Source organism: Paracoccus sp. L-17 (assembly GCF_056857655.1).
The window spans coordinates 1-56811 of the sequence record NZ_JBSXNM010000044.1; the positions used below are offsets into that span (position 1 = coordinate 1).

Consider the following 56811-nt stretch of genomic DNA (forward strand, 5'->3'; position numbering starts at 1 on the left):
GCATTGTATTCTGACATGGCTCGTTTCCTTGTGCATGAGGCTCGGCACTCATGGTGCAACCCTCGTTCATCGTCTGCACACGATGGAGGCGAGCCAGGGACAGGGGCAAGCGTGAGGCTGCCAAGCGGTCATACCGTCTGGAACGGCGACAGGCGAGATGCCAGGCTTTCGGTGCTTCTGCGGGCCATGTCAGTTCCGTCCCATCCGTTTTTCGAACCGTCGATACGCCGCGAGATAGCCGAACAGGATCACCCCGGCGATCAGCCCGATCGACACCACCGTCGCCATCCCCTGCAGCTGCAGCGTATAGTCGGCGTCGTTGAAATAGCGCCAGGCCACCACCGGAAGCGTATCGGGAAAGCCGCCGCCCAGGATGAACGGCGCCTCGAACGCGCCCACGTTGAAGGCAAAGCAGATCAGCGTGGACGACACGATGCCGGGCAGGATCTGCGGCAGGGTCACCCGGAAGAAGATGGTGCGTCGCTTCGCACCCAGGATCGCCGCGGCCTCTTCGGTTTCGCGGCCGATGCCAAGCAGCACCGCATAGATCGCAAGGGTGATGAAGGGCAGCTGTTTCCAGACATAGACGGCGATGATGCCCCAGCCATAATGGGTCTTGAGGATCTGCGGAAACTGGCCCGGATCGTCGATCAGCCCGAACAGCGCCGCAAAGCGCGACAGCACGCCGCCATTGCCGAGCATCAGCACCGCCAGCGCGATCCCGACCGTGTAGGGGATCATCAGCGGCAGCTTGTAGAGATACTTGTAGAGGGTCTTTCCGGGAAAGGTCTTGATAAGCGCCAGCGCAAGAAGGATGCCGCCCACGAGCGCAAGAAAGGTCGACACCGTGGCGTAATACATGGTCAGCCCCAGAGACTGCCAGAAGGACGGCGACGACCACAGCGCCCGGAAATAAGACAGGTCGGGAAAGGTGTTGACGCCGAACCAGGGCGCATAGCCAAGCGACTGCACGATTGCCAGAACCAGCGCACCGCCGAACAGCAGGAAAAGGACCACCATGATCGGCGTCATCTGCAGGGCAAGAAACAGCCGTTCACGCCGCATGCTGCGCCTTCTTCTGATGTGCCTGTTCATCGGCGCCCTCGTATCGGGATGTCGTGCCGCCGCCGGGAATGGCCCGGCGGCGGCATGCGGTCACTTCGACAGATTGCCGGCGGCGCGGGTGACGATATCGGCGATCGGTGCCTGGCTGTCGCGTTCGATATATTCCAGCCAGGTCGCCTCGATCACATCGACCAGGGTGGCATTGGTATCGGGCGTCACGTTCGCGTCCAGTTCCTTTTGCGTCACGCCCACGGTGCCGGGCGACGCCTCGGCCAGGGCTGCGGCCTGTTCATCGGACAGTTTCCAGCCGTCGATGCCCGCCGGCATTCCCGCGAATTGCAGCTTCGAGGTCTGCGCCTCGGGCGAGGTCATGTAATTGACGAAGACCATCGCCGCCGCCGGGTTGGGCGTGTTGCTGGGCACCGCGAGATAGTTCTTGTTCTTGATCATCCCGCCTTCGGGAAAGATCATCTGTTCGGCCGCTTCGGGATAGGTGCCGGTGGACAGGCCGACGGCGACGGCATAGAGGCCGAACTTGCAGTTGAAGTTGACTTCGCCGTTCAGGAACAATCCGTTCAGCGACGCCGCATCCTCGGGATACCGGGGCCGGCCGCTTTCGCCGCCCAGCAGCAGCGGTTGAAGATTCTTGAGGAATTTCATGCCAGGCTCGATCAGGCGCGCCAGTTCCTCGGCCCCCAGTTCGTCAAGCGATTGCTGGAATGGCTCGGCGCCGTTACCATCGGGGTTGAACGCATAGACCACCGATTGAACGAAAGTGTTGCCCTCATAATCTGGCGGCTTGGTATAGATGAACTTGCCCGGGTTGCCCTCAAGATAGGTGCGCAGCGCCTCGAACGTCCAGGGGCGATCTGCCTCGGAAACTTGGTCGGCGTTGACGGCACAGACATATTGTTCGCCGGACCAGGGCATCTCCTTGCCCTCGGTCGGAACGCCGAAATCGCGCAGGTTCAACAGCGACCGGGGATCGCTTTCGTCCCATTCGATGAACTCGGCATTCGGCAGTTTCCGGGCAAAGGCGCCGAACAGCGCGTCCCGACGCTTCAGCGTGCTGAAATTCTCGCCGTTCAGCCAGATCGCATCGACGCTGCCCGCGCCGGCCATCTTGCCGGCGTTCTTCTCGGCCAGAACCAGATCGACCGCATCCTTGGTGCCGGTGATCCGAACGGCGTTCAGCGTGATGCCTTCGCCGGCCATTGCCGGGGCCACGACGCTGTCCATCCAGACATTCAGATTGTCGTTGCCGCCCCAGTAATACAGGTTGACCTGGCCTTCCTCGCGGGCGCGGGCCTGGACTTCCTCCCAGCTCAGATCGCCGGCAAGAAAGCTTTTCTGGAATGCTTCGCCTTCGGGGTCGATGGCCATGGCCGCCCCCCCCGTCAGCACCAACCCGGCCGTCAGGCCGGTCAACAGTAAGTGACGCATCTTCCTCTCCTCCCAAAAAGAATTCCGCTGGATGCCGTTTCTAGCCGGCCATCAGCCAGACCCGCTCGGCCGGAATATCCAGCCGGACTTCCATGCCGACATCCAGCAGCCTTCGCGATTGTTCGTTCACGATGATCCGCTCGGCGCCGCATTCGACCACGTAATTCACCGTGGCCCCGAAGAAATCCCGTGCCGCGATCCGGCCGGCCACCATGTCGTCGCCGCCTTCGACATTGGCGGGATGAATGTCGATGCCCTCGTTGCGCAGCATGGCGTGAACGCGGCTGCCATCGGCCATCCCCGGTTGCGCGACCACGCTGAGCGTGCCAAAGCCCGTCTTTACCGCGTCCGTGCCGGTCATGGTGCCGGGAAAGATGTTCGACGCGCCCATGAAATCGGCGACGTCCACCGATACCGGTTGCCGGTAAAGATCCTCGGGCGGGCCGAACTGCGCCAGATGGCCGTTGAAAATCACCGCAATCCGGTCGGCCAGTTCCATCGCCTCGACCTGATCATGGGTCACGAAGATCGTGGTGATTCCCAGTCGCTGCTGCAGGGTTCGGATGAACCGGCGCATTTCGCCGCGCAGCTTGGTGTCCAGGTTTGCCAGGGGTTCGTCCATCATCAGCACGGAAGGTTTGGTGATCAGCGTCCGCGCGATCGCGACCCGCTGCATCTGCCCGCCGGACAATTGCGCCGGAAAGCGTTGCCGGAACGGGCCCAGTTGAACCACGTCGATGATCTCGTCCAGGCGATCGCTGATCTCGGATCTGGGTGTTCCGCGCACCGACAGGCCGAAGGCGATATTCTTTTCCACAGTCATATGCGGAAACAGCGCATAGCGTTGAAACACCATGCCGACATTGCGGTCCTGCACCCGCAAATCCGAAACATCGCGATCGTCGAAATGGATTTCGCCGGTGGTCGGATTTTCCAGTCCGGCGATCATCCGCAACGTCGTCGTCTTGCCGCAACCGGATGGACCCAGCAGCGCGACCAGCTCTCCGGACCGGATATCCAGATCGATATTCTCGATCGCGGTGAACCCGCCGAACCGCTTGCTGATGGACCTGAGCTGCACTTGTGTCACGTCGTCTGACCCCCGTCCGGACCAAAATTGCTGCGGTCAAATTTGTAGATACAAATTTATGCGGTAAGCGCCCGATCTGTCAACGGATATCTGTGCGATCGCGCCTATCGATCGGCCAGTCCCGCATGGGGCGCAATCAGCGCCAGCCGCTTCATGCCGGACCAGCCGCCGAATTCTTCGAACGCATCGCGCCAGCGGCCGGGCACCATGACGAAATGATGTTCCAGCCCGTGTTCCATCACGCTGGTCACGACGGATGCGGCGCTTGCCCCGCCCGAGCGGTCCGAAAAGTTGCTGACCCAGCCCCGACATCCGGTGAAGCCGCTTTCCTCGGCGCGGACGACATCGCCCTCGATGGCGAAGAACGCATCGCCATCGCGCGCGAGGCGCAGAACCGTCTGCGGCCCTTCGCCGAACTCGAAGTCGGCTATCGCGCCAAATCTCGGCCCCTCGGCGGTGCCGCGTCCGATCATCGGGTGGTTGATCCATGCTGCGCGATCCCGCGCCATGTATAGCGGTCCGCCCCCGCCATGCCACATCAGGATCCGGTCGCGGTCCATCTGCGGCGAGGTCATGTCCAACAGGCAGCCGACCCGCCCGGTCATCTCCCGGACCGCCATCTGCGTCACCGCGCCCATCACGTCCCCTTCCGAGGCGACGGGCAGGTTGTCCTGTTCCTCGATCCAGCTGAACGCCGCACCCGGATGCATTCCCGGGGCTTGTTGCAATGCGGGCCAGTCCGAAACCGCCAGCGCGTCAAATCCGTGATCGCCCGCGATCGCGCGCAGCGCCAGCGCCGCCCGTGCCGTCAGCGCCATCTGGTCGTCGGACACGCCGCGAATCTCGGCCGCGGCTGCCATGTCAGCCACCTCCGCGCCGACTTCTGCGGCATCGGCGGCATCCATCCGCCCGGTCATCTCGTGCATGTCGACATGCGCGAACGCCACACCAAGCGCCGACATCAGCCCGGCCTGCGACACATCCATGTTGTAGAATGTCGGCGCCAGCCCGCCGACAAGCCCGACATGCGAGCCCTTCAGTCCGTGAGCCGTCCTGACCGCCATCAGGGTCTGCCGCAGCCGGGCCCGAAGTGCCGCGTCCGAGGGGGCGCCGAAATACCACTGCACCGGGGCATGGCGCAGATCACGCACCCCACGGGCAATCGACATCGTCATGTTCAGCGACACGAAACTGTTCAGCTGGATATCGCCTTCGTGGCTCGGTTCGGGCGTGGCCCAGACGCCCATGGGAAGATCCGATGCCGCGATCTGGCGCGCGACATCGCCCATGGTGAACCCGCCATGCAGCAACAGGATGAATCCCGCGCCTTCGGCACGGCAATGATCGACCGCCTGCTGCGCCGCGCGGGCGTCCATCGGCAGGTCCGGGGCACTGACCAGGCCGATGCCCAGATCGGCGGTCAGATCGGCCAGCATCTTCTCGGCTGCTTCAAAGACACCGTGTCGCCGGGGGAAATAGCTGGGCAGGGAAGCGTTGATCAGGCCGATGCGAAACCGGACGTTCATCATTCGGACCTTTCCCGCCGCGACGCGCCGACCAGTTCGTAGGTGATCGGGGAATCGCGATATACTTCGTCATAGAAAACCGGCGCGCCGCTGTCGTCCAGGGCCGAACATGCCTGCGCCAGGATCGGCGTGTTCGGGGCCAGGCCCAACAGCCTGGCCACTTCGTCCGAGGCCAGCTGGGGGCGGATCGTCTCGCATGCGCTGCCCCATTCCAGGCCGAAGCGCCGGACCAGGATCCGCAGGATCGACTGGTTCGGCCCATCCTCGGGGAAATCCGCATCGGACAAATCCGGCACCAGGCGGGTCGGCACCCAGGTGTTCACAAGCATCCGCGGTTGCCCGTCCACCATGCGCAGCCGCTGGATCCGGACGACCGGCTCGTCGAACAGGGCCTGCACCGTCGCGGGCGCGTCGCCGTCGAAGCGGTCGATCCCGATCAGTCGCGCACCCGGCACGCGGCCGCTTTTCAGGATCGCATCGGTAAACGAGATCAGGCAGGTCGTCGATGGCGGCGACAGGGTGCTGACCGTGTAGCCGCTGCCTTGCCGTGAAATCAGGTAACCCGCGCTGACCAACATCTCGAGCGAGCGGCGCACCGTCACCCGACTGACACCGAATGATTTCGCAAGCGCTTCTTCCGAGGGCAACCGTGTGCCGACCGAATACAGCCCCTGCTTCAACCGTGCCAGTATCTCTTCGTGGATGGTCTGATATCGCGGCACATTCTGCTCGGCCATGTGTCATCCTCTCCTTGCGATGGCAGCACTTTCCGTTGCACCGTCGCGGCTACACGCCTTGCCAAACCGATTTCGTCTGGCTGTAAAGCGCCAGTGCGTCGCGCCCCATCTCGCGGCCATATCCGCTTTGGCCCATGCCGCCAAAGGGTGAGGCCGCGTCGGTATCGCCCCAGCAATTGATCCAGACCGTTCCGGCATGCAGGCCCGCGCCCATTCTTGCCACACGTCCAGCGTCCCGCGTCCAGCAACCCGCCGCAAGGCCATATTCGGTATCGTTCGCACGGGCCAGCACCTCGTCCTCGTCATCGAAGGTCAGGACAGACAGGACCGGGCCAAAGATTTCCTCGCGCGCAATGCGCATATCGTCGCGAACCCCGGTCAGGATCGTGGGCTGCACGAACCATCCGGCGTCGCCCCGCCGCGCGCCACCGGCCACGCATTCGGCGCCGGCATCGCGCCCATCGGCGATATAGCCCAGAACCTTGTCCATCTGCGGACGCGAAATCACCGGTCCAAGATCGTGGCCCCTGGCATCCATCCCCGGCCCGATCGACAGCCCGTCAGCCAGCTTGCGCAGCCCCTCCAGCACCCGATCATGCAGGCTGCGATGCACGAACAGCCGGGCGCCGGCGGTGCAGGATTGACCGTTATTGCCGAAAAGGGCCCAGAACGCGCCCGGGATCGCAAGTTCCAGATCCGCGTCGGCGAAGATGATGTTGGCGGCCTTGCCACCCAGTTCAAGCGAGACCTTCTTGAGGTTCCCTGCCGAAGCCCTGACGATCTCGCGCCCGGTTGCCGTCGATCCCGTAAACCCGATCTTGTCGACGCCGGGATGTGACGCAAGCGCGGCGCCGGCATCGCGGCCCGATCCCGGAACGACGTTCAGCACACCGGGCGGAAACCCGACCTCCAGTGCCAGATCGGCCAGATACAGGGCGCTGAGCGGGGTTTGTTCGGCGGGCTTCAACACGATGGTGTTGCCCGCCGCCAGGGCCGGGGCCAGCTTCCACGCGACCATCAGCGTCGGGTAGTTCCAAGGTGTGATCAGCCCGCAGACGCCCATCGGCTCGATCCGCGTGTGGTTCCGGCGACTGGGGGTGGATACGGGGATCGTGGCGCCTTCGATCTTGTCGGGCCAGCCCGCGAAATAGCGGAAATGCCGCGCCGACCAGACCGCGTCGACATCGCGCGCGATCGCGAAGGGCTTGCCATTGTCCAGCGCGTCAAGCTGACCGAAGACATCCTTGCGCTCCTCGATCGCGTCGGCCAGTTTCCAGATCAGCCGCCCGCGATCATGCGGCGTCAGTCGCGTCCACGGCCCTCCAAGCGCGGCGCGCGCGGCAGCCACCGCCATGTCGATCTGCGCGGGCTCCGCCGACGCGATCCGGCACAAGACCGCCCCGCTTGACGGGTCGAACACATCAAGTTCGGACGAGCCCGCGACCTCGGCCCCGTCGATACGCAGGGGTTGAACGCGCGACAGGAAGGTCCGGACCGCGGGAAGGCGGGGGATCAGGTTCATGCGACTGCCTCGGAGAGGCGTGCCAGACGACGGCGACCTTCATCGGCAAGCCAGGCTTCGGCGGCGGTGGGTCCGTCATTGCCGAAGATGGCGATGGCGTCGTTCCAGATCGCGCGACCGCACATGAAACCGGCGAATCCCGCGCCCGTTTCGACAGCCAGCTTCAGCGAGGATTCGAACCGTTCGAACGTGACCCCTGCGGACAGATACAAAAGCGGAATGTCCCCGGCGGCCTCGGCGGCGTGGCGCAGGGCGGCGGCGGCCTCGGGGCGGGTCATCGTCGGGGTGCCGAAACCCTCGACATGGGACAGGTTCAGCGGAATCTGGACCTTGAGGATATCGATCCCGAATTCCGGCGCGGCGAAAAGCCGGGTCGCCTCGGTCACGAGTCGGGGCTTCAGCCGGGCGAATTCCGCGCCGTCCTCGTCGGGCACGGCGCGGTCATAGACGATCGGCTCGAACAGGAAGGTGATGCCGTGTTCGCGGCATTCCGCGCCGATCCGGCGCACCCGTTCGAATTTCTGCGCATTGATCGGGGTCGGGTCGTTGGGGGCAAAATACAGAAAGAACTTCAGCACCCGGACCCCCAGCCCCGGATAATCCGCGATCCTGAGGTCTTCGGGCAGAACCGTCATCCGGTCCTCGTCCGCGATGCGATAGACATCGGCCTCGTAGGCCAGCATGCTTTCACAGCCCGGCGCGATCGAGGGCAGCAATTCGCGACCGTAATTCGCATCGACCAGCAAGGTGCTGGCCTCGGGGCTGAGCTGCTCGGCCACCAGTCGCTTGAACAGCAACAGGTCGCCTTTCCCGGCCTTGGCACCGCGTGCCTGGCGCAGCATCCGGGCCAGCCCGCTGCCCTGATCGACGGCAACTCCGCGGATCGGACGCATGCTCAGTGGTTCGGAACGGGTCACTGGCTTTTCTCCTTTTCAGCATGCCGGATGGACGGAAAGAACGGCGTATCCGAGGGCGCGGTCCACAGCCGCAGCATGTCGCCCGCAGGCTCGAGCAGCGAAATCGAAAAGCCGCCCATTTCCTGCGTCGTCACGAAGGATCCGATCATGGGCGCGACCGCCGCGATGCCGCGCGCGGCCAGCGCGTGTCGGGTCTCGTTCCAGACGGTCAGAAGCTCCATCAGCGTGGTGCCGCCCATGCCATTGACGATCACGGCGGCCTGTCCGCCTGACGCGATCGGGTAATCCCCCAGCAGCTTGTCGACGATCAGCGTGACAAGATCGCGCACCGGGCCGACCCCCGTCCGCCCGATCCCCGGTTCGCCATGCACCCCCATGCCCAGATAGATTTCGTCGTCGGGCAGGTCGAACATCGGCTGGCCGGTCAGCGGCGAGATGCCCGGCGACAGCGCCGCGGCCAGGGTCACGGTGCGCGCGCGGACGGCCCGGCCCAAGGTCATCAAATCGTCCAGCGGCATTCCTGCCTCGGCCGCGGCGCCGAGGATCTTGTAGATGAACATGGTGCCGGGGGCGCCGCGACGATCCTGGATGCGGTCGCGCGGTGCGGACGAGATGTCGTCATACATGGGCAGGGCGCGGACCCTCAGCCGCTCTTCCTCGGCCAGCATCACTGCCGCGCGGCCGTTGATCATGTCGCCGGAATGCTGCGAGATCAGAAGGATGCAGCCCGCCTTGCCCGATACCTCGCGGATGCCGTCAAGGATCAGATCGGCCGAGGGCGCGGCGAACACGTCGCCGACCACATTGGCATCCAGAAGGCCCGCCCCGACGAAGCCCATGGCAATCGGTTCGTGCCCCGAGCCATTGCCGATCAGCAGCGTCACCTTTCGATCGGGATCCTTGCGGCCCTTCGCCCGCACCACGATGCGGGGATCCTGATGGCCCCGGACGACCTGTTCGAAAGCCGACACATAGCCGTCGATCATGTCGTCGACGATGCTTTCCGCCGCGTTCATCAGCTTTTTCACAGCGCGCTTTCCTTGCCTGCCAGGGTTTCAAGGATGATCACGACCGACACCGCGCCGGGATCGACATGGCCGCGTCCGCCATTCTCGACATATTGCGCGCGGCCCCTGCGTGCGCTCAGGTCGCGGGTGCGGTCGCGACCGGCGACGGCGGCATCGACGGCATCCTGCACCGTGCCCTCCGCCAGCGCGTGCGCCGCCGGCGCCAGCGCGTCGATCATGCTCTTGTCGCCCGTGGTCACCTGACCCAGATCCTTGATCCGCTCGCAGGCGCGTTGCAGGCCCTCGCCCAACGCGGCGTTTTCGTTCAGATGCCGTTCGATCTCGATCAGGATCAGCCCGAACAACGTCCCCGATGCACCACCCGACGCCCGCATGAACGCCTTGGCCTGCGCGCCCCTGTCGGCCTGCGCCGCGCGGGTCAGGCCGCGCAGCATGGTCGCGCCATGATCGCCGTCTCCCAAGGCTGCATCCAGCCGGTTCAGCGCATCGGCATGGACCGCGATCCGGGCCTGAAGCGCCAAGAAGAATTCGGGCCCGGTCATCGCGCAAAGACCCGCTGCATGAAGTCCAGCGTCTGCCGCGCGGCCTCGGTCGGGTCGGGCTCGATCGCGCGCCAGACCTTCACATCCGCGCTGTTCGGGTTGGACGGCATCACGAACATTTCCGCGGTGATCCAGCCGTCATAGCCGATATCCGACAGCGCCGTGGCACAATGTTCAAAATCGAAATGACCCGAGCCCGGCACACCCCTGTCGTTGTCCGAGACATGAAAATGCACCAGGGCGTCGCCGGTGGCGCGGATCGCGGCGGCCGGATCCTTCTCCTCGATGTTCATGTGAAACGTATCCAGCAGAACGCCCACATGCGCGGCCCCGGTGGCGCGGGCAATCGCCGTGGCATCGGCGGCGGTGCTGGTCAGATCGGTTTCGAACCGGTTCACGGCCTCGATCCCCAGGGTCACGCCATTCTGCGCAAGCACCGGTTCGATCCGGGCCAGGGTCCGTGCCGATCGGTCGGCCCGATCCGAATCGCCCGGCGCAAAGACGCCCCATGGCGCGGCAACGACACCGGCCAGCGATCTTGCCCCCAGGGCAGCGGTGATTTCGACGGCCTCGGTCAGGACGGCAACGGCCCGTTCGCGCACGGCGACCTGCGGCGATGTCGGGTCAGCCTCGGCGCCCAGGCCGGTCGAACAGGTCAGGTCCAGCCCGCGTGCGGCGGCAGCCTTGCCGATGCCGCTGGCGCGGTCCATTCCGATCCCCAGCAACGAAAGCTCGACCCCGTCAAAGCCCAGATCGGCCGCGATGTCGAGAATCGGCAAGGGGTCGTCCTGCCACGCTTTCATCCACAATCCCGCATGAACGCCGAATTTCATCTGCCATCCCTCGCTTGCCTCTACATATTAGTAGATACAAATTAGTCAGGTCAATTACCTTCTGCCTGCCGCAGGGCCTTTCGGTTGATCTTGCCCGACGAGGTCATCGGGAATTCGTCCACATAGTCGATCTCTCGTGGCGCCTTGTAGGATGCGAGCTTGTTGCGGACATGGGCGCGCAATTCCTCGGTCAGCGACGCATCGCCGATGAATCCCGAGGCCAGACGCACGAAGGCCTTGACGATCGTGCCACGCTGGGCATCCGGCTTGCCGATCACGCCGGCTTCGGCCACGGCGGGGTGTGACAGCAGGCATTCCTCGATCTCGGTCGGGCCGATGCGGAATCCCGACGATTTGATCAGGTCGTCCGACCGGCCCTTGTACCAGAAATACCCGTCCGCATCGCGCACCGCCAGATCATGGGTGCGCAGCCAGTCGCCCAGCCGCAATTCGGCCTCTTTGCCGGCATTGTTCAGATAGCCAAGAAATCGCGTCGGCGATGTCGCAGGCGTCACGATTTCGCCCGGCTCTCCGTCCGCCACCTCGATTCCTTCGGCATCGACCAGCCGCACGTCGTGGCCGGGATAGGCCACGCCCATGGATCCGGGTCTTCGCGGATAAAGCCGCGAACAATTGCCGATCAGATGGTTCACCTCGGTCATGCCGTAGAACTCGTTGCAGACCACGCCCAGCCTGTCCTCGGCCCAGACGAGGGTATCCGCCGCCAGGGCCTCGCCCCCGGTGCAGATCACCCGCAGCGACAGATCATGGCTGTCGCGCGGCTGGGCCGTCTGCGCCAGACGCTTGACCGCCGTGGGCGCCAGGAAGACATGCGTCACCTTGTGGCGGGCCATGAATTCATAGGCCCATTCTGCCGTGAAGCGCGCTTCCGAGGTGACGATCGGCCGCCCGGCCAGCCATGCGGGCATCATCATGTCCAGCAAGCCGCCGACCCATGCCCAATCCGAGGGCGACCAGAACACCGCGTCCGCGTCCTGCAACGACAGGTTGTAGAACAGGTTGATCGAGGGGCGATAGGCGGCCAGGATCCGGTGCCCGTGCAGGATGCCCTTGGGCATCCCGGTCGACCCCGACGTATACATCAGCAAGGCGGGATCATCGGGCCCGGTATAGTCCGGTTCGAATCCGGGCGGGGCGGCGCTGTCCAGAATGGCCCGCAGATCGGGCTCCGTCCCCGCGCTTTCGGAGACGAGGATATCGGTCAGATACCCGAACCGCCCTGCTTCGTCCCGCAGGTTGGCCCAGGCGGCTTCGGTGGTCAGAAGACAGCGCGCCTCGCAATCATTCAGCGCATGGGCCAGGGCATCCGACCCGTAAAGCTGCGACAGCGTCACCGCCGTTCCGCCCAGCTTGCACACGGCCATATGCCCGATGGCCGTTTCGGGGCGCATCCCGGTATGAAGACCGACCAGATCGCCGCGGCCATAACCCAGTCCTCGCAGATGCGCGGCAAGGGTCGTTGCGGCCGCGTCGATCTGGGCGAAGCTCCAGGTTTCAAGGCGGCCGTCCGGCCGTTCGAACAGCATGGCCGGCCTGTCCGCGCCCTCCGGTCCCAGCTGCCGGCCCAGCGTCATGGAAAAGATGTTTGCATCCGCCGGAATGTCGATCGTCACGGCCTCGCCGTCACGGCGCAGCCCGATCTCGGCAAGTTGCGCCTCTGTCCAGGTCTCAAGCATGGTCCGTCTCCCGTTCATTCAGCCGCAGCCAAAGGCCGGGCCGAGGCCCGTTCGGCGCCATCAGCTGTCCCGTTTCGCCCCTTGCCTCGGGATTGCCCAGGGCGACCGTCGTCGTGCCATCCGCACCCTCGAACCGCGCCAGCGCAAAGGCCGCCGCCAGGGCGTCGGTGCGCAGAACCACGCGGGCGCGACCAGACAGACGCGCCCAGTCATGCGCCTCTGCACCGCACTCCGCGCAAACCAGCCGCGGCGGAAAGCTGATCCGTCCGCATCCCTTGCAACGCGACGCCAGGGCGACGCCGGCACGCAATGCGTCGAAATACGGGGCCATCCCGCCCTCGGGCAGCGTGTAGTCCAGGGCTATCGAAAATCTCATTCCACGCCTCCCAGAATGGTCACGGCGCACAAGGTCGCGATGCCGCCATGGGTATCGGCCAGCGCGAAACGCGGGGTAATCCGCGGCCCGAGACCCGCATAGCGCCCCTCCAGCTGGTGCGCGCAGGACACGATTTGCGCCACGCCGGTCGCGCCCACCGGCGCCCCCTGCCCAAGCAGGCCGCCCGACAGATTGGTCGGCACCGTGCCCGTCGCGTCGAACACGCCGCGTCGTTCTGCGGCAACGACGTCATCCGCCAGGCCCAACGCCTCCAGCGCTTGCAGCTGCGCGCCGGAATAGCTGTCATAGACCTCGGCCAGCCCGATCTGCGCCGGTGTGATCCCGGCGTGCGAATAGGCCTGCTGAGCGGCCAGGCGCTTGGCGGCGAATGTGCCCGGATCGGCGCGTTCGGCCAGGCGAACCCGGTCATTGGCCGAACCCATGCCGACGAGCCGGGCGCGGCCCTTGCCGGTTCCCGGCAGGTTGCCGGGCTGAGACAGGATCACGCAGGCTGCCCCATCGCTGAGGGGAGAGCAGTCCAGCCGCCGATAGGGCGCGGCGATCATCGTCGATGCCGCGACATCCTCCGGCGCGATGTCCAGCGGCAGATGCGCATTGGGATTGTGCCGCGCATTCTGCCTGTTTCGCACCGCGACGCGGGCAAAATCGCTGACGGTTGCATCCGTGCGGCGCATGAAGGCCAGGGCCGACATGGCATAGATCGAGGTTGAATCGATCCCCGTCATGCCGTCTGTCCAGGCGTCGAAGGACAGAGAATAAAGCGCGGCGACATCCGCGCCCGAAAGATGGGCGGCCGCAGGCTCCAATCCCAGCACGGCCACGCGCCGCGCCTGACCCGAGGAGACCAGCGCCGCCCCGGCCTGGACAGCAACCTGGCCCGACGCGCCGCCGCCCTCTGCCCGCATCACGCGGATACCGAAAAGACCCAGCTCATCCGCCAAGAGGCTGGCGGGGTTCAGTTGCAGGGTAAGGAAATCGCTTTCCGAGGCGACGATCAGCGCGTCGATATCGCGGCGCTGCAGGCCCGCATCGCGCAGGGCCGCCGCGAAAGCCTGCCGCGCCCAGTCGCGAAAGCTGCTGCCATCCTTGCGGCGACCGAACCGGGTCAGCGCCCCGCCTGCGACCACCATGCCGATTTCGTTTGCCATCGTCACCGCTCTGCCCGTCGCGGAAGCGGGAACAACAGCAGGACACCGACCAGATTCATCGCCAGCAACAGCCACGCCAGAACCTGAAAGCCCGCCCCTTGCCATACGACCCCGCCGGCCGCCGGTCCAAGCGCCATCATCACCAGCCCGATCATGGCGATCAGGCCCAGATCGCGGCCCAGTCTGAACGGCGGCACATGGTTCCGCGTCAGAACCGGCCGCAGAATCGTATGCATCCCGTAGCCCGCCCCCTGAAGAAGCAGGATCGGCAGGATGGTTGTCGCCTGATAGGGTACGACGAGCAGCGCGAGCGGCGGCAACAGCATCACGCCAAAAACGCTGCGCGCCAGCAGAACAGGATCGAAAAGCCGGATCAGTGGCGCGCAGACCAGCCGTCCGAAAATCTGCGCAGGGCCCAGCAGCGCCGGAAGGATCAGCGCGAAATCGGCGGTTTCGGGCAGTTTTCGCAGATGCAGGGGCAGGATGAACAGCAGGGCCGCGTGGCTGAACATCAGCGTGGCGAAGGACAGCCCGATCAGCAGCACCGTCGGCGAGGCGCGACCGCGGGGCATGTCATGGCGCGACCGGTCCGCCGGGCGGGCCGCGCCTTCGGACGGTATCAGCACCGCCGCAGCCAGGACCAGGGCCGCAGCGGCAAGCATTACCGCGCGCCAGTCCGTGACTTGCAGCAGCCACCCCACCATCGGGAAGGTCAGAAGCGTGGCGAACCCGGCCACCAGGGTCACGGTCGCGACCGGACTGGCTGCGGAGGCGCCGAACCGACGCAGCAGGATGGCGAAGCACGGATCATAGAGGGTGGCTGCCATCGACGCCCCCAGCAGCACCATCAGCGGGGCAAAAACGGCAAGCGTCTGTGCTTGCGACATGGCCACGAGCAGGCTGGCACCGACCAGCGCTCCGCAGCGCATCGCCACTATTCCATGACCGATGTCGATCGTCCGACCCACCAGCGGCGAGGAAAACGCCCAGAGCAGGAAACCGGCCGTATAGGACGCGGTGAGGATGCTTGCCGACCACCCCGTCTCGGCCAGGATACGCCCCGTCAGTGCTGGAAAAAGGTAGTACAGCCCCGACCACAGCATCAGCTGCGCGACCGCATGACGCCCGACCAGACTGGCCCGTCCCCGCGTCAATGCGGGCTCGATCCGGGCCATGGCCTTGGATGGTGGAAGGGACACGCCAGCTCCGGAAAATTTGTTAATACAAATTATCTAAGACATTTGACGTGAGAAGGCAAGAATGGATCGCGTCGGTGCCGCCTTCAAGCAGGCGCGCGCAAGCGGGCTCCGGCGATGCTGAGGTCCCTGTCGAGGCCCTGTCGCCCAAGCGCATTCCCGGCAGTTCGCGGTGCTGCGGCGGCATCGGATCGCTGGCGCTACCGGCCGTCCCTGCTGCGAAGTTCCGCGTCCTTGCCGTGGCCTGACAGGCCACGGTATCGGCGCGTTCTTCATCGCCGTGACGGATGAGCCGCAGGGAAACGGTTGGTTCGGCCTGGTCAGCGCAGGCTTCCGCCGTCAGCGTACGGGGTCGGTCGCCCAATTGTCGGCGAGGTGGCCTGTGCCGGAACGGCCGGGATTCAACCTGGCCAGCGCCAGGCCGAGCCGCGCCGCTGCCAGCGTCGCCCCAAGATCGGCCTTGCCGCGTCCGGCGATGTCGTAGGCGGTGCCATGCGCGGGGGTCACGATCGGAAAGCCGTAGCCCGCGATCAGGGTCACGCCACGATCAAAGCCCATCAGCTTCATCGCGATCTGGCCCTGGTCATGATACATCGTCAGCACCGCATCGAATTCGCCCCGCGTCGCCCGCACGAACACTGTGTCCGACGGTATCGGACCGGCGACATCCAGCCCCTCGGCCCGCGCCGCCTCGATGGCGGGGGCGATGATATCCTCGTCCTCTTCGCCGAAATTGCCTCCGTCGCCCGCATGGGGGTTCAGCGCGGCGACGCCGATGCGCGGGGCCGGCTTTCCGGCGCCCTCCATCACCGTGACGGTCAGGCGGATGCTGGACAGGATGCGCTCGGCGCTGAGGCTGGCCGCAACCTCGCGCAGCGGAATATGAGAGGTGACGCGGGCGTTCCACACCTCTTCCAGCACGTTGAATTCGCGCCCGCTGCGATCCGCCCCCAGCGTCGCGTCGATAAAACCGATCTCATCGACATAGGCGGGCCGCGCCAGTCGCATCGAATGCTTGTTGAAGGGCGTGAACATCGCCGCATCCGCCACGCCCGCCTGCGCCAGACGCAGGGCCGCGGCGAAATTCTGCAGCGAGGCCGCCCCGGCCCCTTGGCTCGAGCGCCCCAGCGTCAGATCGCCCGGCGGACAATTCCCCAGATCGACCATGACCTTTCCCGCGGGCAGTCGATCGGGCAGGTCCGCCGCCGCGACAGTCGGCAGATCAAGGTCGAGGCCCCCGTGCCGCGCGCCCAAGCCCAGCAGCCGCGCGTCGCCCAGCACGATCACGTCCCGATCCCGCATGTCCTGGTGGGTCAACAGTTTCGCGGCCAGTTCCGGCCCCACGCCCCCCGCATCTCCGATCGCCAATGCCAGCCGCATCTTCGGCCCCTTCTCATGTTGACGCGCGTTTCACCGCGCGCGGATGTCGTCTTCGCAGGGGCCGCCACGGGCGCCGGCCCGATCCCTGTCTTTCCGTCGCTGTCAGACTTGCCGACGGCGGGTCGAAAGCCGGTCCGCGACGACCCTTGCACACAGCGCCAGCGAGGTTGCGCCCGCGTCGGGATGACCCAGGCTGCGTTCGGCCAGCGGACGCGCGCGGCCCAGCCTTGGGCGCAGCTTCGCAGTGCCCTCGGCGGCAAGGGTTGCGCGGTCCGCCGCCTTCGACCATGCTTGGGCAAGGTCCAGCCCTGCCGTGATGCCGGCGCCCAAAGCCTCGACGAAGGGCACCATGGCGTCGACCAGCGTCTTGTCGCCCGGCCGGGCCCCGCCCAGATCGGTGATCGCCGTCAGCGCGGCCTCGGCGCCCCGGCCCACATCGGCCGCGCGGGCCGCATCCGCATCGCCAAGGGCAGAGCCCCAGGCCCGCAAGGCCACGCCCCACAGCGCCCCCGACGTGCCGCCGGCGCGATCCGCCCAGGCGTCGCCGGCAAGGCCCAGTGTCGTGGCGGCGCCGGCACCGGAAGCCGCGGCGTGGCGCGCGGCGCTGGCCGCGGCCCGCGACCCGCGCGCCATGCCCTGCCCGTGATCGCCGTCGCCGGCCTGCGCGTCGATGCGGCCCAGCATTTCTTCCGCTTCGGCCAGAGACGCAGCCAGCGCCTCGATCAGGTCGGCTATGCAGACGGCCGTGCCCCGCGATGCGGTCCCGCCCTGCGGAATCTCGCGCATAATGTCGGCGACAACCGGCGCCTCGGCACGACGCGGTTCGACCGCGCCCTTGCGAAAGGCCGGGGCGTCGGCCGGGGCGCGCCACAGCCGTTCCAGATCATCGTCCAGCCAGGTGATCGACAGCGAACAACCGGCCATGTCGAGGCTGGTCACGAATTCGCCGACCTCGGGTTCGACGATGGCCAGCCCTTCTTGCTGCATCAGGCCCGAGAGATGATGCCAGATCACGAACAGTTCTTCGTATTTGGTCGAACCCAGCCCGTTCAGGACGACGGCGACGCGCCCGTCATGCCCGTCCGGGCGTTCGGCCAGCAGCGGCGTCAGCAGCATCCGGGCCAGATCGGCCGCCGCAACCATGGCTTCGGTGCGGGTGCCGGGTTCTCCGTGGATGCCGAGGCCAAGGGCCACGAAACCGTCATCGACGGTGAACAGCGGCCCTGGTTGACCCGGCAGCGTGCAGCCGGCGAAGGCCATGCCGAACGAGACCGTGGCGGCATTCGCGGCCTGTGCCACGGAAACCACGGCGTCGATATCCATGCCTTCCTCCGCGGCCGCCCCCGCGATCTTGAAGACCGGAAGATCGCCCGCCACGCCGCGCCGCTTGTCGCGCTGATCCGCGGGGGCGCTGGCCACGTCGTCGGTGACGGCAAAGATGCGCGCGTCGATGCCCTCGTCCTGCAACCGCCGGGCGGCGGCGCCGAAATTCAGCACATCGCCCGCATAATTCCCAAAGCCCAGGATCACGCCGCCGCCACGATCGGCAGCGCGCGCCACGCCCGCCACGGCGCTGGTCGAGGGCGAGGCGAAGACGTCGCCGGCGACCGCGGCATCGGCAAGGCCGGCGCCCACATATCCCAGAAAGGCCGGGTAATGGCCGGAGCCGCCGCCGATCACCAGCGCCACCTTGCCCTCGGCGCCCGGCGCGGCCCGCACCGCGCCATGCGGCACCGCCGCCACGCGGTCGCGATTGGCCGAACAGAAACCTGCCAGCGCGGTTGCCGCGAAGTCTTCGGGGTCGTCAAAGATCCTTGTCATCGCGGCGCCTCCTCTCGGTCAGAATGTCGCGGATATAATCCCGGTTGCGTGCGCAGATCCAAAGCCCGTCGCCGCCGTAATGTTCGACCAGAAACGGGCTGTCGAAACCCAGATCCAGCGCCATGTTGATTGCCGCCCGCCAGTTGATCGTGCCGCCCAGCAACGGCGCCGGATGGCTCATGGCCCGACCGGTGGCGCTGTCTTCCATGCGGTAGTAGTTCTTGACATGCCAATAGCCCGCGAAGGGGGCGCATCGCGCGATCATCCGGGTCCAGGGCTCGACCGGGCGATGCAGGCGGACCAGATTTCCGATGTCGATGTTCAGCCTCGCGGCCGGATGATCGAGATCGGTCATGAAGCGCGCGGCGCCTTCGCCGGTGCCCAGATAGGTATCCTCATACATCTCCAGCGACAGCTGGATGCCGCTGCGCCCGGCGTGACCCGCCAGCTCGCGCACACGATCCAGCGCCAGCCGGTAGGTTTCGGGATCGGCCGGGTTGCGGGGGCCGGGCTGGGTCCAGAACCATGTCGCGTCCTGCTGCGCCCGTGTCAGCGGGCCGAACAGGCCGATACTGACCCAGCCCGCGCCCAGTTCCGCCGCCGTGTCGATGACGCGGTGGCAATAGGCCAGATTCGCGTCACCGTGATCGGGGTCGATCACGCTGCGGCGCGCGGTCGAGATGGCGGGCACAGCCAGACCAAGACCGCGGCAGATCGCCATGAACTCGGCGCGCATGGGCGCCTCCAGATCGGCAACGCGCAGCCACGAATCCGTCGGATCGACGGCGACGAAGCCTGCGGCCGCGACCTCGGACAGGCTGGCCGCCCAGGCAACGGGGCCCGCCTCCTGCACCGATCGCCCGTCCGGCAGCGTCGCGGGAAACGGGATCATCGCGGCGGCGATGGGCCAGTCCGAAGGTGACCAGCGCGGCCGGCCGGTCTGCAGGATTGCGGAGGTCATTTGATATACTCTGTCAGGGCCAGCGATACCGACGGGACATAGGTGACCAGCAGCAGGACGAAGGCCAGCACGCCGATGAAGGGCAGGTTCGTGCGCGAGGTTTCCCAGATGCCAGACCTGGCGATCGAGCAGGAGGTGATCAGGACCGATGCGACCGGCGGCGTCTGCTGGCCGATGGCAAGGTTCAGCGTCACCATGATGCCGAAATGGACCGGATCGATCCCCACGGCGTTGACCAGCGGCATGACCACGGGCACGACGAGGATGATCGCGGCCGCGCCATGCAAAAACATCCCCAGCACCAGCAGCAGCAGGTTCAGCAGCGCCAGAACGATCAGCGGATTTGTCGTCATCTGCGTGATCTGCGCCGCCAGTTGCTGTGGCACCTGCGCCTGGGTCAGAAACAGCCCCAATGCCGCCGAGGTGGCGACCAGCAGCATGACCACGCCGGTCTGGCTGACCCCTTCCAGCATCGTGCTGCGCAACCTTTTCAGGTCCAGATCGCGATAGATGAAGATGCCGATGATCAGCGCGGCAAGAACGGCCAGTCCGGCCCCCTCGGTCGCCGTCACCACGCCCGAGAAGATGCCGCCCAGAATGATGACCGGCATGGTCAGCGCCCAGAAGGCCTCTTTCAAGCTTTTCCAGACGTGACACGGATCAAAGCCCTCGGCGCGCGGCAGGTCGTAGCGGATCGCCAGGATATAGGTGACCAGCATCAAAAGCCCGCCGCCCAGGATGCCGGGAACGATACCTGCGACGAACAGCTTCAGCACCGAGGTCTCGGCGATGGCGCCGTAAAGGATCATCGGGATCGAGGGCGGAATGATGATTGCCAGCGAGGCCGAGGACGAGGTGATCGCCGCCGCCAGCGTGCGGGAATAGCCGCGTTTCTTCATCTCGGGGATGAGCACGGTGCCGGTCGCCGCCACATCGGCGACAGCCGATCCCGAAATCTCGGCGAAGACCATCGAGACGCCGATATTGACCATGCCCAGCCCGCCGCGCACGAAGCCGATCAGCGCGGTGACGAAGTTGATCAGCCGGACCGAGATGCCCGATGTGTTCATCAGGTTGCCCGCCAGGATGAACAGCGGGATCGCGATCAGCGGAAACGAGGTTGCGCCAGAATACAGCGCGATCGCCATGTCGTAGAAACGGGCGCTGCCCGAGGTCAGGTAGAAGCCGCCGACGGACACGATGCCGATGGCGATCGCGATGGGCACGTTGATCAGGATCAGCAAGATCAGGGCGGCGGTGGTCAGAAGCAGGGTCACGGCCTGTCCTCCTTGCGGGACAGGGCCTCGGCTTCCTTCTCGGCCTCGGCGATGGCATGTTCGATCTCGGCGTGTTCGCGGTCGATGCCGCGTGCCGCATCGCGGATCGCGCGCGGCATCGTCATCAGGGTGCCAAGGATCATCAGCACGGCGGAAATCGGGATGACGGATTGCACGATATCCAGCGTCAGCCATGGCAGGCTGAGCAGCGAATCGAAGGCCGCGACCCTCAGCACCGCATAGCCGTACCATGCGACAAGCGCGAAGAAGGCGACCACCAGCATTTCCGACAGGATGGCCAGCGCCACGGCAGGCCCGCGCGGCAATGCAGCGACCAGCCCTGCAAAGCCCATATGCGACCGCGTGAACACGGCATAGGTGGCGCCGAAATAGGTCAGCCATGCCAGCAGCACGCTTGCGACCTCGTCATACCACGAGGGTGACGAGCCCAGATAGCGCATGGTGGTCGAATAGACGACGGCGACGGCCAGCACGACCAACAGGACAAGGCAGATCGACTCGATCAGCCGGAGCAGGATCTTCTCTGTCTGGACAATCATGGGGTGCTCCTGCGCGAGACGGTCGGCACGACAGCCGCGCGCCGACCGCGAGGCGGTCCTACTTGGCCAGCGCCTGTGCCTTCGAGACCAGATCGGCCCCACCCGGAACCTGCTGAGCGAAAGCATCGTAGATCGGTTGCGAGGCCGCGACGAAAGCGGCCTTGTCGGCGTCGTTCACCTCGACCCCCGCCGCCTTGACCTTCTCGACCAGCGTGCCATCCGCCTTCTCGCCCTCGGCGAGCGACCAATCCTGGACCTCGTCCGCGATTTCGGACACGGCCGTTTTCACGTCGTCGGGCAGGCCCGCCCATGTCTCGGCCCCGCTGGTCAGATAAGTGGGCGAATAGACGTGGTCCGTGAGGCTGAGATATTTCTGCACCTCCTGAAAATTCGCGCCGACGATGTTGGTCAAAGGGTTTTCCTGACCGTCCATCGTTCCGGTCTGCAGGGCGACGAACACCTCGGAGAAGGCCATCGGCGTCGGGTTCGCGCCCCATTCCTTGAACATCGCGACCCGCCATTCCGACGACGGCGTGCGGATCTTCAGTCCCGCAAGATCCTCGGGGGTGTTGATCGGCCGCGTGTTGTTGGTGATCTGGCGAAAACCGTTCTCCCATGTCGAAATCAGGTGCAGGCCTTTCTCGTCAAGCTTCGGCGCCAAATCGGGTTGGATGATCTGGGCGTCGATGGCCCTCAGATGGGCCCGGTCCCGAACCAGGAACGGCATGTCGAACAATGCGAATTCCGGCAAGAAATTGGTCATGATCGACGATACCAGCGTGAACTGCACCGTGCCCAGCCGCAGCTTCTGGACCAGTTCCTTCTCGTCGCCCAGCTGGCCGTCGGCATAGAATTCGACCTTGTCGGCATCACCCAGCCGGGCCTGCAGATCCTCGGCGAACTTCGCCGCGCTGCGACCCTGCAAGCTGTTCGAGGCGGCCCCCACCGCCACGATGTAGGTCTCGGCCGCGACCGGTGCCGCGGCCATCGTCACGGCGCAAACCATCAGGCCGGCGGCGCTTTTCCGAAAGGTTTTCATGTGCTGTCTCCTCCTCCCAGAACATGCAGAACTGCATATTCGATCGATGTATTTTGTATACATGCGCAAGGTATCGACCAGCAATCCTTTTCTTGCTACACTGCGCCATGATCTCATAAGCCTTTGAAATTCAGGAAAAGGTGAAGGTTCCAGGATGACGGCCAACATCGCGATCACAAATCGTTCTCTTCACGATCAGGTCGTCAGTCGGGTGCGGGACCTGATCATCGAGGGCGTTCTGGAGCCCGGCAGCCGAATCGACGAGGCCCGTCTGATCGAGGAACTGGAGGTCTCTCGCACGCCGTTCCGCGAAGCCCTGCGCACACTCGCCGCCGAGGGGCTGGTGATCGTTCGCCCGTCGAAAGGCAGCATCGTGCGCAAGCTGACGCGCGAGGATGTCTTTTCGATGCTGGAGGTGCTGGCGCATCTTGAACGGCTGGCCGGCGAACTGGCCTGTGCGCGGGCCGGCGACGAACAGATCCAGGCGCTTGTGGATCTGCACCAGCGGATGATGGAATGTTACCGCCAGCGCGACCGTCTGCCTTATTACAAGCTGAACCAGGAATTTCACTCGCGGCTGGCCGAACTGTCGAAAAACACGACGCTGCAGGACATGCAGGCCAATATCCAGGCACGGCTGAAGCGCATCCGCTATATCGGCAACCAGAAACCGGAATCATGGGCCGGCGCGGTTGCCGATCACGAAGAGATGGTCGCGGCGTTGAAGGATCGGGACGGCAAGCGGCTTGGCGACGCCATGTCCGACCATCTCGGCCGGACGTGGGAGCGCGTCAAGGACAGCATATAGACCATGACATTGGACCCGTTATCGCTGCCCCGCCGAAACCTGCGATCCGTTCACGCCGCGTGGACGGACCGAGAGCCGGTCATGGTCCCGGGTTTGAAGATTCGGGTGCCCTAACCCTCGTCGGGCGAAGACAGCAGCCATTCGCGCAGGGTCACGCTGGTCTTTTCCATATGCTTGCGCAGGATCACCGCCAGCCGCCCGCCGTCGCGGGCCTGAAGTGCGTCCAGAATGTCCTCGTGTTCCTTCATGGCCTGATCCCAGCGTTCGCGGGTCATGTTGGCCATGTAGCGTCCGCGTCGCACCCGCGCTGCCAGGGTGCCATACTGCACCGTCAGCGTGGCGTTGCGGGCGGCCGCCAGGATCGTCTCATGGATCTGCTGGTTCAGCTTGAAATAGGCCTCAAGCTCGCGCGCCGTGTAATGGGCGAACATCCGGTCGTGCAGGGCGCGGACCTGCGCGATCTCGTCGTCGGTAATGTGCTTGCAGGCCAGTTCGCCCGCCAGCGCCTCCAGCGCGCCCATGACCGGGAACAATTCGTCCAGTTCCTCGACCGTGATGCGGCTGACCCAGGCGCCGCGATTGGGTTCCAGATTGACCAGCCCGTCGGTCGCCAGCACCTTCAGCGCCTCGCGCAGGGGCGTCCGCGAGACGCCGTAAAGCTCGCATAATTCCTTTTCGGGCACCTTGCGGCCGGGCTGCAACTCGCCCGACACGATCAGCTTTCGCAGCGATTCGGTCAGTTCCTCGTGCAGCGGGCGACGCTTCAACTGGGTCGCGGAAAGGTTCATCGTCAACGCGCCTCCTGGAGCGCAAGTTCGAAAAGCCGGGCGACGTGAATCGCCCTGCGCCCGGTCCCGTCCGCGATCTGGTGGCGGCACGAGGTGCCGTCCGCCACGATGATCGCATCCCCGGGCGCGGCGCGGATGGCGGGAAACAGGCTCAGTTCCCCCATCTGGCGCGAGATCGCCTCGGTTTCCAGTCCATAGCCGAAGGATCCGGCCATGCCGCAGCAGCTGGTCTCGATCAATTGAATATCGGTTTCGGGCAGCAAAGCCAGCGCTTTGTGGATCGCGGGCATGACATCCAACGCCTTCTGATGGCAATGGCCGTGCAGCAGGACCGGAACACCGGGCGGGCGCAGCGGCAGACTCCACCGCCCGGCCTCGTGTTCGGCGGCAACATATTCCTCGAACATCAGCGCGGCGCCGGCGATCTGTGCCGTGTCGTCGCCCGGCAGCATCGCGGGAATTTCGTCGCGCAGCGTCAGCAGGCTGGACGGCTCCAGCCCGACGATGCTGCGCCCGGCACGGATATGGGGCAACAGCGCGTCGATCAGTCGGCGGGCCTCGGTCCGGGCCTCGTCGACCAGTCCGGCCGACAGCAGCGTGCGGCCACATTGCAGCGGCGGTCCGCCATCCAGCGGCCGGGCCACCGTCACGCGCCTGCCGGCCGCGTTCAGAACCCGGACCGCGGCACGCAGGTTCTCGGGCTCGAACCAGCGATTGAACGGATCGGCGAACAGCACGATATCGGCATCCGCCCCTTGCGCCTCGGCATCGCGGAAGGGGCGAGCGGACCAGTGGGGCAGGGCGCGCGCGGCGGAAAAGCCGGTCGGCCGCTGCATCAGCCGCGCCAGCAGCGGCAGGCGGTTGCGCAGGTTCATCAGCCAGTGCAGCCGCGCGGCCACCGGCGCATAGCGCGGCAGATAGGCCACCAGCCGGTCATGCAGCGTCAGACCGTTGCTGCGGGCGCGGGCGGCGAGAACCTCGATCTTCATGCGGGCCATGTCAACGCCGGTCGGGCATTCGCGCTTGCAGCCCTTGCAGGACACGCACAGGGCCAGCGTATCGGCCATCGCGTCCGATGTCAGCGCATCGGGGCCAAGCTGGCCCGAGATCGCCAGCCGCAGCGTGTTGGCCCGACCGCGAGTCACGTCGCGTTCGTGACGGGTGACGCGATAGGACGGACACATCGTCCCGCCCGCCAGCTTGCGGCAGGCGCCGTTGTTGTTGCACATCTCGACCGCGCCCTGAAACCCGCCGCCGGCGCCGGGCCATGCCGACCAGTCGAATTCGGTCTTCAGCGGCGCCACCGTATAGCCGGGCGTAAAGCGGAACAGGCGGCGGTCATCCATCTTCGGCGCATCGACGATCTTGCCGGGATTGAAGCGGCGATCCGGGTCGAACCGGTCCTTGACCTCGCGGAACAGCGTGGTGATTTCGGTCCCGAACATGCGCTCGTGAAATTCCGACCGCACGATCCCGTCGCCATGTTCGCCCGAATGCGACCCCTTGTATTTCGATACCAGCGCAAAGGCTTCCTCGGCGATCGCGCGCATCCGTTTGACATCGGCGTCCAGTTTCAGGTTCAGCACCGGCCGCACATGCAGGCAGCCGACCGAGGCATGGGCATACCACGTTCCCCTGGTGCCGTGGCGTTCGAAGACCGCGCTCAGCTCGCGCGTGTATTCCGCCAGATCGGGCAGTTCGACGGCGCAATCCTCGACGAAGGAGACGGGCTTGCCCTCTTGCTTCATCGACATCATGATGTTCAGCCCGGATTTGCGGACCTCGGCGATCTGGCCCTGAAGGCGCTGGTCGGCGATCGGGACCACGCCGCCCCAGCCCTTGCCCTCGGCGCGCCAGTCAAAGCCCAGATCGGCCATGCGTTCGTCCAGCAGCCGCAGCTTTTCGGCATTGGCGGCGGCGTCGCCTTCGTCGAATTCGACCAGCAGCAGGGCGGCGGGATCGCCCTTGACGAATTGCTCGATGGTGGGACGGAACATCGGGATCTGCCGTGACAGGCCGATCATCGTGTTGTCCACCAGCTCGACCGATAGCGGGTTCAGCGCAACCAGATGCTGGGTGGCGTCCATCGCCTGATAGAAGCTGGGGAAATGGCACACGCCCAGCACGCGCTGGCCAACCAGCGGCCACAACTTCAGTTCGATCCGGGTGAAATAGGCCAGCGTGCCCTCGCTGCCGACCAGCAGGTGGGACAGGTTGACGGGTCGGTTCTTGGGCACCAGTGCATCGATGTTGTAGCCGCCGACCCGCCGGGTCAGTTTCGGAATCCGCGCCTCGATCAGCGCCGCATGGTCGCGACCCATCGCCAGAAGCGGATCCACCAGCGCGTCGGACGGCCCGCCCCTCGGCCCGACCGGCCCGAACTGCGCCAGGGTGCCGTCGGCCATGATCGCCTCGATCGAGATCACGTTGTCGCGCATCGTGCCGTATCGCAGCGACCGCCCGCCGCAGGAATTGTTGGCCGCCATCCCGCCGATCGTGGCGCGCGATGCGGTCGAGACATCGACCGGAAACCACAGCCCGTGCGGTTTCAGCGCCCGGTTCAGATCGTCCAGAACGATGCCCGGTTCCACCACGACGCGGCGGTTCGCGGGATCCAGTTCCAGGATGCGGTTGAAATGCACCGAATTGTCGAGGATCAGCCCCGAATTGATCGTCTGCCCGCATTGCGAGGTGCCGCCGCCGCGTCCGGTGACCGGCACATCGGCATCGCGGGCGACGGCCAGCGCGGCCTCGACATCCGCAAACCCGCGCGGGATCGCCACGCCCTGCGGCATGATCTGGTAGAAGGACGCATCGGTGGAATAGCGGCCGCGCGAAAACGTGTCGAACAGGATTTCGCCCGAAAACTCCCTGCGCAGCGCCTGATCCAGCATGGGCGACCCTTTCGACTTGGTTATTGACTTCGGGCTACCCGAATTGGATACATAATGCAAAATTAAAAAGGCATTTGGAAGCGGCAGGATGCCGCGAAGGGAGAAAACGCATGTCACATCGCGCAGGACGCCATTTTCTGCAGATTCCGGGCCCCAGCCCGGTCCCCGACCGCGTGTTGCGCGCGATTTCCGCCCAGGTGATCGACCATCGCGGCCCCGATTTCGCCGCTGTCGGACAGGCGGCGCTGGAGGGAATGAAATGGGTATTCAAGACCGCACAGGATGTCGTCATCTATCCATGTTCGGGCACCGGCGCATGGGAGGCGGCCCTGGTCAATGTCCTGGCCAAAGGCGACCGGGTGCTGATGTATGAAACCGGTCATTTCGCCGCGATGTGGAAGAAGATGGCCGAAAAACTGGGCCTGCGCCCCGAATTCATCGAGGGCGACTGGCGCGGCGGCGCCGATCCCGAGGCGATCGAGGCGCATCTGCGCAGGGACAAGGCGCACGAGATCAAGGCCGTCTGCGTCGTCCACAACGAGACCTCGACGGGCTCGGTCTCGCCGATCGCGCAGGTGCGGGCGGCCATCGACGCGGCGGGGCATCCGGCGCTGCTGATGGTCGATACGATCTCGGGGCTGGCCTCGATCGATTTCCGCTTTGACGAATGGGGCGTCGACGTGGCGGTGTCGGGTTCGCAGAAGGGGCTGATGCTGCCGCCGGGCATCGCCTTCAACGCGGTCAGCGCCAGGGCGATGGCAGTGTCCGAGACGGGCGGGATGCCACGATCCTACTGGGATTGGCGCGACATGAAGGCCAGCAACGCGACCGGCTATTTCCCCTATACGCCGGCGACGAACATGCTGTTCGGGCTGAACGAGGCGATCTCGATGCTGCGCGACGAAGGGCTGGAAAACGTCTTTGCCCGCCATCAACGGCACGGCGCGGCGACCCGCGCGGCGGTGCGCCACTGGGGGCTGGAGGTGCTGTGCCGCCAGCAGGGGCAGGAAAGCGGTGTGCTGACCGCCGTGATGATGCCCCAGGGCCACAGCGCCGATGCCTTCCGCAAGGTGGCGCTGAAACATTACGACATCTCGCTGGGCAACGGCTTGTCCAGGGTCGCCGACAAGGTGTTCCGGATCGGCCATCTGGGCGATTTCAACGACCTGACGCTGGCGGGAACCCTGACCGGGGTCGAACTGGGCCTGCGCAAGGCAGGGGTGCCCCATCGCGATGGCGGGGTCGAGGCCGCGATGGCGGTTCTGGACGATCTGGCGGCGCCCGGTATCGCCGCCGAATAGCACGCGCGTCCGGGGAGTTCGGGGGCGCCGCCGGGTCCCTGAACCTCGCCGGACCCGCGAACCGGAGGCCGGTATCCGCGACAGGATCCGCCCTCCGGCTGTGCCGTTTTCCGGTTCCGGTCAGACGAAATCGAAGCTGTCATCCTCGATCCGGGCCATGTCGATTCCCGCGATGTCGAAACCCAGCTTGCCCGTCGCCGACAGGACCACCTCGTCAAAGGCGGCCGCTGCCTCGTAATCGATCCGGTCGGCCGGCTTCAGCAGGATTTCGTCGACCGCCGCACCGTCGTCGTAGAAGGCAAGCCGTATCTGGCCCCTGCCGCCGAAACCCGTCAGATCCAGCGCGATTCCGGTCGCGTCGGTCAGGCGGCCGCCGTCATCCATGCTGACACGCAGCGCCTCGGGTCCGTCGATGCGGTGGGCCTCGGATTTCCAGATCCGATCCGACAGCGGCGCATAGATGCCCAGCCCCTCGCCGGCGAAAGTCAGCAGGCCGAACCTGGTTCCCTCGGCCGAGATGGAGATGTCCGAACCCTTGATGTCGAGGCCGCGGGCGATGGGTGGCACGACCTGGCGGGCGACGGTTTCGCCGTCCTCGGAATAGGAGATTCGATCGAAGAACCGCCAGCCGCCGCCGAAATCGACGCCCGTGACGACGGTCCGGACGGGCTTGTCCAGCGTCACGCCGACCAGGATCGGCTCGTGATCGGATACCGCGAAGGGATCGGCATTGTAGAAGCCGGCGTTGTTGAAGGCCGAGGAATAGGAAAAGAGATCGGGCTCGTCGGCGTTGATATGCCATTCGGCGACGCCGGTGACATTGTCCAGCAACCCCTGCGAGGCCAGCCCGTAATCCAGCGTGCCGCGCTGGCCGTCGAAGACGTAGGAATAAGCCTCCTGGCCCAGATATGCGCCGGCGAGATCGGTCAGACCGGCCTGTTTCAGCGCCTGAACCGGGTCTTCCATGGCGTAGGAATTCAGATCACCCAGCAGCAGCACGTTTTCGATGCTGCCGGCGCCGGTCGGATCGGTGGCGATCCAGCGCGTCAGCTCTGCCGCGGCCTCTTGGCGAACGCCGTTCCAGAAGCCCTGGCCGTCGCCCTGATCGAAATTCGGATCGTTGCGCAGTGCCTCGATCAGCGCGGGATCGACATCGGCCGCCATCGCCGCGTCCAGCAGGCTGTCGAGACCGCTGGCGCCCTTGGATTTGAGGTGGTTCGCGACCACCGTGATCCCGCCGCCATCCGCGGCCTCGAAACTGGCGGCCATCGAGGGGCGGTTGCGGTCGAAATCGCCGACGAAATCGCCGGTGCTTTCCTGGATCTGGCGGACGATATCCCACGTCGTCGCGGCGGTGGATTCGGTGTAATCCAGCACGGCCGAGCCTTTCAGCGCAACCTGATCGGCACGATAGATGATGCCGGTGGTGATCGCATCGGTGCCCACGAAGCCGGTGCCGGGATCGACGAAGGCCCAGACATCCGCGCCCTCGGCCCGGTTCAGCGCATCGACCAGCGTGGCGATGGCGCTGTCCTCGCCAAAGCCGTTATTCTCGATCTCCTGAAGGGCCAGGACCTCGGCATCCATCCGGGTGATCGCGGCGACCAGCTTGTCGGTCTGGCGGACCAGATCCTCGGCCGTGGTCGCACCGCGGGGGTCCAGGTCGCCGTTCGGCCCGGTGCCCGCGCCTGCCACATCCAGCGTGGTGAAATAGTTCAGCACGTTGAAGCTGGCCATCTGAAGGTCGCCGCCGACATCGGGCCGCCCGGCCGGGCGCTGACCCGTGTCCGCGATCACCTGCAGCGGCGCATCCACCTGGATGCGATAGCCGCCGTAGCGTTCATCCATGATCCCGGTGACATCGGGCAACTGGCTGCCCAGTCGCAGCGTCGGCCCCTCTGCGGTCAGCGGATCGGCCGCCGTCAGCGGCGTGCCGTCGCCGGAATCGATCATCGTGATCGTGTCGCGGTTCTGCGCGGTCGAGCTGTCGTCGATGGTCAGGCGCCCGGCGGCGTTTGCGCGGGCCAGCGCCTCGATCTCGGCGGCCTGGGTCTGGGCGTCGTAGATCTGCGTCGGCTGGACCAGATTGCCCTCGGCCACCTGGATCTCGCCAAAGCGGTCGAGATTGAAGTTCGTGACCACCGTCAGCGGATCCTCCGAGCCGGTGACAAGCTGGACCCGCATCCCCTCATAGGCCTCGAAACCGGCGCTCATCCCCAGCGTGATCAGGGTGACGGCGGGCAGCGGAACGCCGGTTTGCAGCACCGCGAGGTCGCGGACATTGCTCAGTTCGGTCAGGCCCGAGAATTCCGACACATCCGCCGTCAGCCGAAGCTGCTGACCCACCGCGACCGGCTGGCCGGAATAGACATAGATTCCCTCCGAGGTCGCGGCGTCGCCGTCGCTGTCGCCGTCTTCCTCTTGCAGATAATAGCCGACCTGCGCGCCGGCGGCGTTGGTGATGATACCGGTTACGACCGCCTCGACGGTGACCTCCGCGCCGGGCATTCCGGTGGCTGCACCGCTGCCCTGAATGGCTGAAATCCGCGTGATCGTGGTGTCGTCGTCTTCGACCGCGACGCTCAGATCCGCGATCGTCAGCCCGTCATAGGCCGGATCGGCGCTGGCGACGGTGAAACCCAACGCCCCGAAATGGGTCGCGGCCTCGTCGATGGTGTCGTCGACGGCGCGCACGATCACCTCGACCGGGTCGGTGCCGCCGAGGATCGCGGTTGCGGAGGCGCCGAAGGTCCTGCCGTCCAGGCTGATCTCGCCTTGCCCGTCCGCTGCCTCGATGGTGACCTCGACCGGCGCCGCGGGCATGGTCGCCAGTTCCAGCGTGAAGCTGTCGGTGGTGGGTCCGGCTTCGGATACCGACAGCCCATCGCCCGCCCGCGCGATCACGGCCGGGCCGGCATTGCCGCCCGAGGTGCCGATGACGCGGAAATCGTCCACCGCGAAATCCTCGTCGCCCGCGTCCAGGCTGGCGGTGAAGCGCAGGTCCATGACGCTGCCGGTGCCGGCGATGGCGGCGGTGAATTGCTGGAAGGCGTCGGCCAGCACGGCGCCGTCGCCGCTGCCGTCCAGATCGGTGTCCTGCCGGAAATTGCCGTTGAAGCTGCCCGAGGTGAAGTCCGAGCCGACGAAAGCCAGCAAAGTCTGCCACGCTCCGCCGTCGATGCGCGCCTGCACCATCAGCAGATCGCCCGCGTCGATATCGCCCGGAGTGTCGAAGAACTCCGCGAATCTGCCCTGGAAGGTCAGATCCGACAGGCCGGAAATGTCGATGCCGGACCATTCCGCGGTGATCGGCAGCACAGCCCCTTCGCCGTCCAGATCCATCCCGGTCAGGTGGCTGCCATCGGCCCCGGCATAGGTCTTCAGCGCCGAAGGCGTCGGGTCCGTGCCGAAATCGGCGACGGTTCCGGCAATGCCGAAGTAATCGCCCAAGCCATCCGAAAAGAACGGCGCCGAGGTGGAAAAGCCCGCGCCGCTGTCAAAGGTCTCGTTCAGCGCGACCACTTGGGCCGCGGCGGCCGCGTCGCCGAAAGCACCGGCGAATTCCGCCGCCAGCGCCGCGTCGCGGCTGCCGATAGGGTCGGCGTCGAAATCTTTTTCGTGAGGTATGGTGGCCATGCGTCTTTTCCCTGTCAGCCCATCGGTTGCCCGCGCAGGCCGAACGCTAGCAGTTCTGTGCAACCGTCTCGTGACGCGGCAGGCCGGCAGCCCGATCTCCGCGGCCGGTCCGGCCATGCGCGAGAGACCGAGCTTATGGCTCGCCGTGCGGATGGCAACATCTTTCGCATCCCAACCAGCGGTTGTCCGCGCCCCCGCCCCGGGGCGCCATCGGCCCGCCGCGGGATTGTGCAGGAATGTCGAACACAGAGCGCGACCGATCGGGCCTAATTCCGCGGACGGGAGAGGCCTATCTGATCTGGCAGAGGACGCGGAAGATGCCGCGCCAATCGAAAGGACATGACCATGAAAAAATTCTTTGTTGCATTGATCGCCGCCACCCTGGCAACCGGCGCCGCACAGGCCGCCAATATCGGTCAGAACGAACGTCCGGGCTCGGCCGCCAGCCCCGCCCAGGCCGTCCAGACCGCCGAGGTCAAGGCCGACGAGGTGCTGTCGTCGCGCGAACTCAGCCATCGCGGGATTCCCGACGACACGATCCTGACCGTCACCAGCTTCCCCACTTCGGACGCAGCGCCGGTCGGCAACAGCGACCGCTGATCGCCGTTTCAGACGGATCCAGGGCCGCCCTTGCCGATGCAGGGGCGGCTTTCTACATGTCTGCCTCGACCATGTGGCAATCGGGGGCAGAACAAGATCATGGACATCGCCATCCTGCGCACATTCGTCGCGATCATCGACGAGGGCAGCTTTGCCGCCGCGGCGCGGCGGATGTCGATCTCCAAAAGCCTGTGCAGCAAGCATGTCTCTGATCTGGAGGCGGATCTGGGCGCGCGGCTGCTGCACCGGACCACGCGATCGGTGACGCCGACCGCCGCCGGTCAGTGCTATGCCAACCGCGTCCGCGACGTTCTGGCCCGGCTCGACGAGGCCAGCGAGGCCGTGCGCGCCCTGTCGGATCATCCCGTCGGTCCGCTGAAGATCGGCTCTCCCATCGTGTATACGCTGAACGTGTTGCGGCCGCATCTGCTGCGCTTCATCGAGAGCAATCCCCATGTGCAACTGGAGGTGATGCTGGACGACGGCCGGTCCGACATCATCGCGGGCGGATTCGATGCGGTCATCCGGATCGGCCATCTTCCGGATTCCGCCCTGACCGCGCGCAAGCTTCACGAGGCCAGGATCGTGATGGTCGCGTCGCCAGGCTATGTCGCCGAACATGGCGCGCCCGAGGTTCCGGCAGATCTGACCCGGCACCGCTGCCTGCACTACTCGAACCTGCCCGGCAGCGGCACCTGGCCGCTGCAACAGGGCAAGGTCCTGATCCACCAGCGGGTCCGGATCGCCTTTGCTTCCAACAACAGCGAATTGCTGCGAATGATGGCGATCGAGGGGCGGGGAATCGCGTTGCTGCCGCTGTTCGCACTTGGCGACGAACTGGAAACCGGGGCGCTGGTGCCGCTGATGCCTGATCATGCCCTGCCCGATGTTCCCGTTTCGCTGGTCTATCCTTCGCGCCGGTTGCTGACCGCTGCGATGCGCAGCTTCCTGGATTTCACCGCGTCGCTGCGGCTGGTCTAGCGGCAAGCGCGGGTCCGGCCGTCTTCGGTCGCATGGCGCCGCGGTTCCGGCCGCTGATCCCGTGGGCACGATACCGGCGTGGTGCCGGCACGACCCGAACCGGTCCGCCGCTATCCTGCGGTCGGGATCAATCCGTCCGAAACTGCGCCAGGCCATCCGGCGTTGATTGCGTATGCCGCGCGAAACGGCGACACTTGCTGCCGGACGGGCCGTTCGCCGCGTTTCGGCGCCGACCGGCCGGTCCGAAGGAAAGGTTTCGTGCAGATGGATTCGTTCATCGTCTTCTTCCGGCTTGCCGGCGCGGTCGCCTTGCTGCTGTTCGCGCTGCGGCTGGTGGGCAAGGGGATGACCGACGCCTTCGGCGTGCGGCTGAAGATGGTGCTGGGACTGGGCACGCGCACCGGCCCGCGCGCCTTCTTCTCTGGCCTCGTCGCCACGCTGGCGCTGCAATCCTCGACGGCGACCGCGCTGATGACCGCATCCTTCGTCGAACGCGATCTGGTGCGCGGACGCATGGCGCAGATCGCCCTTCTGGGCGCGAATGTCGGCACCGCCCTGACTGCCTGGATCGTGGCCACGGGGATCGAGGCCCTGTCGCCGCTGCTGTTGCTGATCGGCTATGTGATGCGGCGGCAGAGATTGCCGGCCATTTCGGGCACGGGTCTTGCACTGATCGGCGTCGGGCTGATGCTGTTGTCGCTGACGCTGCTGAACAATGCGACCTCACCGCTGCGCGATTCTCCGACGATGGGCGCCTTCCTGACGATGCTGGACGGTGCCTGGCCCGTGGCCGTGGTCATCGCGGCGGCTCTTGCGGCGGTCTGCGCCTCGTCGCTGGCGGCGATCATGCTGATCCTGACACTGGGGCTGTCGCCCGGCCTGACCGTCGCGATGGTGCTGGGGGCCAATCTGGGCGGCGCGATCCCGCCGGTACTGGCGACGCTGGCATCGCGGACAGCCGCCCGGCGCGTGACCGCCGGAAACCTTGTCGTGCGCGCCCTGGGCTGCGTGGCGATCCTGCCCTTCGCGGGTCCGGTCGGCAGGGCGCTGGAACGCCTGCCGCTGCCACAGACCGGCCTTGCGGTCGAGGCGCATCTGCTGCTGAATATCGCCCTGGCGGCGGTGATCTGGCCGTTCAGCGGCCTGATCTGGTCCGCCGTCAGCCGTCTGCTGCCGGACAAGCCGGAGGGGGACGCCGACCGCACGCGATGGCTGACCGAGGCCGCGCTGGAAACCCCGGCGCTGGCGCTGGCGGGCGCCAGCCGCGAGGCCCTGGCGATCGGCGACATTGTCCAGCGGATGCTGGTCCAGACACATAACGCCTTTTCGACCAGCGACACGGCACCGCTGGCCGAGGTCAAGGCGCTGGACGATCGCGTCGATCGCCGGCAGCAGGAGGTCAAGACCTATCTCAGCCGCCTGGGGCAAAACGCGACCGAACAAGAGCGGCGTCGATCGCTCAACATCATCGATTACGTGGTCAACCTCGAACATGTCGGCGACATCATCGACCGGAATCTCGCGGCGGAATTGCGCAAACGCTCCGGTCTTGGCCTGCGATTCTCCGATGCGGGCTACAAGGAACTGGAATCGCTGTTCCTTCTGACACTGGAAAATCTTTCTACCGCGCAGACCGTCTTCATGACCGGCGATCGCGCGCTGGCGCGGCAATTGATGGAGGTCAAGGTCGATATCCGCAACATGGAGCGGCAATCGGCGCAGCGGCATCTGATCCGCCTGCGTGAGGGCCACGAGCAGAGCCGGCAGACCTCGTCGCTGCATCTGGACATCCTGCGCGACCTCAAGCGGATCAACGCCCATCTCGTCGCCGTGGCCCATCCGATCCTCGACGAAGAGGGCCTGCTGATCGACAGCCGACTCAAGACCGGCTGAGGCGGTGCGACAAGCTTGATCTGGCCCGCAAAGCCCCCTAGGCAGCCCGCGACAACCGGAAAGGCACGGCATGGCCGACAAGGATTTCGAAGCGCGCCACCTCGAGACACTGGACCGCGATCTGGGCCGGTTCTCGAATCTGGAACTGGCTACGGCCTATGTCGCGCGCCCGCTTGTCGGGCCCGGTATCGCGCTGGTCTTCATCATGCTGGCCGGACTGGCCGCAGCACTGTTTCTGGGCCAGTCCAGTCAGGGCCTGATCGTGGTGCTGGCGGCGGTCTTCGGCGCCTATATGGCGCTGAATATCGGGGCCAACGACGTCGCAAACAACATGGGCCCCGCGGTCGGTGCCAATGCCCTGACCATGGGCGGCGCGATCATCATCGCCGCCATTTTCGAAAGCGCCGGTGCGCTGATCGCGGGCGGCGATGTCGTTTCGACCATCGCAAAGGGCATCATCGCCCCCGAGGTGCTGGGCGATACCACGATCTTCATCTGGGCCATGATGGCGGCGCTGCTGTCCTCGGCGCTCTGGGTGAACCTGGCCACCTGGATCGGCGCGCCGGTCTCGACCACGCATTCCGTCGTCGGCGGCGTCATGGGCGCGGGCATCGCCGCCGCCGGTTTTGCCGCCGTAAACTGGATGCTGGTCGGCACGATTGCGGCAAGCTGGGTCATCTCGCCCTTGCTGGGCGGGCTGATCGCGGCCGCGTTCCTGTGGTTCATCGAGGCCCGGATCATCCACCAGCCCGACAAGGTTGCGGCCGCACGCCGCTGGGTGCCCGGCCTTGTCGGCATCATGGCCGGCACCTTTGCCGCCTACCTGGCGCTGAAAGGGCTGAAACATCTGTTCGACGTGTCGCTGGGTCTTTCGATCGTGATCGGGCTGGCCATCGGGATCGTGACCTGGCTGGCGATGATCCCGGTGATCGCCCGCCAGTCGCGGGGCCTCGAGAACCGCAACAAGTCGCTGAAGGTCCTGTTCGCGATCCCGCTGGTCGTCTCGGCCGCGCTGCTCAGTTTCGCGCATGGAGCCAATGACGTGGCCAATGCCGTCGGTCCCTTGGCCGCGATCGTGCAGACCGTCGCCTCGGGCAGCGTCGGGCAGTCGTTCACCATTCCCATCTGGGTCATGCTGATCGGCGCCTTCGGAATCAGCTTCGGGCTGTTCCTGTTCGGCCCCAAACTGATCCGCATGGTGGGCAGCGAGATCACCAGGCTGAATCCGATGCGGGCCTATTGCGTGGCGCTGTCGGCCGCGATTACCGTCATCATCGCCAGCTGGCTGGGTCTGCCGGTCAGTTCGACCCATATCGCGGTGGGCGCGGTCTTCGGCGTGGGCTTCTTTCGCGAATGGGATGCGGAACGCCGCGCCCGGATCGCACGGCTGGCCGTGGACGCGCCGCTGGTCAACCCCGAGGAACGGCGTCGTCGCAAGCTGGTTCGCCGGGCGCATGTTCTGACCATCGGTGCCGCCTGGGTGGTGACGGTTCCCGCCGCGGCCCTGCTGTCGGCGATCATCTTCTACGTGATGCGCACCATCAACGGCTGATATGTTGGCGGTGCCCGCGACATTCTTCGCGGTCGCCGCCGAAACCGATCAGCGCCCGCGTCATGTCCGCGGGCGCCGAAATTGCCGAAGGCCGGAAAAGGTCGCTGATGCGTTTTCCCGTGCGTGATCCGGAACCCTAGTTGGATTTCTGATCCGTCGCGCCGCCATTCATGCCGTCGCCCATCATGCCGCCGCCCATCATGAAGTCCCGGATTTCCTTGGGGCTCACCTGACCGTTGCCATCTGCATCCGCCATCTTGAACATCCGTTCGTGGACGGCCTGAACCTCTTCAAGGGACAGCGAACCATCACCGTTCGTGTCCATCATGGCGACGACCATCGCGGGCATCATCGAGGCGCCCATGTGACCCTTCTTGCCGGAGCGATCCTTCTTGCCGGACCAGTCCTTCTTGCCGGACCAGTCCTTGTCCGCGCCATCCCCGGACATGCCGTCCTGGCCTGCCATGCCGTCCATCTGCTGATCGCCCGGCGTCACCGTGTCGGAAGCGCCGGCACTGTGCTGGCTGGCCTGCGCGCCGACTGCGGCGAGGGCGAAAAGCGCGGCGTATATCCCGGTTGTCATTTTCATCGTGTGGATCCTCTTTCTTCGGAAACGTCTGCCCTTCAACGAACCGCAACCGATCCGGTTCTTCGCAAAAGCGGATCGGGCGGTCATAGATCCGTGAACCGCACCGGCATTTCCGCGTTTCGACAAGGGCGCACCGGTCCAGGGCCGGCCGGCCATGTCTCGCGCAGGGAAAAGCCTGCGAAGCAACCGGATCAGAGGAGGGCGACCAATGCCACGAATCCCGTCCGACGGCCAACTTGACAGCACCCTTGCGCTGTTGGCGAACCCTTACTTTTTCATCGCGGAAAGATGTCGCAGGCTTGAAACCGATCTTTTCGAGACCCGCATCCTGCTGGGCAGAACGATCTGCATGACCGGCCCGGCCGCGGCCGAGCTGTTCTACCGGAACGAACAACTCGTGCGGAAAGACGCCATGCCTGCACGGATCCAGAAAACCCTTCTGGGCGAAGGCGGTGTCCAGGGACTGGATGGCGAAGCACATCGGCACAGGAAGCGGATGTTCATGTCTCTCATGACATCCGCACGGATAGGCGCGCTTCGCGACAGGATGCGGCAACTTCTGGACGCCCGTGCGAATGACTGGGAGGGGATGGACAGGGTTGTTCTCTATGACGAGACCAGAGAAATCCTTGCAAAAGCGGTCTGTGCATGGGCCGGGGTTCCGTTGCCGCCGGCGGATGTCGCGCGACGGACCCGGCAACTGACCGGGCTTTTCCAGAATGCCGGTTCGGTCGGGCCGAGGCACTGGCGGGCGCGCCTGTCCAGGCATCGCCTTCAACGCTGGGCCTCGCGGATGGTCGGACAGGTGCGCGACGGCAGCCTTGAGCCGCAAGAGGAAAGCGCCCTCCACGTCATCGCGACATGGCGCGACCCCGACGGCGCCTTGCTGCGCCCTGCCGTGGCCGCGGTGGAATTGCTGAATGTGCTGCGTCCGACCGTGGCGGTCTCGGTGTTCATGACCAGCGCCGCGCACGCGTTACATGAACATGGCGACTGGCAGCACAAACTTCGCGAGGACCAGGGCAATCTGGAGCCGTTCGTGCAGGAAGTTCGGCGCTTCTACCCCTTTTTTCCTGCCGTCGCGGCTTGGTCCACAAAGGATTTCCGGTGGCGCGATTATCATTTTCCCCAGGGGCGCAGGATATTGCTTGACCTTACCGGGACGAATTCCGACCCCCGAACATGGGACGCGCCCGGTGAATTCCGCCCGGATCGCTTTCAGCATTGGAACGGCAATGCCTTCACGTTCATTCCGCAGGGCGGCGGCAGCCATGATACCGGTCACCGCTGCCCGGGCGAATGGATCGCGATCGAGCTGATGAAGGCGTTTTGCGATTTCCTTGTCGGTTCGATCACCTACGACCTGCCCGATCAGGATTTGTCGATCGACCTGTCAAGCCTGCCCGCCTTGCCGAAGAGCCGCGTCGTGATAAGCCGCATCAGACGGCGGACATCTCTGCGCCACGACCGGATCGAAGTTCCCGCTGATTGAGGACCGCCGCTTCACAGCGATACTCCGTCATTGGACGGATGGGACGGGCCGGGGGCGTCGCTGCATAGCGTTTGCACGGCGCGGTGCTGTGTCAGGAAGACCCGGCCCGTCAGATCATCCAGAAAATGGGATTTCTTGAGCCTGTCCATGACCGGGCCCTTCACTTCGCTGAGGTGGAACGTGATCCCGCGCGATTCCAGCCGCCTGTTGATTGCCTCGAGGCTTTCCAGCGCACTCATGTCGATCTCGTTCACCGCCGAGCACATCAGGATCACGTTCCGCAGGTCTTCCCGCTCGGCGACCATGTCATAGATGCGGTCTTCGAGATTGCGGGCATTGGCGAAATACAGGCTTTCATCGACGCGCACCGACAGGATGGCGTCATGCAGGGTCACGTCATGGCGGTTGACGTTTCGATAGTGTTCGGTGCCGGGCACCTGGCCTACCACCGCCATATGCGGGCGCGAGGATTTGTAGAGGTGGATGAGGATCGAGATCAGAACCCCCGCCGAAACGCCGATTTCCACCCCCAGACCCAGCGTCAGCAGGATCGTTGCGGTCACGGCGGCGAAATCGGCCCTGGAATAGACCCAGCTGCGTTTCAGGATCGAGAGATCGACAAGGCCAAGCACCGCGACGATGATCGTCGCCGCCAGCGTGGCCTTGGGCAGATAATAGATTGCCGGGGTCAGCATCAGCGCGGCGATGGCCAGCCCCACCGCGGTATAGGCTCCGGCGGCCGGGGTGCGGGCGCCAGCGTCGAAGTTCACCACCGACCGCGAGAACCCGCCGGTGACCGGAAAACCGCCCGTGAACGCAGCACCAAGGTTGGCGGCCCCCAGACCGATCAGCTCCTGATCCGGGTCGATGCGCTGGCGGCGCCTGGCGGCCAGCGTCTGCGCGACCGAGATCGATTCCACGAAGCCGATGACCGAGATCAGGATGGCCGGCCCGATCATCGCGGCCAGAAGGCCGGGCTGGAATGCCGGTACCGTCAGCGGCGGCAGCGCCCGGGGCACGGTCCCGACGATATCGACGCCGCGATCCGCGAGGCCGAAGGCCCAGACCACCAGCGTCGTGACCAGAACGGCCAGGACCGGCCCGGCCTTGGACCCCATGTCGGCAAGCGTGTTGCCCAGCCCGATGCGCAGCAGCAGCGGCTTCAGCCCCTTGCGTACCCAGAACAGGAACGCCGTCGCACTCGCCCCCAGCAGGACCGTGATCCCGTTGATCGTCCCGATGGCCGACCACAGCCCGTGCAGCATCTCGATCAGCGTATCGCCAGAGGCCCTGACGCCGAGGATGTATTTCAACTGGCTGGTGGCGATCAGGATGCCGCTGGCGGTGACGAACCCGGCGATGACCGGATGCGACAGGAAATTCGCCAGAAATCCCAGCCGGAACAGGCCGAGGATCAGCAGGAAGATGCCCGACAGAAACGCCAGCGTGAGGGCGGCGGTGACCTGGTCGATGCCCTGGTCACCCAGTTTGCCGATCGCCGCCGCCGTCATCAGCGACACCACCGCCACCGGTCCGACCGCCAGCGTGCGCGAGGTGCCGAAGATCGCGTAGAGCACGATGGGCAGGATCGAGGCATAGATCCCGGCCTCGGGCGGCAATCCGGCCAGCAGCGCATAGGCCAGCGACTGCGGGATCAGCATGATCGTGACGATCACCGCCGCGACCAGATCGCCGCTCAGCTTGTCGCGGTCGTAACGGCTGCCCCAGTCCAGAACCGGCAGGTATAGGGTCAGGCGGGGCACGTCTTTCACGCCGTGATGGGCAGTCCGGCCTGCTTCCAGCCGCCCAGTCCGCCTTCGATGACCCTGGCATTGTAGCCCATCGTCTTCAACACGTCGGCCGCCAGCGCCGCGCGTGCCCCCGAGGCGCAAAGGACATTCACATGGCCTTTGGATCGGCGCATCGCCACCAGCGCGTCATGCGCCTTGCCGGTATCAGGATCGGCCTGTGCCTCCAGCAGCCCGCGCGGGATGTGGATCGCCCCCGCGATCGCCCCGTCGCTGTCCAGTTCGGCCGGTTCGCGCACGTCGAGGATCACGTCCCCGTTCGGCCGTGCGGCCTGCGCATCGGCGGGGCTGATCGTTTCGACGCGGGTCCTGGCCTCGGCCACCAGGTCTTTCATGGATTTGGTCATGATCGTATCCTTCAGAATTTGTCGACAGGCAGTTTCAGGTAATGGGCGCCGTCGCTTTCGGCCTCGGGCAGCCTTCCGCCACGCAGGTTGATCTGCAAGACGGCCAGCATCCGGTCGGGCAGCGACAGCGTCGCATCGCGTTCTTCGCGGGTGGCGATGTAATCCTCCTTGGCGGTGCCCTCCTTGACGTGAATGTTGTCGGCCCTGTGCTTGTCCACCGTGGCCTCCCATTCCGGCTCGTCGCGGCCGTCGGCGCCGTAGTCATGGCCGATGAACAGGCGCGTGTCGCCCGGCAGGGCCAGGATGGCCTGCAGCGAGTTCCACAATTCCTCCGTGCTGCCACCGGGAAAGTCGGCGCGCGCGGTGCCGCTGTCGGGCTGCATGAGCGTGTCGTGCACGAAGGCCGCGTCGCCGCAGATATAGGTGATCGACCCCATCGTGTGACCGGTCGACAGCATCACCCGGACGTCCAGATCGCCGAGCTTGAAGCTGTCCCCATCGGCAAACAGCCGGTCGAAATCGCGGGCCGGATCGAAGGCCTTGGGCATGTTGTAGAAACCCCGCCAAAGATCTGCGATGTCGGCGACCTTCTCGCCGATGGCATTGGGGGCGCCGGTGCGTTCCTTCAGCCGCGCCGAGGCCATCGCGTGATCGGCGTGGGGATGCGTGTCCAGCACCCATTCCACCGACAGGCCATGTTCTTCGACCAGTTTCAGAACCTGATCCATGCTGCGCGTGTCGATGGAAAAGGCGGCCGGATCGAAATTCAGCACGACGTCGATCAGCGCGGCCTTCCTGGTCGCCGGATCGGCGCAAATATACTGGATCGATCCGGTATCGGGTTCGTAGATCCCCCAGACATCGGGGCTTTGTGCGCCGGTCGACGGCGAGTGCCGGACAATCGGCTGGTCCAGTTTTGACGGCTCTGACATGATCAGGCTCCTTTCGCTGTGAAGATCGTGAAAGATTTCGCGCGTCCGCCCAGCACGATGCCGATCAGCATTGCGGGCAGGAATATCAGCGTTCCGGGCGCGCCCATCGCCAGCGCCGTCCAGGCCGGGCCGGGGCAGAATCCGCCCAGTCCCCAGCCGGTTCCGAAGATGGCGGCGCCGGTCAGCAGCGGGGCGTCGATGGCGGTGTTGTCCGGCATGTCGAATCCCGGCCCGAGGGCGGGGGCATCTCGACGCCAGACCAGCCGATAGCCGATGAAGGCCGTCACCGAAGCGCCGCCCATGACGAAGGCGAGGCTGGGATCCCAGGCGCCGAAGATGTCGAGGAAATTGAGAACCTTGGCGGGATTCGCCATGCCGGACAGGATCAGCCCGATGCCGAAGGTCAGACCGGCGAAGAAACCCAGGACGGGACGCATGATCGGCTCCTCAGATCACGTGGCGGATCAGGGTGGTGGTCAGGACGGCTGCGGCCAAGAACACGCATACGGCGACCAGCGACCGGCGCGACAGGCGCGCCAGACCGCAGACGCCATGTCCCGAGGTGCAGCCCGATCCCAGTGCGGTGCCCGTCCCGACCAGCAGTCCCGCAAGGGCCATGCCGGGCAGGTTGCCGGATACGGTCTGTTGCGGAAACGATCCGGTCACCAGCAGGACAGCGACCGGCGCCGCGACCAGGCCCAGCAGGAAAGCAAGCCGCCACCCGCGGTCGTCGGGTCCGCCAAGCCCCGGCACAAGGCCGGTCAGGCCCTTCGTGATGCCGCTGATCCCTGCGATCTTGCCGAACAGGCCCATCACCGTCACCGCGCTGATTCCGATCAGCACACCGCCGGTCAGCGACAGCCATGGTGTGAAATCGGTCGCGACGACGGGTTCCATGCCGGTCTCCTCTCATTCGTTACCCTTGGCTTTCGCCGGATGAGTCGTTATATGTAAGTAATGGCTAAATTAGTCAACACTGATATAAAAGAAAATCGGCCCTCGCTGCCGGTCTTGCAGGCGCGCGCCGCAGAGGTCGCGGGGCAGCTTGGCCTGTTGGCGAACACCAGCCGGCTGATGGTGCTGTGCCATCTTCTGGAGGGTGAGCAATCGGTCGGAGCGTTGCAGATCCAACTGGACCTGAGCCAGTCTGCGCTGAGCCAGCATCTTGCCCGGTTGCGCGACGCGGGAATGGTGGCGACGCGCCGCGACCGGCAGACGATCTTCTACCGTATCGCCGACCCGCGAGTGCATCAGATGATCGAGGCGCTGTATCTGATCTATTGCGCATCGGAAGACGACAGCGACGGCTAGGCGGATCGCGGCAGCAGAGTTCCCGCACCGTCGATCCCAGCCTTGACGCATTGGGGGGGGGGGCGCTGACGGCGCGGCAACAAGGCCCCGCGCATGGGCATGGCGTCGGCGCGTTTGGTAAATTCCTGCCGGTTTGACCCGGCCAATGCGCAGTCTAGACCATCGAGCCGATATCCGACGCAAAGCTGGGATAGGCAAAGGTGACGCCCTTGATCGCGGTCGCGGTCAGGCCCGCAGCCATCGCCATCGCGAACAGGTTGATCTGCTCTTCGGCACCGGGGCCAAGCAGATGCGCCCCCAGGATCCTGCCGGTCGCCTTTTCGACCAGAACCTTGTAGGCACTGTGTTTCGCACCCACCCGCAGCGACGAATACCAGTCCGCCGTCTTCGCGAAACGGGTCTCGAAATCCAATCCCCTGTCGCGCGCGGCAGCTTCGGACAGGCCGACCGTCGCCATCTGGGGCAAGGTGAAGACGACGCTTGGAATCGGCCGATCATCCACCCGGCGCTCATCCTTTCCGGCAAGCAGGTTCTTGCCTGCGATCCGGCCCTCGAGGGCCGAGACGGGGGTCAGATTCGGACCGCTATCGGCGCAATCTCCGGCGGCGAAGATGGCCGGGTTGGTCGTGCGCATGAAGGGGCTGACCCTGATGCCCTTGCGACCGTATTCGACGCCCGCGGCTTCAAGGTCGAGATGGTCGATATTGGGCACGCGGCCGGTGGCATGAACCACGAGATCGCAGACGACCGTTTCCGTCCCCTGCCGCGTCTCGCAAGTCACCGCGAAGTCCTGTCCGCGTCTTTCGATCTTCAGAACCTTCGCCCCGGTCCGCAGATCGACGCCCAGCTCGGTCGTTGCTTCGACAAGAACGTCGACCAGATCGGGATCGAAATTTCCAAGCGGCCGGTCCTGCATTTCCAGGACCGTGACTTCGCGCGCCCCCGCGCGCCGGGAGATATGGGCGAACTCCATCGCGATGAATCCGCCGCCGACGAACACGATCCTGTCGGGCCGTTCGGGCAATTCCAGAAAATCGGTGCTGGTTGCCAGAAGCTCTTCGCCGGGAATGTTCAGCGTCATCGGCCGGGCGCCGGTGGCGATGTGGAAGTGGCGTGCCGACAGGGTTTCGCCATTCACCACGATCCGGTCGGGGCCGGTGAACCGTGCCTGGCCATGCAGCACCGTGACGCCGGCTTTCTCCAGCCCGCCCTCGATACGGCCGGGCATCGCGTCCGTGAAGCTGCGCTTGAAGGCGATCATGTCCGGCCAATCGACCGAAGGCCGTGTCTTCAGGCCCTTGCCGTCCAGGTTGCGGGCCTGTTCGATCCCCTCGGTCACGGCGACCAGCATCTTCTTGGGATCGCAGCCTCGCAATGCACAGGTGCCACCGAAGGGCAGGCTGTCGATGCTGGCCACCTTCCAGCCGGCGCCGGCAGCCATCCGGGCGACCCCGTTCCCGCCGGTCCCGCCGCCGATGACGATCAGATCGAATTCCTTGCTGGCAGGCATGATTTTCCCCCTCGCGGTTTGCTGCCGCCGCCCGGTTGGCCCAATCGCCCCCGGCTTACGGGCTGCGCGCGCTGCGCGACGCCGCGCCCTGCGGGATCATCGCGGACCCCCGCAGGTCCGCCCGCCAAGGCGTCACTGGATATCGCGGGCGCGTTCCGTGTCCAGTTCCTGGTTCGCGGTCTCGACAGCGCCTTTCATGGCGTCGAAGATTTCCTGCCCGCCCTCGACATTGGCGGTGAACCATTCATAGACCGGCCGGGCGGCATCGGCAAAGGCCTGCTTTTCCTCCGGCGTCGGCACATAGAGATCACCGCCGCCCTGGACGAATTCCTCATAGGCGGGGATCGACTTGCGCTTGGGCGAAGCGAAGGTGGCCTGCTGAAGCTGGTAGAATCCATCGACCACGACCCGGCGCATGTCTTCGGGCATGGCCATGAACCTCTCGTTGGACATCCACCACAGCGCGCCCATGTAGGCGTGCCCGTCCAGCGTCAGGTATTGCAGCCCGGCCTCGGGGAATTTCATCGACATGATGTCGGTGATGCCGTTCTTGGTGCCGTCCACCACACCGGTCTGCAACGAGGTGAACAGTTCGGGCCAGGGGATCGGCGTCGGCGCGGCGCCCAGGGTTCTGACCAGTTCCTGCGGCAGGTCGGCGACCACGGTGCGGATCTTCATGCCCTTCAGATCGGCCGGCGTCTGGACGCGGCGCTTGGTATTGGCAAAGTTGCGCCAGCCGCCGGTATTGCCGATGGTCATCAGCCGGATCGCGCCGCCCGAATCCTCCAGCGCCATCTCGCGCATGGTGCGCGTGAAATCGCCCGACAGAACCTTCTCGGCCACGCGGTCATCCTGCATCAGGTAGGGCAGGTCCAGGACCTGCACATAGGGGAACAGGCCGGCCGCCCCGCCCGAGGTCGAGATATAGACATCGATGGATCCATCGGCCACGCCCTGAAGGCATTCGGCCCCGTTCGAACACAATTGCGTCCCCATGTAGATCTCGACCGCGATGGCGCCGTTCGAGGCGCTTTCCACATAGGACTTGAAGACCTGCAGGCCGTCGTAATCCTCGTCGCTCTCGTTGGAATTGGCGACGGCGCGGAGGGTATATTCCTGCGCCGCGGCCGGGATCGCCAGCAGCGCCGCCATGGCCAGCGCCGCCGCCGTCGTGATTGTCTTCGTCAACATCAGATCCTCCCTCTTGGTTCGAATGACATTCAGTTCGCGAACCCGGTCAGACGCGGGATCGTCATGGAGATCGCGGGGAAATAGGTGATCAGGAAGATCACCAGGATTTCGACCGCGAGAAATGGCAGGATGGCGCGGGCGATCGTCGTCACCCGTTCCCCCGACACGGCCGAGGCCACGAACAGCACCAGCCCCATCGGCGGCGTGGCCAGCCCGACGGTCAGGTTCACGCACATGATGATGGCGAAATGCACGCTGTCCACGCCCAGCTGGGTAAAGACCGGCGCCAGGATCGGACCCAGGATGATGATCGCCGGCCCCGCATCCAGGAACATGCCGACCACGAACAGCAGCAGGTTGATCAGAAACAGCATCAGCAGCGGATTCTCGGTCAGCGTCAGGATCACGTCGGCCATCATCTGCGGCGCCTGCGACAGCGACACCACGGTCTTGAACGACATCGCCGCCCCGACCAGCAGCAGCACCACCGCCGAGGTGATGCCGGCGCGGCCCAGCACGTCGGGCAGTTCCGACAGGCGCAGCGTCCGCAGCACGAACAGGCTGATCACCAGCGCATAGAACACCGCGACCGCCGCCGCCTCGGTGGGCGTGAACACGCCTGCCAGGATGCCGCCCAGGATGATCACCGGCGTCATCAGCGGAAAGAACGCCTTCAGGCTGGCCTGCCCGCGTTCGCCCCAGCCATAGCGACGCGATGCCACCGGAAAGTCGTAGCGGTCGGCCATGATCTTGATCAGCGCCATCAGCCCCACGCCGACCAGCACGCCGGGCACCAGCCCGGCCAGAAACAGCGCCGCGACGCTTTCGCCCATCACATAGGCATAGATGATCATGATCCCCGATGGCGGAATGATCGGCCCGATCACCGAACTGGCCGCGGTGATCGCGGCAGCGAAGCGACGGGTATAGCCCTGCCGCTCCATCGCCGGTATCAGCATCGAGCCAAGCGCCGAGGTATCCGCCACGGCCGATCCGGACAGCCCCGCGAACAGCATCGAGGACAGCACGTTCACATGCGCCAGCCCGCCGCGAAAATGCCCCATCAGCGCCTGGCTGAATTCGACCAGCCGGTGGGTGATGCCGCCGCGATTCATGATCTCGCCGGCCAGCATGAAGAACGGGATCGCCATCAGCGGAAAGCTGTCCATGCCGTTGTAGAGGTTGCGGTAAAGCAAGGTCAGGTCGCGTTCCTGCCCGTTCAGGACAAGCAGGATTCCCGGCGCCGCGAGCAGGCCGAAAAAGACCGGCAGGCCGATCATCAGGAAGACCAGGAACAGCGGCAGGAACCAGATCAGCATCACTCGGCGCCCTCGGTCTCGGAATGGGGAATGGGCGGAAGTTCGACGAGACCCAGAACCTGCGCCAGATTGCGCAGGATCAGTTCGACATTGACCAGGATCAGCAGCACGATCCCTACCGGCAGCGCGGCCATCATCCAGCTGCGCGGCAGTCGCTGCCAGGTGCTGAAATCGACCGAGGTCGGCAGATAGAGCGAGGCCGAGGCAAAGCGTCCGCCCAGCCCCGTCACCTCGGACCAGCCGATCTTCAGCGACACGATCAGCACCGTCAGGCTGACGGCCAGCAGCACGATGTTCAGGATCGCCGCCGCCGCGCGGGGCAGGGCGAAGATCAGGATGTCGATCGCCACGAAGCCGCCGCGGCGAAAGGCGATCGGCGCCATCAGCCCGGTCATCCACAACATGCCGAAGCGCGCCGCCTCGTCCGGCCAGGGCAGGGCGTTGTTCAGGACGTAGCGGAAGAAGACCTGCACCAGCGTCACCGCGACCATCATCGCGATGGCCGCGATGCCGATGCCATAGCCGATCCTCAGCAGATGCCCGTTCACCCAGGACAGGGCCCGGATCGACGCCTCCAGCAAGACCATTCGCTCTCCCCCCTCATGCGCCGTCCCCCCCTCCTCAGGGTCGGGTGGCGCAGTCAGTTGTTGTCGATCCGTGCCATCCGCCCGCCAAAGAAGGCCAGCGGATCGCCCTGTTGCATCGTGGCGCGCAGCACCTCGCCCACCACAATGGCATGATCGCCGGCATCATGCACCGCGTAACGGTGGCAATCGAACCGCGCGAGGCACTGGTCCAGCACCGGCACGCCCCAGCCGTTCCGGCCCAGCGGCAGATCCTGCAGCGCCGTCGCGTCCCGGGCCACGGCAAAGGCCAGTTCGTGCTGGTCGGCGGCAAGGACATGGATCGCGTAATGCCGCGCCTCGGCGAATTGCGCATAGCGGCGGGACCGGCGCGCCGGCGACCACAGCACCAGCGGCGGATCCATCGAGACCGAGGAAAAGCTGTTGACGGTGATCGCCGCGCAGCCGGACGGATCGCCGGTCGTGACGATGGTGACGCCGGTGGCGAACAGGCCAAAGGCGTCGCGCAGGTCGCGCCCGTTCTGGGGTTCGGGAACGAAACTGCGGGGTTCGGCCATGTGCATCACGCCACCTCGCGGCCAAGCGCCGCCTCGTAGAGCTGGAACCATTGCACGCGGGTCAGATCGACCTTGCGCGCATCCGGGATCGCGGCGATGCGGACCAGAGAGTTGGTGCCCAGAACCGGCAGGATCGTCGCCGGGTGCCGCAGCAGGAAAGCCACCGCGATGGCCGCGCGATCGACGCCGAATTCCCCGGCCAGCGCGTCCATCCGCCGGGTCAGGGCGGTATCGCCCCGCATCAGGCTGCCGCCGCCCAGCGGCGACCAGGCCATGACCGGATCGCCGCGGCGCTGGTGAAAGGCAAGATCGCCATCCGCGAAGGGCTGCGGCCGGGCCAGCGACAATTCGATCTGGTTCGTGACCAGCGTGTTCCGCATGGCGGCTTGCAGCAGCTCGACATCCCAGGGCCGGAAATTCGACACGCCGGCGGCGCGGATCTTGCCCGACCGGATCAGCCCGTCCAGCGCCGCTCCGGTCTCGTGGGGATCCATCAGCGGATCGGGGCGGTGGATCAGCAGCAGGTCGATATGATCGGCGCCCAGGTCGCGCAGCGACTTCTCGACCGAGGCGGTGATATGGGCGGCCGAGGTGTCGTAATGCTTGCAGGCCGCGTCCGCGTATCGTCCGCAGGGCGCGACGATACCGCATTTCGTGACCAGCTCGACCCTGTTGCGCAGTCCCGGATCGGCCTTGAAGGCCTGTCCCAGGATCGCCTCGGCGGTATAATCGCCATAGATGTCTGCCTGATCCAGGGTGGTGATGCCCCGGTCCAGCGCCGCGTCGATCTTGGCGCGCACGTGCCCGGCCGAGATGTCGGCATCATCGCCAAGCCGCCACATGCCGTAGACAAGCCGCGAAAGGCTGAGACCCTCGGCAATGCGAACCCGGTCGGCGACGAAATCCCCCAGCGTATCCATCAGCGCCGCACCCCCGCGCCCAGCGGCGTGCGCGGCAGGGCATCGGGCACCCGCCCCCGGACCCGGTTCAGCTGGCAGGTCTTCATCTGCGGCAGCACGCGGCTGCCGAAATGTTCGGCCTCGTCAAGATGCGGATAGCCCGACAGGATGAAGGCGCGGATCCCCATCCCCTGCAATTCCTCCAGCTTGCTCAGAACCTGATCGGTCGAGCCGACGATGGCCGCGCCGCAGCCCGACCGCGCCCGGCCCACCCCGGTCCAAAGGTTCGGTTCGACATAGCCTTCCAGGTCGGCCAGTTCGCGGTTGCGCGCCTGATGGCTGACGCCCAGGCTGCCCGCATCCAGCGCCCGTTCGCGGATCGCCTGCCCCAGTTCGTCGTCCAGCTTGCTGGCGATGTAGCGGGCATAGTCCCTGGCCTCGGCCTCGGTGTCGCGGACGATGACATGGGCGCGGAATCCGTAATCCAGCGTCCGCCCGTATCGTTCGGCGGCCTCGTGGGCGGCCTTCATCCTGGCGGCGATGTCCTCGGTCTTTTCGGGCCACATCAGATAGACATCGCAATGCTGCCCGCACAGATCCAGCGCGTCGGGCGAATAGCCGCCGAAATACAGCATCGGCCCGCCCTGCTGATAGGGTTTGGCCGGATCCGTGGTCAGGCCGGCAAAGCTGTAGACCTCGCCCTCGTAATCGATCTGGTCGCGACTCCAGGCCTGTTTCAGGATCTCGACCACCTCGCGCGACCGCTTGTATCGGTGCTTGCTGTCCTCTTTCTGGCCCGGAAAGTCGGACGAGATGATGTTTACCGTCAGCCGCCCCTGCAACATGTGATCCAGCGTCGCGATGGTGCGCGCCAGCATGATCGGCTGCATCTCGCCGCAGCGCACGGCGGCCAGCAGGTTGATGCGTTCGGTGATCGGCGCGCAGCCGGCGACAAAGCTCAGCGTGTCCTGGCCCACCTGATAGGACGAGGGGCACAGGATATTGCCGAAGCCCTGTGCCTCGGCGGTCTTGACGATGTCCGAACAATGATCCCAGGACGACCGGAGATCGCCGTCCGGCACCCCGAGAAACTGGTAATCATCCGAGCAGAGCGCCGAAAACCAGGCCACCTCGACCGCGTCGAGATCCGCAGATGTCACCGGGACAATGGTCATGTTCCCTCCCTCGGGTCGCTGAAATTCGGTCTTTACTAGCTCCGCCTTTGGTGTAAATCAATAGGGTATCAATTCTGGTCGCACGGGACAGGCGAAATCATGCAGGACAGGGGCAGACCCGCAGGCCACCGGCCCGACGCGCTGCCGATCTACATGCAGATCAGCGAGATCCTGATCCGGGACATTGCCTCGGGGCGGCTGGTCGATGGTCAGAAGCTGCCGCCCGAACGCGATTTCGCGAAGGCCCATGGCACCACCGTCGGGACGCTGCGCAAGGCGCTGCTGCTGCTGGAAAGGAAGGGCCTTCTGGAACGCCGGCAGGGGTCGGGGAACTATGTCCGTGCGGGTGGCGCGGTCGATTCGGTCTATTCGATGCTGCGGCTGGAACTGGTGCGCGGCGGCGGCGGGCTGCCCACGGCGGATATCCTGTCGGCCGATTATCTGCCCAAGGATGCCGGCCAGCCCGCCTATGGCACCTCGGATCACGGCACCCGCTTTCGCCGCCTGCGCTATCTGGATGACCAGATCGTCGCGATCGAGGAAATCTGGCTGGACGGCGGCGCCGGCATCGTGCCGCGGGATCTGATCCAGGATTCGCTTTACCTGACCTACAAGCGGGCGCTGAAACTGTGGATCAGCCGGGCCGAGGACCGGGTCGGGATCGGCGCGGTCCCGGACTGGTCGCCCACGGCCTTTGCGCTGCCCCCCGGTACCGTGACCGCCTATATCGAACGGCTGTCCTGGGCGCAGCGCGCCGAGGCGGTCGAATTTTCCCGCACCTGGTACGACACCGAAAAGGCGCTTTATGTCCAGCGCCTCGCCTGACGAAAGAGGGATCCCCATGACCACCGAAACGCTTGTGCGCGGCCAGACCCGGACCATCACCTATGGCATCATCGGCTGCGGCATGATGGGTCAGGAACATCTGCGCAACATCGCGCTTCTGGACAATGCTGCCGTCGGCGCGATCTTCGAACCGGATGCGCTGATGCGGGTTCGTGCCGCGCAATTCGCCCCCGATGCGCGTTTCGTGGACAATCTCGACGCGCTTCTGGACATCCCCGAGATCGACTGCCTGCTGATCGCCAGCCCCAATTTCCGCCACGTCGAACAATTGCAGGCCATCGCAAGGCGGCGGCCGCTGCCGGTCCTGGTGGAAAAGCCGCTTTTCACCGATCCCGACCACGCCGCCGCCGTCGATGCCTTCGCCGCCAGCTATCCGGCGCCGGTCTGGGTGGCGATGGAATATCGCTACATGCCGCCCGTCGCCCGGCTGCTGGAAGAGGCCGAGGCCGTGACCGGAGGCATCAAGATGCTGACCATCCGCGAGAACCGTTTTCCCTTTCTGGACAAGGTCGGGTCGTGGAACCGCTTCAACCGCTATACCGGCGGCACCTTCGTCGAGAAATGCTGTCATTTCTTCGATCTCATGCGACTGGCGCTGAAATCGGACCCGGTGCGCGTCATGGCCATGGGCGGGCAGGCGGCCAACCATCTGGACGAAAGCTATTCCGGTGAAACGCCTGATATTCTGGACCACGGCTATGTTCTGGTCGCCTTCGAGAACGGCGCCAAGGCGATGCTGGAATTGTGCATGTTCGCCGAGGGCGCGCGCTATCAGGAGGAAATCTCGGCACTTGGCCCCAGCGGCAAGATCGAGGCGCTGGTGCCCGGCCCGAACCGGTTCTGGCCGCCGCATCTGGGCGCTGCGCCGGTGCCGCAGGTCATCTATTCGCCGCGCAATCCCAAGGGCCCGCGGATCCGCGAGATCCCGGTCGATCCGGCCATCCTCGATGCCGGCGATCACAACGGCTCGACCTTCTACCAGCATCTGGGGTTCCTGGAACTCGTGCGCGGGCAACGCCGCGCGCCGGATGTTTCGGTCCTGGACGGCAAATGGGCGGTGCTGATGGGAATTGCCGCGCAGCGGTCGATGGCCGAACGGCGGGTCGTGGAACTGAGCGAACTGACCGCCCTGACCTGACGGCCGACGCGGGCCGCGTCGCGCCGGTTCCTGCCGACCGGGCGCGGGACGCCGGGGGCGCGGCCTGCCGGCCTTCTGCGCGGGGCCCGCGCGGCTCAGCGGTCCGGCGCCGCGGCCGTTTCGGCCTGTTGCTGCATCCGGTCCCCGAGGCTGCCCATGATCCAGACCGTTCCGCCGATCATCAGGCCCATCAGCAACAGCGAAAACCCGATCAGGTGCAAATCCTCGCGCTGCTGACGCCAGCCGATATGCAGAAAGCAACGCAACTGCACCGCCACTTGCGCGATACCGGCCAGCGCCACGATCCACAGCGCGGACGGGCGCGTCAGGCCGCTGCCCGCGACCGCCCAGAAGGCCAGACCCGTCAGCGCCGCCGAAACGACGAATCCGCGGACATAGCGCCGCAGCTCGCCTCGCCGATCGTCGCTCATGCCATGCCTCCCAGAAAAACGACCGAAAGGATCCCGATCCAGATCAGGTCCAGAAAGTGCCAGTAGAGACCCAGCAGCAGAAGGCGGGTCTTTACCCGGTCCGTGAGGCCCTGCACCGCGATCAGCGCGGCCATCACCGCCATCCAGAAAAGACCCATCGTGACATGCAGGCCGTGAAGCCCCACCAGCACCCAGAGCGCCGACAGATAGCCGCTGCGCTGCGGAACGCCGCCCCGGGACGCCATGCTGGCGAAATCGCGCAGCTCCAGCGCCAGGAACCCGGCCCCAAGCGCGGCCGTCACCGCAAGCCAGGGCAACACGGCGCGGGCGGTTCCCGCATGTTTCAGCCCAAGGCTCGCCAGCCCGTAGGTGAAGGAACTGGTCAGCAGCAGCCCCGTCTGAAGCGCGACGCTGCGCAGGTCGAACAGCGTCTCGGGCCCCGGACCGCCCGCGCGCGCGCGCTGCATCACGACGTAGTGGCCGAAAAGGATCCCGAAGGTGATCATGTCGCTCATCAGAAAGACCCAGAAGCCGAAGACGGTCTTTTCGGTCCGGCTGCCCGCGTCGCCTTGCGCGGCGCCGAGATTCAGGCCGGGATGCGCGCGATGGCTCATGCCGGCACCGCCGGATCGGCAAGGCCGCGATTGGCGGGCAGCATCTCGTCGTCGCGGCCAATGGCGCGGGCCGTCCGGATCGCGGCGAGAAAGCGGCGATGCGCGGCCGCGACCTCGGCCGCCGGGATGGTTTCATGCGTGTTCGTGGCGAAGGCGCGCAGGACGACGGCGCCGACGATCGCGGCACCGGACAGCACGGCCAGCCACCAGATCCACCAGACCATCGCCAGCCCAAGCGCGCCACCCGCGACCGCGACGATCATTCCCAGGGCCGTGTGGCGCGGCATGTCCACATCCTCGTAGGCGTCGGCCTCGGCATAGGGCGTCCCCTCGGCCTTCTCGAGGGTAAAGGGGTCCAGCGCCCTGACGCTGGGGATGGCCCAGAAATTGTAGGGCGGCGGCGGCGCGCTGGTCGCCCATTCCAGGCTGCGCCCGTCCCATGGATCGCCCAGCGGGCAGGCCAGCGCCGCGCGGTTGCGCGCGCTGGCCCAGAAGGTGTGGATCAGGCTTGCCAGCGCCGCGACCAGGATCGCGGCGCCGCCGAAAGCCAGCCACATCGCGGGCTGAAAGGCGGGGTTGTCATAGCTGGCCGCCCGCCGGGGCATTCCCATCAGTCCCAGCCAGTACAGCGGCAGGAATGCAAGGCAGAACCCCGCCACCCACAAAAGCGCGGTGCGCCGCGCCAGCTTTTCGTCCAGGCGAAAGCCGAAGGCCTTGGGAAACCAGTAATGAATCCCTGCGAACATGCCGAACAGCGTGCCCGGGACCAGAACGTTGTGGAAATGCGCGACCACGAACTGGGAATTGTGCAGCTGATAGTTGATCGCCGGATTGGCCAGGATCACCCCGGTCAGCCCGCCGAAGACGAAAAGGATGAAGAACCCCGTCAGATAGATGATCGGCACCGTGATCCGCACCCGGCCGCGAAACAGCGTCGCCATCCAGTCATAGACCTTCACGCCGGTGGGCACCGCGATGACCATGGTGGCGATGCCGAAGGCGGCGTTGATGCGGCCATTCTGTCCCATGGTGAAGAAATGGTGCAGCCAGACCGCGAACGAGACCACCGCGATGGCCATCGTCGCGATCACCAGGCTGTTATAGCCATAAAGCCGCTTGGCCGCGAAGGTGGCCGAGATCTCGGAATAGACGCCGAAGGCCGGCAGCACGACGATATAGACCTCGGGGTGGCCGAACATCCAGAAGATGTTGGCGTATTGCATCATGTTTCCGCCCAGGTCGTTGGTGAAGAAATGAAACCCCGCCACACGGTCCAGCGCCAGCATCGCGGTCGATGCCGTGACCGCCGGGAAGGCATAGACCATCATGATCGCGGTGCAGAGCGCGGTCCAGGTGAACATCGGCATCCGCAGGAAGGTCATGCCCGGCGCACGCAGCTTGTAGATCGTCACCGCGATGTTCATCCCGGCGAGGGTCGAGCCGATCCCGGAAAGGCCGACCGCCCAGATCCAGTAGTCCACCCCCGGGCCGGGGCTGAAGGTGGCGCCGGTGAAGGGCGGATACATCGTCCAGCCACCGGTCCCGAACTGACCCAGGACCAGCGACAGCATGACCAGTCCCGCCCCCGACGCCGTCAGCCCCAGCGAGACCTGGTTCAACACCGGGAACGCCATGTCCCGCGCCCCGATCTGCAAGGGGACGGCAAAGTTGATCAGCCCCGTCACCAGCGGCGTCGCCACGAAGAAGATCATGATCGTTCCGTGGGTCGAGAAGAGCTGTGCATAATGGTCGGGCGACAGGATTCCGCCGTTCAGCGCGCTGACCTGATGGGTGCGCATCACCGCGCCTTCCAGCACGCCGCGCAGAAACATCACCCCGGCCAGCACCACATACATGATGCCGATCCGCTTGTGGTCCGGGCTGGTCAGCCAGTCCCGCCAAAGCGGTCCCCACAGATGGTGGCGCGTCAGCAGCCACAATGTCGCCGCCGCGCCCAACACCACGGTCAGCGCGGCACCCGAGGACACGGCCTCGTTGAGGGACGGATTGCGCAGGAAGTCGTCGAATGGCGTGGCCGACCAGTCAAGGCGCCCGAACGGTGCGCCCATCATCATCCACCCCCGGCATAGGCCGGGGCCCCCGGCTGGTCGCGGGGCGGCACCGGCAGCCCGGCACGATAGCGTGCGATCACCCGATCGAAGAGATCGGGCGTGACCAGCCGAAGCCGTGGTGCGTCCCGCGCGCCCAGGCCCAGCAGCGCCCGCGCCTGGGCCGGGCTGCCAGCCCGCCCCAGGCGGGCATAGGTGGCCGGGTCAAGCGGCGTTTGCGCGGGGGTGCCGGCCCAGTCGCGCCAGCCGGCCGGGTCCAGCGCGACCACGGAAAAGGTCTGCCCGGCAAATCCGCGACCACTATACTGGATGTTGTCGCCCCGCCAGCGGCCGGGCGCGTCGGCCATCAGGTTCAGTTCGGTCCGCATCCCCGGCATGGCATAGATCTGCCCGGCCAGCGCGGGCACGCGAAAGCTTTGCATCACCGTGTCCGTCGTCAGCGCGACGCGCACCGGCCTGCCCGCCGGCAACACCAGTGCATCCAGCGTCGCGATTCCCTGTTCGGGATAGAGAAACAGCCACTTCCAGTCCAGCCCGATCGCCTGAACCTCCAACGGGTCCGGGCCCAGCGGCGCATAGGGATCCAGCCGGATCGTGGTCTGCCACAGCGACCAGCCGAGCACCGCGATGATGGCGAAGGGCACGCCCCACATCGCCGCCTCCAGCGGGCCCGAGAATTCCCAGTCGGGACGGTAGAGCTTGCCGGGGCGATAGCACCCGTTGCCCCTGACCCGATGATAGCGCCACAGGATGACCGGAACGCCGACCAGCACAGGCACCACCGCGATCATCGTGATCAGGGTGACGCGAATCAGATCGCTTCGCTGCGCCTCGGCGACGGGTCCGGCGGGCGACAGAAGACTGTCCTGGGCCAGAACCGGACCGGCCAGCAGCAGGATCGCCGCGGTGATCGGAACCGTCCGGGCCAGGGCGCTGGCGGGCTTGCGATGGTGCGGATCAGATCCCGTGTTCATGGCTTCGTCCGGTTCTTCGATGACCGCAACCTGTCCGGATCGGCCGGCACGGGCAAGCCGGTCCCCGGCTTCGGCGCGATCCGTCGATCCCGATGCCGATCATGCCGGGGCCGGGGGCAGGTTGACAAGCACCCTCAGCCCCGGCGCGTTGTCCTGCAGATCGATCGTTCCGCCGTGCAGCTTGACGATGGCCTCGACAAGGCTGAGGCCAAGCCCGCTGCCGGGCGTGGTGCGGCTGCGGTCCAGACGGTAGAGACGGCGCAGCACCTTCCTGCGCTCGCCGGCCGGAATCCCCGGCCCGCTATCGGCGACGATCAGGCGCGGTCCATCGACGCGCAGCGTCACCGCGCTGCCCGGCGGCGTATGGCGCAGCGCGTTTTCGATCAGATTGGC

General features: G+C 65.8%; 51 protein-coding genes (1 of these 51 only partly in view). 10 read left to right on the forward strand and 41 right to left on the reverse strand.

Annotated features, from left to right (window positions below):
- Positions 1 to 189: 189 nt before the first annotated feature.
- The 20 genes from AC13CR_RS14400 to AC13CR_RS14495 all read right to left on the reverse strand — a co-directional run bounded on the left by AC13CR_RS14400 (position 190) and on the right by AC13CR_RS14495 (position 22179).
- A complete protein-coding gene (locus AC13CR_RS14400; protein WP_292956506.1) occupies positions 190 to 1065 on the reverse strand; it encodes an ABC transporter permease in 876 nt (291 codons plus the stop codon).
- A gap of 90 nt (positions 1066 to 1155) precedes the next feature.
- Complete coding sequence (locus tag AC13CR_RS14405) at positions 1156 to 2508, reverse strand: ABC transporter substrate-binding protein (protein ID WP_446236183.1); 1353 nt, start codon at positions 2506 to 2508, stop codon at positions 1156 to 1158.
- A gap of 40 nt (positions 2509 to 2548) precedes the next feature.
- Entirely contained in the window at positions 2549 to 3589 is a 1041-nt protein-coding gene (locus tag AC13CR_RS14410; protein ID WP_292956512.1) for an ABC transporter ATP-binding protein, read from the reverse strand.
- A 113-nt stretch (positions 3590 to 3702) separates the two neighbouring features.
- Entirely contained in the window at positions 3703 to 5124 is a 1422-nt protein-coding gene (locus AC13CR_RS14415) for an L-fucose/L-arabinose isomerase family protein (RefSeq protein ID WP_292956515.1), read from the reverse strand.
- Positions 5124 to 5861: a GntR family transcriptional regulator gene (locus AC13CR_RS14420; RefSeq protein WP_292956518.1), complete on the reverse strand. Its 738-nt coding sequence runs from the start codon at positions 5859 to 5861 to the stop codon at positions 5124 to 5126. The genes AC13CR_RS14415 and AC13CR_RS14420 overlap by 1 nt, the downstream gene beginning before the upstream one ends.
- 49 nt (positions 5862 to 5910) lie before the next feature.
- Positions 5911 to 7383 (reverse strand): aldehyde dehydrogenase family protein, encoded by a 1473-nt coding sequence (locus tag AC13CR_RS14425; protein ID WP_446232958.1) that lies wholly within the window; start codon positions 7381 to 7383, stop codon positions 5911 to 5913.
- Positions 7380 to 8300, reverse strand: coding sequence for a tagatose 1,6-diphosphate aldolase (locus tag AC13CR_RS14430; RefSeq protein ID WP_482900858.1), 921 nt, complete (start codon positions 8298 to 8300; stop codon positions 7380 to 7382). The genes AC13CR_RS14425 and AC13CR_RS14430 overlap by 4 nt, the downstream gene beginning before the upstream one ends.
- Positions 8297 to 9328, reverse strand: coding sequence for a dihydroxyacetone kinase subunit DhaK (locus AC13CR_RS14435; RefSeq protein ID WP_292956527.1), 1032 nt, complete (start codon positions 9326 to 9328; stop codon positions 8297 to 8299). The genes AC13CR_RS14430 and AC13CR_RS14435 overlap by 4 nt, the downstream gene beginning before the upstream one ends.
- Positions 9325 to 9870: a DAK2 domain-containing protein gene (locus AC13CR_RS14440; RefSeq protein WP_292956530.1), complete on the reverse strand. Its 546-nt coding sequence runs from the start codon at positions 9868 to 9870 to the stop codon at positions 9325 to 9327. The genes AC13CR_RS14435 and AC13CR_RS14440 overlap by 4 nt, the downstream gene beginning before the upstream one ends.
- On the reverse strand, positions 9867 to 10703 hold the full coding sequence (locus AC13CR_RS14445; RefSeq protein ID WP_292978724.1) for a sugar phosphate isomerase/epimerase family protein: 837 nt from the start codon (positions 10701 to 10703) through the stop codon (positions 9867 to 9869). The genes AC13CR_RS14440 and AC13CR_RS14445 overlap by 4 nt, the downstream gene beginning before the upstream one ends.
- A gap of 50 nt (positions 10704 to 10753) precedes the next feature.
- The gene (locus tag AC13CR_RS14450) at positions 10754 to 12400 is read right to left on the reverse strand and encodes an AMP-binding protein (protein WP_292978722.1); all 1647 of its coding nucleotides are present in this window, start codon (positions 12398 to 12400) and stop codon (positions 10754 to 10756) included.
- Positions 12393 to 12776 (reverse strand): Zn-ribbon domain-containing OB-fold protein, encoded by a 384-nt coding sequence (locus AC13CR_RS14455; RefSeq protein ID WP_292978720.1) that lies wholly within the window; start codon positions 12774 to 12776, stop codon positions 12393 to 12395. Before AC13CR_RS14455 ends, AC13CR_RS14450 begins: the two co-directional genes overlap by 8 nt.
- Positions 12773 to 13945 carry a thiolase family protein gene (locus AC13CR_RS14460; protein ID WP_292978718.1) on the reverse strand — a complete coding sequence of 391 codons (1173 nt, stop codon included), beginning with the start codon at positions 13943 to 13945 and terminating at the stop codon, positions 12773 to 12775. Before AC13CR_RS14460 ends, AC13CR_RS14455 begins: the two co-directional genes overlap by 4 nt.
- A gap of 2 nt (positions 13946 to 13947) precedes the next feature.
- Positions 13948 to 15120, reverse strand: a complete 1173-nt coding sequence (locus AC13CR_RS14465) for an MFS transporter (protein WP_298857949.1) — start codon at positions 15118 to 15120, stop codon at positions 13948 to 13950.
- Positions 15121 to 15480: 360 nt separating this feature from the next.
- Positions 15481 to 16521, reverse strand: coding sequence for a 4-hydroxythreonine-4-phosphate dehydrogenase PdxA (locus tag AC13CR_RS14470; protein ID WP_446232213.1), 1041 nt, complete (start codon positions 16519 to 16521; stop codon positions 15481 to 15483).
- Positions 16522 to 16623: 102 nt separating this feature from the next.
- Positions 16624 to 18342, reverse strand: a complete 1719-nt coding sequence (locus AC13CR_RS14475; RefSeq protein WP_482900859.1) for a dihydroxyacetone kinase family protein — start codon at positions 18340 to 18342, stop codon at positions 16624 to 16626.
- Positions 18326 to 19303, reverse strand: coding sequence for a sugar phosphate isomerase/epimerase family protein (locus AC13CR_RS14480; protein ID WP_292978714.1), 978 nt, complete (start codon positions 19301 to 19303; stop codon positions 18326 to 18328). Before AC13CR_RS14480 ends, AC13CR_RS14475 begins: the two co-directional genes overlap by 17 nt.
- Positions 19300 to 20580: a TRAP transporter large permease gene (locus AC13CR_RS14485; protein WP_292956557.1), complete on the reverse strand. Its 1281-nt coding sequence runs from the start codon at positions 20578 to 20580 to the stop codon at positions 19300 to 19302. Before AC13CR_RS14485 ends, AC13CR_RS14480 begins: the two co-directional genes overlap by 4 nt.
- The gene (locus AC13CR_RS14490) at positions 20577 to 21140 is read right to left on the reverse strand and encodes a TRAP transporter small permease (protein ID WP_292956560.1); all 564 of its coding nucleotides are present in this window, start codon (positions 21138 to 21140) and stop codon (positions 20577 to 20579) included. The genes AC13CR_RS14485 and AC13CR_RS14490 overlap by 4 nt, the downstream gene beginning before the upstream one ends.
- A 58-nt stretch (positions 21141 to 21198) precedes the next feature.
- Positions 21199 to 22179: a TRAP transporter substrate-binding protein gene (locus tag AC13CR_RS14495; protein ID WP_292956563.1), complete on the reverse strand. Its 981-nt coding sequence runs from the start codon at positions 22177 to 22179 to the stop codon at positions 21199 to 21201.
- Between the two features lie 154 nt (positions 22180 to 22333).
- On the opposite strand from AC13CR_RS14495, the gene AC13CR_RS14500 reads away from it, so the two are divergent.
- A complete protein-coding gene (locus AC13CR_RS14500; protein ID WP_292956566.1) occupies positions 22334 to 22987 on the forward strand; it encodes a GntR family transcriptional regulator in 654 nt (217 codons plus the stop codon).
- Between the two features lie 110 nt (positions 22988 to 23097).
- Here the strand turns inward: AC13CR_RS14500 and AC13CR_RS14505 are convergent, their stop codons facing one another.
- Both AC13CR_RS14505 and AC13CR_RS14510 read right to left on the reverse strand, forming a co-directional pair.
- Positions 23098 to 23775 (reverse strand): GntR family transcriptional regulator, encoded by a 678-nt coding sequence (locus tag AC13CR_RS14505; RefSeq protein WP_446232215.1) that lies wholly within the window; start codon positions 23773 to 23775, stop codon positions 23098 to 23100.
- Positions 23776 to 23777: 2 nt separating this feature from the next.
- Positions 23778 to 26669, reverse strand: coding sequence for an FAD-binding and (Fe-S)-binding domain-containing protein (locus AC13CR_RS14510; RefSeq protein ID WP_292956572.1), 2892 nt, complete (start codon positions 26667 to 26669; stop codon positions 23778 to 23780).
- A 110-nt stretch (positions 26670 to 26779) separates the two neighbouring features.
- Here AC13CR_RS14510 and AC13CR_RS14515 point away from each other — a divergent pair, with 110 nt between their 5' ends.
- Positions 26780 to 27970 carry a pyridoxal-phosphate-dependent aminotransferase family protein gene (locus tag AC13CR_RS14515; protein ID WP_292956575.1) on the forward strand — a complete coding sequence of 397 codons (1191 nt, stop codon included), beginning with the start codon at positions 26780 to 26782 and terminating at the stop codon, positions 27968 to 27970.
- Between the two features lie 120 nt (positions 27971 to 28090).
- On the opposite strand, the gene AC13CR_RS14520 is transcribed toward AC13CR_RS14515, so the two are convergent.
- On the reverse strand, positions 28091 to 31606 hold the full coding sequence (locus tag AC13CR_RS14520) for an ExeM/NucH family extracellular endonuclease (RefSeq protein WP_446236668.1): 3516 nt from the start codon (positions 31604 to 31606) through the stop codon (positions 28091 to 28093).
- Between the two features lie 345 nt (positions 31607 to 31951).
- Between AC13CR_RS14520 and AC13CR_RS14525 the strand changes: the two genes are divergently transcribed.
- The 4 genes from AC13CR_RS14525 (at position 31952) to AC13CR_RS14540 (ending at position 36632) form a co-directional block, all read left to right on the forward strand.
- Positions 31952 to 32206, forward strand: coding sequence for a hypothetical protein (locus AC13CR_RS14525; RefSeq protein WP_292956581.1), 255 nt, complete (start codon positions 31952 to 31954; stop codon positions 32204 to 32206).
- 99 nt (positions 32207 to 32305) lie between these two features.
- Positions 32306 to 33187 carry a LysR family transcriptional regulator gene (locus tag AC13CR_RS14530; protein WP_292956584.1) on the forward strand — a complete coding sequence of 294 codons (882 nt, stop codon included), beginning with the start codon at positions 32306 to 32308 and terminating at the stop codon, positions 33185 to 33187.
- A gap of 264 nt (positions 33188 to 33451) precedes the next feature.
- Complete coding sequence (locus AC13CR_RS14535) at positions 33452 to 35080, forward strand: Na/Pi cotransporter family protein (RefSeq protein ID WP_446238360.1); 1629 nt, start codon at positions 33452 to 33454, stop codon at positions 35078 to 35080.
- A gap of 70 nt (positions 35081 to 35150) precedes the next feature.
- Complete coding sequence (locus AC13CR_RS14540) at positions 35151 to 36632, forward strand: inorganic phosphate transporter (RefSeq protein WP_292956587.1); 1482 nt, start codon at positions 35151 to 35153, stop codon at positions 36630 to 36632.
- Between the two features lie 136 nt (positions 36633 to 36768).
- Here AC13CR_RS14540 and AC13CR_RS14545 read toward each other — a convergent pair whose 3' ends face one another.
- Positions 36769 to 37221 (reverse strand): EF-hand domain-containing protein, encoded by a 453-nt coding sequence (locus AC13CR_RS14545; RefSeq protein ID WP_446235357.1) that lies wholly within the window; start codon positions 37219 to 37221, stop codon positions 36769 to 36771.
- Between the two features lie 208 nt (positions 37222 to 37429).
- Between AC13CR_RS14545 and AC13CR_RS14550 the strand changes: the two genes are divergently transcribed.
- Positions 37430 to 38713 carry a cytochrome P450 gene (locus AC13CR_RS14550; RefSeq protein WP_482900860.1) on the forward strand — a complete coding sequence of 428 codons (1284 nt, stop codon included), beginning with the start codon at positions 37430 to 37432 and terminating at the stop codon, positions 38711 to 38713.
- A gap of 11 nt (positions 38714 to 38724) precedes the next feature.
- Here the strand turns inward: AC13CR_RS14550 and AC13CR_RS14555 are convergent, their stop codons facing one another.
- From AC13CR_RS14555 to AC13CR_RS14575, 5 genes are read right to left on the reverse strand one after another with little or no spacing between them, the layout of a single operon-like run.
- Positions 38725 to 40476: a SulP family inorganic anion transporter gene (locus tag AC13CR_RS14555; protein WP_446237084.1), complete on the reverse strand. Its 1752-nt coding sequence runs from the start codon at positions 40474 to 40476 to the stop codon at positions 38725 to 38727.
- A gap of 5 nt (positions 40477 to 40481) precedes the next feature.
- A complete protein-coding gene (locus tag AC13CR_RS14560) occupies positions 40482 to 40868 on the reverse strand; it encodes a rhodanese-like domain-containing protein (RefSeq protein ID WP_292956598.1) in 387 nt (128 codons plus the stop codon).
- An 11-nt stretch (positions 40869 to 40879) separates the two neighbouring features.
- Positions 40880 to 41800, reverse strand: a complete 921-nt coding sequence (locus tag AC13CR_RS14565) for an MBL fold metallo-hydrolase (protein WP_292956601.1) — start codon at positions 41798 to 41800, stop codon at positions 40880 to 40882.
- Positions 41801 to 41802: 2 nt separating this feature from the next.
- Complete coding sequence (locus AC13CR_RS14570) at positions 41803 to 42237, reverse strand: DUF6691 family protein (RefSeq protein ID WP_292956604.1); 435 nt, start codon at positions 42235 to 42237, stop codon at positions 41803 to 41805.
- A gap of 10 nt (positions 42238 to 42247) precedes the next feature.
- Positions 42248 to 42697 carry a YeeE/YedE family protein gene (locus AC13CR_RS14575; RefSeq protein ID WP_292956607.1) on the reverse strand — a complete coding sequence of 150 codons (450 nt, stop codon included), beginning with the start codon at positions 42695 to 42697 and terminating at the stop codon, positions 42248 to 42250.
- 60 nt (positions 42698 to 42757) lie between these two features.
- Between AC13CR_RS14575 and AC13CR_RS14580 the strand changes: the two genes are divergently transcribed.
- Positions 42758 to 43111 carry an ArsR/SmtB family transcription factor gene (locus AC13CR_RS14580; RefSeq protein ID WP_292956610.1) on the forward strand — a complete coding sequence of 118 codons (354 nt, stop codon included), beginning with the start codon at positions 42758 to 42760 and terminating at the stop codon, positions 43109 to 43111.
- A 154-nt stretch (positions 43112 to 43265) separates the two neighbouring features.
- On the opposite strand, the gene AC13CR_RS14585 is transcribed toward AC13CR_RS14580, so the two are convergent.
- From AC13CR_RS14585 to AC13CR_RS14615, 7 genes are all read right to left on the reverse strand, one after another.
- Positions 43266 to 44621 (reverse strand): dihydrolipoyl dehydrogenase family protein, encoded by a 1356-nt coding sequence (locus tag AC13CR_RS14585; RefSeq protein WP_292956613.1) that lies wholly within the window; start codon positions 44619 to 44621, stop codon positions 43266 to 43268.
- A gap of 132 nt (positions 44622 to 44753) precedes the next feature.
- Entirely contained in the window at positions 44754 to 45812 is a 1059-nt protein-coding gene (locus AC13CR_RS14590; protein WP_292956616.1) for a TRAP transporter substrate-binding protein, read from the reverse strand.
- A gap of 29 nt (positions 45813 to 45841) precedes the next feature.
- Complete coding sequence (locus tag AC13CR_RS14595; protein ID WP_292956619.1) at positions 45842 to 47131, reverse strand: TRAP transporter large permease; 1290 nt, start codon at positions 47129 to 47131, stop codon at positions 45842 to 45844.
- Positions 47131 to 47718 (reverse strand): TRAP transporter small permease, encoded by a 588-nt coding sequence (locus AC13CR_RS14600; protein WP_292956622.1) that lies wholly within the window; start codon positions 47716 to 47718, stop codon positions 47131 to 47133. The genes AC13CR_RS14595 and AC13CR_RS14600 overlap by 1 nt, the downstream gene beginning before the upstream one ends.
- Positions 47719 to 47771: 53 nt before the next feature.
- Positions 47772 to 48272 (reverse strand): flavin reductase family protein, encoded by a 501-nt coding sequence (locus AC13CR_RS14605; protein ID WP_292956625.1) that lies wholly within the window; start codon positions 48270 to 48272, stop codon positions 47772 to 47774.
- Positions 48273 to 48277: 5 nt separating this feature from the next.
- On the reverse strand, positions 48278 to 49192 hold the full coding sequence (locus tag AC13CR_RS14610) for an aldo/keto reductase (protein WP_482900861.1): 915 nt from the start codon (positions 49190 to 49192) through the stop codon (positions 48278 to 48280).
- On the reverse strand, positions 49192 to 50346 hold the full coding sequence (locus AC13CR_RS14615; protein ID WP_292956631.1) for an LLM class flavin-dependent oxidoreductase: 1155 nt from the start codon (positions 50344 to 50346) through the stop codon (positions 49192 to 49194). Before AC13CR_RS14615 ends, AC13CR_RS14610 begins: the two co-directional genes overlap by 1 nt.
- A gap of 99 nt (positions 50347 to 50445) precedes the next feature.
- Here AC13CR_RS14615 and AC13CR_RS14620 point away from each other — a divergent pair, with 99 nt between their 5' ends.
- Positions 50446 to 51171 carry a GntR family transcriptional regulator gene (locus AC13CR_RS14620; RefSeq protein ID WP_292956634.1) on the forward strand — a complete coding sequence of 242 codons (726 nt, stop codon included), beginning with the start codon at positions 50446 to 50448 and terminating at the stop codon, positions 51169 to 51171.
- Positions 51172 to 51187: 16 nt separating this feature from the next.
- Positions 51188 to 52330: a Gfo/Idh/MocA family protein gene (locus tag AC13CR_RS14625; RefSeq protein ID WP_292956637.1), complete on the forward strand. Its 1143-nt coding sequence runs from the start codon at positions 51188 to 51190 to the stop codon at positions 52328 to 52330.
- A 95-nt stretch (positions 52331 to 52425) separates the two neighbouring features.
- On the opposite strand, the gene AC13CR_RS14630 is transcribed toward AC13CR_RS14625, so the two are convergent.
- The 5 genes from AC13CR_RS14630 to AC13CR_RS14650 form a co-directional block, all read right to left on the reverse strand.
- Entirely contained in the window at positions 52426 to 52761 is a 336-nt protein-coding gene (locus AC13CR_RS14630) for a cytochrome o ubiquinol oxidase subunit IV (RefSeq protein ID WP_292956640.1), read from the reverse strand.
- Positions 52758 to 53375 carry a cytochrome c oxidase subunit 3 gene (locus AC13CR_RS14635; RefSeq protein WP_292956643.1) on the reverse strand — a complete coding sequence of 206 codons (618 nt, stop codon included), beginning with the start codon at positions 53373 to 53375 and terminating at the stop codon, positions 52758 to 52760. The genes AC13CR_RS14630 and AC13CR_RS14635 overlap by 4 nt, the downstream gene beginning before the upstream one ends.
- Positions 53372 to 55444, reverse strand: a complete 2073-nt coding sequence (locus AC13CR_RS14640) for a cbb3-type cytochrome c oxidase subunit I (RefSeq protein WP_292956646.1) — start codon at positions 55442 to 55444, stop codon at positions 53372 to 53374. The genes AC13CR_RS14635 and AC13CR_RS14640 overlap by 4 nt, the downstream gene beginning before the upstream one ends.
- Before the next feature lie 2 nt (positions 55445 to 55446).
- Complete coding sequence (locus tag AC13CR_RS14645) at positions 55447 to 56418, reverse strand: cytochrome ubiquinol oxidase subunit II family protein (protein ID WP_292956648.1); 972 nt, start codon at positions 56416 to 56418, stop codon at positions 55447 to 55449.
- 99 nt (positions 56419 to 56517) lie between these two features.
- Positions 56518 to 56811, reverse strand: the 3' portion of a protein-coding gene (locus tag AC13CR_RS14650) for a sensor histidine kinase (RefSeq protein ID WP_292956651.1). The gene runs 1044 nt beyond the window's last position; only the last 294 of its 1338 coding nucleotides appear in the window; its start codon lies off the right edge, out of view — the gene reads right to left on this strand; the stop codon is at positions 56518 to 56520.

What these genes read in the sequence shown, in the direction of transcription:
- AC13CR_RS14585 (WP_292956613.1), bottom strand. Translation starts at nt 44,621, where the DNA reads ATGCCTGCCAGCAAGGAATTCGATCTGATCGTCATCGGCGGCGGGACC.
- AC13CR_RS14575 (WP_292956607.1), bottom strand. Translation starts at nt 42,697, where the DNA reads ATGGAACCCGTCGTCGCGACCGATTTCACACCATGGCTGTCGCTGACC.
- AC13CR_RS14440 (WP_292956530.1), bottom strand. Translation starts at nt 9,870, where the DNA reads ATGACCGGGCCCGAATTCTTCTTGGCGCTTCAGGCCCGGATCGCGGTC.
- AC13CR_RS14580 (WP_292956610.1), top strand. Translation starts at nt 42,758, where the DNA reads ATGGCTAAATTAGTCAACACTGATATAAAAGAAAATCGGCCCTCGCTG.
- AC13CR_RS14470 (WP_446232213.1), bottom strand. Translation starts at nt 16,521, where the DNA reads ATGCGGCTGGCATTGGCGATCGGAGATGCGGGGGGCGTGGGGCCGGAA.
- AC13CR_RS14420 (WP_292956518.1), bottom strand. Translation starts at nt 5,861, where the DNA reads ATGGCCGAGCAGAATGTGCCGCGATATCAGACCATCCACGAAGAGATA.
- AC13CR_RS14615 (WP_292956631.1), bottom strand. Translation starts at nt 50,346, where the DNA reads ATGACCATTGTCCCGGTGACATCTGCGGATCTCGACGCGGTCGAGGTG.
- AC13CR_RS14500 (WP_292956566.1), top strand. Translation starts at nt 22,334, where the DNA reads ATGACGGCCAACATCGCGATCACAAATCGTTCTCTTCACGATCAGGTC.
- AC13CR_RS14635 (WP_292956643.1), bottom strand. Translation starts at nt 53,375, where the DNA reads ATGAGCCATCGCGCGCATCCCGGCCTGAATCTCGGCGCCGCGCAAGGC.
- AC13CR_RS14560 (WP_292956598.1), bottom strand. Translation starts at nt 40,868, where the DNA reads ATGACCAAATCCATGAAAGACCTGGTGGCCGAGGCCAGGACCCGCGTC.
- AC13CR_RS14535 (WP_446238360.1), top strand. Translation starts at nt 33,452, where the DNA reads ATGGATTCGTTCATCGTCTTCTTCCGGCTTGCCGGCGCGGTCGCCTTG.
- AC13CR_RS14495 (WP_292956563.1), bottom strand. Translation starts at nt 22,179, where the DNA reads ATGAAAACCTTTCGGAAAAGCGCCGCCGGCCTGATGGTTTGCGCCGTG.
- AC13CR_RS14510 (WP_292956572.1), bottom strand. Translation starts at nt 26,669, where the DNA reads ATGCTGGATCAGGCGCTGCGCAGGGAGTTTTCGGGCGAAATCCTGTTC.
- AC13CR_RS14530 (WP_292956584.1), top strand. Translation starts at nt 32,306, where the DNA reads ATGGACATCGCCATCCTGCGCACATTCGTCGCGATCATCGACGAGGGC.
- AC13CR_RS14590 (WP_292956616.1), bottom strand. Translation starts at nt 45,812, where the DNA reads ATGTTGACGAAGACAATCACGACGGCGGCGGCGCTGGCCATGGCGGCG.
- AC13CR_RS14415 (WP_292956515.1), bottom strand. Translation starts at nt 5,124, where the DNA reads ATGAACGTCCGGTTTCGCATCGGCCTGATCAACGCTTCCCTGCCCAGC.
- AC13CR_RS14475 (WP_482900859.1), bottom strand. Translation starts at nt 18,342, where the DNA reads ATGACAAGGATCTTTGACGACCCCGAAGACTTCGCGGCAACCGCGCTG.
- AC13CR_RS14565 (WP_292956601.1), bottom strand. Translation starts at nt 41,800, where the DNA reads ATGTCAGAGCCGTCAAAACTGGACCAGCCGATTGTCCGGCACTCGCCG.
- AC13CR_RS14620 (WP_292956634.1), top strand. Translation starts at nt 50,446, where the DNA reads ATGCAGGACAGGGGCAGACCCGCAGGCCACCGGCCCGACGCGCTGCCG.
- AC13CR_RS14465 (WP_298857949.1), bottom strand. Translation starts at nt 15,120, where the DNA reads ATGGCCCGGATCGAGCCCGCATTGACGCGGGGACGGGCCAGTCTGGTC.
- AC13CR_RS14645 (WP_292956648.1), bottom strand. Translation starts at nt 56,418, where the DNA reads ATGAACACGGGATCTGATCCGCACCATCGCAAGCCCGCCAGCGCCCTG.
- AC13CR_RS14450 (WP_292978722.1), bottom strand. Translation starts at nt 12,400, where the DNA reads ATGCTTGAGACCTGGACAGAGGCGCAACTTGCCGAGATCGGGCTGCGC.
- AC13CR_RS14630 (WP_292956640.1), bottom strand. Translation starts at nt 52,761, where the DNA reads ATGAGCGACGATCGGCGAGGCGAGCTGCGGCGCTATGTCCGCGGATTC.
- AC13CR_RS14480 (WP_292978714.1), bottom strand. Translation starts at nt 19,303, where the DNA reads ATGACCTCCGCAATCCTGCAGACCGGCCGGCCGCGCTGGTCACCTTCG.
- AC13CR_RS14425 (WP_446232958.1), bottom strand. Translation starts at nt 7,383, where the DNA reads ATGAACCTGATCCCCCGCCTTCCCGCGGTCCGGACCTTCCTGTCGCGC.
- AC13CR_RS14515 (WP_292956575.1), top strand. Translation starts at nt 26,780, where the DNA reads ATGTCACATCGCGCAGGACGCCATTTTCTGCAGATTCCGGGCCCCAGC.
- AC13CR_RS14405 (WP_446236183.1), bottom strand. Translation starts at nt 2,508, where the DNA reads ATGCGTCACTTACTGTTGACCGGCCTGACGGCCGGGTTGGTGCTGACG.
- AC13CR_RS14505 (WP_446232215.1), bottom strand. Translation starts at nt 23,775, where the DNA reads ATGAACCTTTCCGCGACCCAGTTGAAGCGTCGCCCGCTGCACGAGGAA.
- AC13CR_RS14605 (WP_292956625.1), bottom strand. Translation starts at nt 48,272, where the DNA reads ATGGCCGAACCCCGCAGTTTCGTTCCCGAACCCCAGAACGGGCGCGAC.
- AC13CR_RS14490 (WP_292956560.1), bottom strand. Translation starts at nt 21,140, where the DNA reads ATGATTGTCCAGACAGAGAAGATCCTGCTCCGGCTGATCGAGTCGATC.
- AC13CR_RS14640 (WP_292956646.1), bottom strand. Translation starts at nt 55,444, where the DNA reads ATGGGCGCACCGTTCGGGCGCCTTGACTGGTCGGCCACGCCATTCGAC.
- AC13CR_RS14455 (WP_292978720.1), bottom strand. Translation starts at nt 12,776, where the DNA reads ATGAGATTTTCGATAGCCCTGGACTACACGCTGCCCGAGGGCGGGATG.
- AC13CR_RS14460 (WP_292978718.1), bottom strand. Translation starts at nt 13,945, where the DNA reads ATGGCAAACGAAATCGGCATGGTGGTCGCAGGCGGGGCGCTGACCCGG.
- AC13CR_RS14625 (WP_292956637.1), top strand. Translation starts at nt 51,188, where the DNA reads ATGACCACCGAAACGCTTGTGCGCGGCCAGACCCGGACCATCACCTAT.
- AC13CR_RS14600 (WP_292956622.1), bottom strand. Translation starts at nt 47,718, where the DNA reads ATGGTCTTGCTGGAGGCGTCGATCCGGGCCCTGTCCTGGGTGAACGGG.
- AC13CR_RS14400 (WP_292956506.1), bottom strand. Translation starts at nt 1,065, where the DNA reads ATGCGGCGTGAACGGCTGTTTCTTGCCCTGCAGATGACGCCGATCATG.
- AC13CR_RS14540 (WP_292956587.1), top strand. Translation starts at nt 35,151, where the DNA reads ATGGCCGACAAGGATTTCGAAGCGCGCCACCTCGAGACACTGGACCGC.
- AC13CR_RS14610 (WP_482900861.1), bottom strand. Translation starts at nt 49,192, where the DNA reads ATGGATACGCTGGGGGATTTCGTCGCCGACCGGGTTCGCATTGCCGAG.
- AC13CR_RS14525 (WP_292956581.1), top strand. Translation starts at nt 31,952, where the DNA reads ATGAAAAAATTCTTTGTTGCATTGATCGCCGCCACCCTGGCAACCGGC.
- AC13CR_RS14570 (WP_292956604.1), bottom strand. Translation starts at nt 42,237, where the DNA reads ATGCGTCCCGTCCTGGGTTTCTTCGCCGGTCTGACCTTCGGCATCGGG.
- AC13CR_RS14545 (WP_446235357.1), bottom strand. Translation starts at nt 37,221, where the DNA reads ATGAAAATGACAACCGGGATATACGCCGCGCTTTTCGCCCTCGCCGCA.
- AC13CR_RS14445 (WP_292978724.1), bottom strand. Translation starts at nt 10,703, where the DNA reads ATGAAATTCGGCGTTCATGCGGGATTGTGGATGAAAGCGTGGCAGGAC.
- AC13CR_RS14520 (WP_446236668.1), bottom strand. Translation starts at nt 31,606, where the DNA reads ATGGCCACCATACCTCACGAAAAAGATTTCGACGCCGACCCTATCGGC.
- AC13CR_RS14595 (WP_292956619.1), bottom strand. Translation starts at nt 47,131, where the DNA reads ATGCTGATCTGGTTCCTGCCGCTGTTCCTGGTCTTCCTGATGATCGGC.
- AC13CR_RS14550 (WP_482900860.1), top strand. Translation starts at nt 37,430, where the DNA reads ATGCCACGAATCCCGTCCGACGGCCAACTTGACAGCACCCTTGCGCTG.